The organism is Streptomyces sp. NPDC054975 (assembly GCF_053609105.1).
Genome location: NZ_JBSGWV010000003.1, coordinates 281,368 through 337,992 on the forward strand (window position 1 = coordinate 281,368; position 56,625 = coordinate 337,992).

Consider the following 56,625-nt stretch of genomic DNA (forward strand, 5'->3'; position numbering starts at 1 on the left):
CCCGCGTCGGCGAGATAGTCCTGTGCGGCGCCGACGGCAGCATCCGGGTCGATGGTGATCGCGGTGCCCTCGATGGCCTGGGCCGGGTCGAGCTGCTGACCGGCCGCGCGGGCGGCTTCCTGAGCGAGGGAGGTGGCCCGGTTGGCCGCGTTCAACGCCCCGCCGCCGTCGACGAGGAGTCCCATCACCATCAGGATCGCAAGCGTCGACAAGGCGAAGTACAGGGACATCGAGCCGCGGTCGCGGCTTCGACTGCCCCGGGCGGCGCGCAGCTGGGCGGCGAAATGCTGAACGTGGGATCTCACTGGCGGCCCCTGTAGGTGTCGATGGGGCTCGTCCAGGACGCGGTGAGTGTCTTGGATCCGGGCAGGCCTGGCAGCCCGATGTCGGAGAGATTTGCTGTGCAGGCGATCGTGGCGGTCACGTTCGCCTCCACGCCGAGGTCGAGTGCGTAGCCGCCGGTGTCGATGACCACGCTGGAGGTCTGGCACGTGATGCCTTCACCCTCGAGGCTTCGGGTTACGGCCGCCTGGGCTTCGGCCTGGGCGGCGCCTGCGTCGCGCTCCAGTGAGGCGGCGCGGGCCGCCGCGCGGGCGGCAGCGTCCACGGCGCCGATGGCGTCTGTCACCCGTCCGAAGGCGACCATCAGCAGGAGCAGCCCGATCAACGCCGGGGCGAGGACCGCTGTCTCCAGCGCGTAGGAGCCGCGGTCGCGGCGGAGGCCATACGCGAGGCGTTCACGTTTAGTGCGGATGCTCACGGATTTGTCCACCGTTCGACGGGAGCGTCGGCGTGCTGTACGACGTCGAGGGTCAGACCGGGAACGAGGGTGGCGACCGTGCCGCGGACGGTGATGCGGATCTCCTCTGTTGTGCTGCCGGCCGACGACACGCTCGCGTCCCGGACGCTGTCGCCGAAGCGGTTCAGGAACGTCTGTGCCTGGGCGACTCCGTCGCTCTTGCTCGCGCCGAACTGCCGCCCGGCCTCGGCGCCCTGGCGGGCGGCGGACTGGGCGACCTTGCGGGCATGGAAGTACAGACCGACCTGGATGGCGGTGAAGACCAGGGCCAGGACGACGAGGGCGAGGACCGCGAACTCGACGCTGGCGGCACCGCGATCGGCCTCGCGTCGATCCGCGAAGCGGCATCTTCTGGCTCTGCGGTCTCGATTCCCGGTCATTCTTGCCTCGATCGTGGTGTGGTCTGGAGGTGTGACGGTCTAGGGAGTTTGGTGGCCGAGGAGAAGCCGGGCTGCCGGAGGACAGGGGCGCCCCACAGCGGCGCAGCGTTCTTCGAAACCGGGTGGGAGCCAGCCGCGGGTGAGTAGACGGGGATGGCTGGGGAAGTTGCAGTAGGCGGCCATGGCGAAGATCAGCGAGGTCCACGGTGTGTGGAGGCGGACGGTGATGGGGTTGTTCGCGACGCTGACGTAGTGGGTCTGGAACACATCAGGTGCGACGAGATCGATCTGGCTCAGGCCCGACCAGTACAGGTGGGCCGACCCGTTCGGGTTGGTGGGATGGACGAAGTACGCCCCTTTGAGAGCGACGGTGACCTCGCCTGTGCCGTCGGAGACCCAGCGGGGCTGTGCGTTGCGGGCGGCTTCTCGGCGGCGAGAGGCGTTGCCGATGGCGGCGCCGAGCTGGCTGCCGATCACGAACGACGGACGGCCAAAAGCGACGACCTGATTGTGCTGGTAGCGCCCATTACCGAGGGCGCGCCACGTCGATTTGAGGGCGGGGCCTGTCACGAGAGCGCGGTCGCCGCTGCGCAGGGGAGCGGTTGTGGCGACAAGCGGGCGTCGGGCGCTGTTCCCCTGGCTGACGTCGGCGAGTATGTCGCAGGTGTGCCAGAGGTACTCGTCGAGCGGCGACCATGGTGGGGATCCCTGCGGGTGGACGGGGCTCTGGGACACGGGCTCTCCTGGTCGTTGGCGGTGGCGATGAGCTGGTCTGGTCAGCCGCCGTTGATGATGCCGATCTTCTCCAGGAGCTTGGTGCGAACCGCGACCACCACCAGGCCGGCGGCGAGCAGCAGCGCACCGGCCATCATCGCCAGCTCGAGGGTGGACTGCCCGGCGTCGCGCCCGGCCTTGAGTGCTGCGTAGCGGCCGCGGATCCACACGGTCAGGGTCTGGATGTCCATGAGGGGTTCTCCTTCAGCTTCCGAGGATGGTGATCGTGATGGGGATCATCACGAAGACGAGCATGAGGATGACGCCGAACGTGACCGGCAGGATCATCGCGGCGCTCGCCGCATTGGCCTGGGCCTTCGCGTCGGACAGCAGCGCGATGCGCAGCTGTCGGGCCTGGGCCTGGAGGGTGGTGTAGACGGCAGCCCCGTCACCGGCCAGGGCAAGGGTGTCGGCCGGCCGGGTCAGCTCGGGGATATCGAGCTCGTCGCCGAGCTGCTTGAGGGCGTCCCAGACGGTGACGCCGGCGAGGTCGGCTTCGTGGAAGACCTGCCGCATGCGCACGAAGATGAAGCCGTCGCCGACCTCGGCGGTCTGGGTCAGTGCCTGAGCGGCGCCCGAGTTGGCGATACGGGCCAGCGCGACGCGCTCCAGGTAGGAGGCGGCGGCGTGCCGGACGATCAGGCGGGTGGCAGCCGCGTCCCGGGCGACTTCCTTGCCGGGCCAGAACCAGAACAGTCCGGCCAGGACCAGAGACAGGACGACGGGAACCTCAAACGGCCACGGTGTACCAGCCAGGGCGAACAGGGCCTGGAACAGCTGGGGCAGCACGAGGCCGTACACGGCGAACAGGAAGCGTTTGCCGAGGTGTTCGGCCGGGCTTTTGCCCAGGAGGTTCAGGTCCTTGACGGGCAGGCGGAGGCGGTCGCCGAACTCGGCGAACAGCCGTGAGCCGACACGCTCCTGCAGGCTTCCGCTCCCCTTGGGCGCGGCCGACGGCAGCAGGGGGCCGCTGGTCTTGCTGACGTCCAGACGGTCCAGCGCGGAGGCGAGGTCGCGGGGGGCGGGCACCGCGGCGCGGACGGCTAGTCCGATCAGAGCGCCGGCGGCAGCCGCAGGAACGACGACCTCCATGGGGATCATCGGGTGCCTCCCGTGGCGGTGGTGAGCTGCGCGGCCGGGAGCGGGTCGATCAGCCGCGGGTCCGGCTTGGTGCGGGCGATACGGCGCAGCCAGGACAGGGTCCAGGCGAAGAAGCCGCAGAGAACCGCGAGGACGATCTGCCCGAGCGGGGTCTGGTACCAGGCGGACCAGGCTTCGTTGAGCATGCAGCCGACGACGACCAGGCAGATGACGATCGACACCATGCGGCTTGACTTGCGGACCTTCGCTCGGTCGGCCTCGATGTCGCGGGCGTCGGCGGCCTGCTGGTGGATGGTGACCGCCAAGGCCTCGAGCGCGTCGGACAGGCCCGGGCCCTTGTAGACGGCGTGGGACTGGAAGAGGAGGACGACGTGGTCGCTGACGCCGTCAGCGAGTTCGTCGGCGAACAGCGCGAAACCGGTGTGGGCGTCCATGCCGGTACGCAGCCGGTCGGCGAGAGCCCGCACGTTCGCCGCGATCGGGGCGGGTGCGGCCTTGGCGGAGGCGCGGATCGTCTGCGGCAGGCTGATGCCGGCCTGGTGGACTCCGGCCAGGTGGTTGAGCCACTGCCCGAGCGCTTCGAGGCGCTCGATCCGCTGGATCGCTGCGGTGCCGGGGTTGAGGACGTAGGGCAGGCCGAGGACGGCGGCGCCTGCGAGGAGGCCGTGGACGGGCCAGCCGGTCCAGGCCCACACCACCAGCGTGACGACGCCGGCGGTGATGACCATGTGCCGCCAGCGGCGCTGCCACTTCTCCGGCAGCTCCGCCTTCGCACGCTGGATCCGGCCGGTCATCGGGGATTTCGGCTTTGCCGGATCGGGAACGCGGCCGCGGATCTCCCGGACCGCGGCGACGATCGCGAGGAGAGCGAGGGCGGCGCAGCAGGCAGCGACGAGGGCGAGCTGGGAGGTCGTCATCGGCGGCCTACCGTCTGCAGCGGCCCGAGCCAGGCACCGAACGGGTTCTCCGTCAGCCACTGCCTGTTGAACAGGCCCGTGCGCTCCAACTCGTCGATGAACGTCGGCATGTTCTTGAAGACGGCACGGAGCTCCCCGGCCTGGGGCGCGAAGAGTTCAGTGGTGACGGGGCGTCCACCCTCACCGACGACGTCCTGGACCTCGTAGATGGTGCTCACGAACCGGTGCTTGCGCCCTCCGATCGCGGTCTCGTCCAGGTAGGTGAGGTAGACGACGACATCGATGGCCGAGGCGATGAGGTGGTGCGCGGCCTCCGTCTGCATACCGGCCTCGGTGCACAGCTGGACCAGACGGCTGATGATGGCGTGCGGTCGGCGTACGTGCAGGGTGCACATCGAGCCGGAGCCGCCGGAGGACATGGCGTTCAGCATCGGCACGATCTCCGTGGAACGCACCTCGCCGACGATGACGCGGGTGCCGTTGTAGCGCAGGGCGGTGGGGAAGATGTCGTCGATGGTGACCTCGCCGGCCTTATCGCCGCCGCGGATCTCCCCGTTGGACTGACGGGCTTCGAACGCGAAGGTGATAGGGCCGGGCTTCGGGCCGGGCTCGTCCAGGTAGAGCTCGCGGTCCGACTCCAGCGTCACCAGGCGCTCGGCGGGCGGGATCTCCCGGCCGAGCGCCCGCAGGAGAGACGTCTTGCCGGCGCCCATGTCACCGACGACCAAAATGTTCATCTTGGCGTGGACGCACGCCGCCAGGAACCGCTCCAGAATCGGGTTGATGGAACCCCACTGGACGAGTTCGGCGATGCCGTGCTGGCGGATGCGGTGGCGCCGGATCACCACCGACGGGCGGGTGGTCAGCAGGGACGCGGTGACACGGGAGCCGTCGGGCATCCGGAAACCCACCATCGGGGTGGCCTGGGTGAGCGAGCGTTCGCCGTGGCCGGACAGGCCGGCCATCCGGTTGACCCAGGCGATCAGCTCTTCATGAGAGTCGGCGACCTTCTCGATCGTGCGGCGCGGCCGGTCGTGGTACTCCACGTAGGCACGCAGACCATCGACCATCACGTCCTCGACGCCGTCCTCGTCGAGCAGCGACTGCAGCCTCCCCCCGCGATACATGGAGTCGAAGACCGCAGTGTCGATCGCCGCTTCCTGCTCAGTAGTGAGCGGGGTGTTGCCCTGCGCGTACTTGGCAGCCCAGTCCGCGACCGCGTTATGGACCAGCCGACGGGCGAGCGCGCGGCGGTCGGCCTCGTCGAGCAGCTTGTCCGGGTCTTCGGCGCTGAGCTGCCTGGACACCAGCGCCTGAAGGTCCTCGATCACGTCCCAGCCGACCGGGATCTCGCCCGGCATCCCGGCCAGCCGCGGCACTGCCGCCGGACCGGCTGCGCTCGCTGGCGAGGCAGGGCCAGGGACCGCCGGTGTGGGGGCAGAGGCAGGGGCGGTGGGGTAGGTCGGGCGGGGCTGTCCGATCCGACTGGCGAGCAGAGTGGCGATGTCCTCGCGGCCCATGGCCGGCGGCCCGTTCACGCCGGGCCGCTGGTGAGTGTCAGCCACGTTCCCCTCCCCTCTCGCCCAGCCGCGCGATGACCCCGGCCAGCACCGGGTTGGCCGGGCGCGGGTACTGCTGCTGAATACGGCGGCGCGACGCGGCCGCTGCGAGGTGCTCGGTCGCGGTACGGGCATGCAGCAGCAGCGGGCTGCGCACGTACCCACGAGGCGGACGACCACCGTCGGTGAAGTAGCCGGCCGTACCCGGGTCGAAGGGCAAAGCGGCCAGGACCGGAGCCTCGAGGACTTCGGCGACCCGGTGCGCCCGGTAGGGGCCGTTCTCGATGAGCAGCAGCCCGAGCGCGTCGGGCCCGTTGCCGCGTTCAGCCAGTTCGGCCCGCAGCGGGCCGATCAAGTGCTTGGCCAGGGTCAGGGACTGCTCAGTTCCGCGGACGACGAGAAGAACCAGGTCGGCCTGGTGCAGCAGAGGCGCCGGGGTCAGCGTGGTGTGCAGCCGCCCGGACTCGAGCGCGAGACGGCCGGCGTCGACGAAGACGTCGTATCCGGCCTCTTCGGACAGGACGTGCACGACCTCCGACAGCGCGGGCCACGTCCGGACGAGCGCGGCGGCCTGCAAGGGATCGGTCAGCCCGGGCAGGAGCTTGCGGTGTCCGGCCTCGTCCATCGGCCAGAGGTGAGACGCGAAGGCCTGCGCGAGAGCGTCCGGGCTGGTGCGCTCGGCGGCTGCCAGGTGGTACAAGCCGTATCCGGCGCTGGGCGCGCCCTCCAGGAAACCGGCACGGACCGTGCCGCCGGACGGGTCGCACTCGGCCAGCAGCGAGAGCCGCTTCGAGGCAAGGGTGAGCGCGAGCGCGGTCGTGGTGACACCGCAGGACTTTGCGGAGACGAGTGCGGTAACGGGCATGTCAGCTCCGGGGTTCGCGCACGAGAGCGATACGTCCCTGTGCGGCGCGGGTGGCAAGCAGCGGGCCATCGGACGGGGCGACAGCGAGGTTCACCACAACGTTCCCGGAAGCATCCGGGCGGGAGACCGTGACGACGACCGCGCTGACCGTCGACGGCGGAGGCTCGACGTCCTTCCCGGACGGCTGCTCGCCCTGGGCCGGAGTGGTGACTGCGAGGACCTTGTCACCGGGAGCGAGGGTGCCCGCCGGGGCTTGGCCTCGCTTGACCTGAACACCGACCTGCTGGCGGTCGTCGCCCAGACCGGTGCCCGTAGCCAGCTGCGAGGCGGTCAGCAGGCCGCCTTTGCGTAGATCGACCGCCGGCCGCTTCCCCACCATCGACGCCTTCTGCGATGCCGGCACCGGGGTGAGCGCTGCATCGGCACTCACCTCCGCGACGATCAGGTCCCCGTCCGTCAGAGCCTGCCCGGCGGGAACGTCACGGGCGATGGCCAACACCTTGGTGCGGTCGCTGGCGGACGTGACCGCCGTGGCTGCGCCCAGACCGGCGACGACGGCCAGGACGACGCACAGCGCGGCGATCGACCAGCGGCGCTCCCGCTTGACCGGGGCGGTGGTGGTGATGGGGAGATCGGCGCGCGTGGGAGCAGCCGGGCGCGGCACCGACGGCGCAGCAGGGGTGTCCATACGGGATGTGCCTCTCGAAGTGCTGAGCGGGGGAGAGCTAGTTGAGTACCTGGACCTCGACGACGGCGATGTCCACGGCGCTGCTCCGGGTCTCGGTGAGCTGGCCGGTCTGCCCGCTGGTCGCCTCCCAGTCGATCGTCCAGGTCGACGTCGCGGTGACGTGGTACTTGCCGGAGTGCGTGGTCGAGGACGGCGCGCTGTAGCGGTAACCGCAGTCCGGCGAGGGGTTCTTGCCATACTCCGGCTTGTAGGGGGTGCCGGCCGTGGTGCAGGTGACGGTCTTCCCGTCGCCCATCTGCCAGACAATCCGGTCGACTTTCGCCGTCGCCGTCACCGTGATTCCGCCGGCCGACGCCGAGGCGACGTTCGGGCCGTAGGTCTCAGGGCCCGTCGCGGTCCACATGTAGACCGGCATCCCGACTACCCCCTTGCCGCCCGGCTTCGGCGTGATGCCGATCTGCGGACCGCGCAGCACCATCTGGTCCACGGCCTGCTGTGCCAGGACGACAGGATCAACTGTGGCTGCTGCCGGAGGCGTGGCGGCCCAGAAGTTCCGGACGACCGTGAACGGGTTCAGCCCGCCGCCGTCCGTACACCGTTCCTCGTAGACCGCTCCGTCGCCGGGCTTGTGACCCTCCCAGTCCAGGCTGTCGGCGGGCGGCTGCGGGTCCAGAACCTTGTAGGTGCACACGGGCTGAGTGGCGGGCTTGTCCTGGGCCGCGCCGCCTCCGCCTCCGCCGGAGGTCGACGACTCGCCGCTGCCGCCGTTCCCGCCGCCGCTTCCGGGCACGTCCACTTCCACCTGGCAGGAGAAGACACCGCACGTTGTTCCACCTCTTCCGGGAGAGGGGCCGTCGGCGTGGGCGGGGACGGTTAAGGCCGCCGCGGTGAGGGCGAGCGTCGCGGTGGCAGCTGCACGTCGCCCGGTCAGCACTTCTTCCCCTGCGGCTCGTCGCGGATGACGCGCCAGCCTTCGGGCCAGCGCTCGACCGTGGTCTTGATGAGATACCGGGTGAGCCGGTTCGCCGGCATCGTCGCCGGCTTCTTCGTGCCCGCGTCGACCGTCTGCCAGCGGGAGATGTCCAGGCAGCTGGAGAGGATCACGTGCGGGATCTTGCGGTTGATGTCCGTGTTCGTGGCGGTGGGGTTGTTCACCGTCACGCTGCCGACGATCAGCAGGTTCCGCTGGTGCAGGCTCTTCGCGTCCAGCTCGGCCTGGGACAGCGCTGCGGATGCGGCGTACTGCTTGAGGTTCGCGGCCTTGCCGGTCCTGTCCGCGTAGAGCTTTTCCATCTCCCGCCAGTGGGCCAGGTACGTGGCGGTGGCTTCCTTCTTCGCCGTTTCCTTCGGGTCCTCCGTCTGAGTCGGCGTTGCTACCGGAGACGAAGAAACTGGTGCCGTGCTCGGCGGATTCTGCGCTTCATTTGCGGCGCATCCGACCGCCAGGGCGGAGACGGCGCACGCCAATGTGATTTGCCGCCAGCGGTTCCGATTGAGCGTGCGCTTCATCGATCGCCTCCCCGTGTGTGTGCAGTCTCACCTGCGCAGAGTTCTCGCTGGTTGCGTACTGAGTCTGCAAGGTCTGGCCCATACGTTACGCAAAGGGTCGCCGAACTACACAGCCGGTAATGGAACTTGAGGGCACTGGCAGGACTGATGAAGCCGCGAAACAGGAACAATCCGGCAGAGTGTTCTGCAGGGTGTCTTCCGAAGGAACAACAGCTCTGTGTGTCGGTCACCGTATGGATTCCTTGAGTCTTTTCTGGGGTGCCGGACAAGCCGGATGGATCGTCGGTGCCAACCGGCCTCCCGGCGTGGGTGTCAGGTGCCGGTCAGCGAGGTCTCTAGGAGGACGTCGCTGGGGGAGGGCTCGCCGAGGAGAGGTGTGACGATCGGTGCGAACGGCCCCCGCTCTCTGAGCTGCTCCAGCACCGTGATGCCGACGGCGAGTTGAGGGGTGCGCCGGACGCGGGCATCGGCGGCCGCCAGGGCGCGCAGGTCCTCGGTCCGACGTCGCAGCACCTGCTCACTGGCTCCGGTGAGGACGATGAGCAGTCGAGGAACGGCCGGGTAGCGGTCACGCCAGGCCTCGCGGCCCGCCCCGGTGCTGTTTGTGGAAAGGCGGTGACCGGGCGGGGACGCGGGCACGTAGGTGGCGTATCGGGCGTACGAGGTGAGCTTGCGTCCCAGACGCCCGACCTGCATGGTCGCGCGGTCGATCTCGAGGAAGTAGGTGAGCAGCCGGCGCCCGGCGGGAGTCGCTCGCGTGTAGCGCAGGACGGCGTCGGGGATGAGCAGGGCATCGTCGCCCAGCCGGTTCTCGCCGTCGCGTACCCGGTGGACGAGTTCGGGCTCCCAGTCCAGCGGACTGCATTCATCGCCGAGGGCCTGGGCCCAGGTGTGGAAGGCGAGTCCTGTTTCCACGACAGCCAGCGTGTGTTCCTGGAGCTGGGAGGCGGCGGTCTCGGGACTGATGCGGTAGGCCCGGCCGGTGACCTCCCGGCTGCTTTCGACGATGTCCGCGCCGCGGGTGGTGACGAACCACAAAAGCTCGGCGCCGCCCATCCTCCCTGCACGTCGGGTGGTGCAGTCCACCAGGTCCAACTCGCGGAGCTGGTTCAGGATGCGCCGCAGGTAGACCGGGCGGTGGGCGTGCGGGGTCAGCATCCGGTGGAGCTGGCCGGTGGCGATGAGGCGGTGCTGGTAGACGATGGGCAGGAGCTGCTGGCCGAGGCGGGGCAGGCTCGCAGGGGCGGGGGACAGGGCGGTGGTCATCAGCCGATCTCGCTTCCGCTGGTCTTGCGCAGCCCGGTCTGGGATGTGCGTGTCGGGGCGGTGGGGGCTTGGGTGGTGAGGGCAGCGAGGATCCGGTCGTCCAGGCCTGGCCGGGTGTTGGTGTCGTCGCCTTCGAGGTTGCGCAGGATCTCTCCGACCGTGCGGCGCCCCAGGTTGATGTCCACGGCCTCGTCCAGGTCGGGCAGGAGGCCGGGGTGGTGGTAGTTGGCGAGGGCCTCGTGTAGCGCCACGCCGGCAACCCGGAATGGCGTGGTGCGCTCCCCGCGCAGCATCGTGGACATCACGTAGTGCCACTTCGGCAGCGACAGCAGCGTCTGAGGGGAGATGGGCTCCATCCGCTTGGTGACGAACGCGGCCTCGTCGCTGTCGGCGGCGGCCGCGGACAGCAGCGACTGGTTCTGCATCAGCGCCATCCGCGTCTCGCTGCTCAGCCGCATCGCCATCTGGGTCATCCCCATCAGCCGCAGCTCGTACTTGCGCAGCTGTTCCAGGATCGCGGCGACGTAGCCGCGGGAGGCCCCGTCGATGGCGGTCAGCTCGTCGCAGAACGCGAACATCGTCGCCAGCTGGTCCTGGTCGATGCCCTCCCTCGAGCAGCCGGCGCGAAACAGGTCGAACAGCAGCAGCGAGGTGATGATCTGGTCGGACGACCCGGTGCCCGAGCAGCGCAGCAGGACGATCTTCGAGGTGTCCATGGCGTGCCGCATGTCGTAGGTCGAGCGCGGCTGGCCCAGGAATGCCTTGAGGGAGTCCGACGTCTCCAGCTGTTCCAGGGTCTGGGTGACCACCGGGACCGCGCTTCCCTCGTATTTGGGGAACGTGGTGCGCCAGAACCGGTGCAGCTTGACCGGAAGGTGCTCCAGGACGCCCTCGCGCCACTCCTCGTCGGTGAGGAGCCGGGTGATCGTGAACAGGGTGGGCTGCAGGTCCGGGCGTCCCCGGCGGCACATTTCGAGGGCCAGGTGCGCGAGGATCTGCACCGCGTGGGAGAGGATCGCCCTTGCACGCGGCGCCCCATCGCCCCAGCCCTGCGCCGAGGCCAGACCGCCCACGACCGCCCCGATCACGTCCTGGACCTGCGCGGCGCTGCGGTGCTCCATGGACAGTGGATTCCATGACCCGACCCGCGACGAGGGATCCTTCACGCTCAGGTCGATCACCCACACCCGCTCGCGGACCGCGGGATGTGTCAGATAGGGCATCGCCCGCTTCACCGCCGCGCCGTGCGGGTCGAGGAACCACACTCCCAGCCCGCCGTAGGCGAGCGTGATGGCCTGGAGCAGTGCCAGCTCGCTCTTGCCGAACCCGGATTTGCCGAACGATGCGCCGAATAGCACATCGTCCTGGGGCACGGCCGCGAGCCGGACCTTGCCGTCCGCGCCCAGGACACGCCCCAGCGGTACCATGCCGGGCTGGCCGGTCCACTCCGGCAGCCGCGCGGGTGCCGGCGGCACCACCCCGCCGGTCCGCACCACGTTCGCCGCCTCGCAGTGCACCGAGGCTGGCTTCAGCAGCGCGGCGACCTCCCGGGCCGTCACCCACTGACGTTTGGCCGGAGCGAACTCCCCGGTCTGGTACCGGCGGTCGAACGAGGACCGGCGCCACCACACATTGCTGTAGGGCCGCCACCCCGTGCGTCGCGGCCCCACGGGCCGCCACCAGTTCTCCCCGCTCCAGGCGTCCATCACCGTCATCACCTGGTGCAACAGAGCCTGGGCCCGGGCCGGATGCCGCGCCTGGACCCGGATGAGGATCTGTACCGCGAACACCTGCGTGTCCATGCCGGGCAGGAACTTGCCCACGCCGTCGGCCAGGTCCATCTGACGCGGCAGGCGCGCTGGCCGGCCCCGCTGCTGACCGGCACCGAGCGGAGCTCCGCCGTTCAGGCCCTGAAGTACCTGACCGAACCCCGACCGGCCGCCGCTTCCCGTGCCGGTCCCGAGCTGCTCCCCGTACGCCGACGGACCCCGCCGGGCTGCTCGCCGCATCAGCCGGCGCCGCCACCGAGCCACCCTTCGGCTCGACACCGGCACCAGATCCACGATCAGCTCGGCCCGTTCCCCCCGGTCGCTGTCGGCATGCGCACACGCGGCCGCCATCATCTGCAGCGGGTCCGGGCTGAGGCTGGCCGCGGTCAGCCGCCGGTGATCGGGCCGGGCGAGGACCAGTTCCGCACGCGCTACATACCGGCCTTCAGCCTTCGTATCGGATCCCGGGCCAGGTGCGAGATCCGCTGCCGTGGCCCGGAGGGGCTGCTCTTCCGTCAGTACGCCGCTCATCCCCTCGTCTCCTCCTCGTCGTCCGTCATGCCGGTCATCGGGGGGATGTTGGTGAACCGGACCGGCCGGACCTCGATGCCGGCGCGGCTCGTCTCCCGGACGTCGACGTCCGGGAACGACGGCAGGCGCAGCAGGCCTGCGGCATGGCCAGGGCCTTCCAGCCGGGTCGCCAACTTTCCGTCCACGCTTCGGTGCCGCATCCTCACTGCCGTCGCGCGCCGCGGCAGCCACCCGGCGGCCGCGGGGACCCGCGCGAGGCGCGCCGCGTGCCGCTCGATCCCCTCCGCCGAAGGATCGAAGGCGGCCGAGGGCAGCAGGTCGACCGCCACCCGGTGCGCGAGCGCGAGGCGGGCCCGGCGCCGCCACCACACATAGGCCGCCCCCCAGAGCCCTGCACAGAGCAGCGCGGACGGCACCAGCCACCACAGATGTGCCCATAGGTTCTCCGCGACCGAAGCGGCCACGGTGGTGAAATCCGTGAACGGGGCGAGCAGGGCCTCGCCCATCACCAGCCTGCCTTCGGCGAGGGAAAGCGCGACGGGCGGCGATACCGCAGCCTCGGATCTATCCCGCGCACCGGATCGGCGACCGAGTACCAGCCGCGCCGCACGAGGATCGCCCCGCACGCCAGGAACAGCACCGGAACCTCGGGCCAGCCCCGGTGCGCGGCCGCGGCCTGGGCCACCGACTCCCCTATGAGCGGCAGGTTGTTCAGGTCACCACCCCACCACCAGCCCGGAAAGCAGCCGACCACGAAAACGACGGCGAGGAGCCAGCCAATCCAGTTGACCAGCACATCCACCGCCGCATCCCGCCGCCCGAGCAGGTGCTGTTCGTCCGATGCCATCGGGTACTCCCCGCAGGCCGGGGCGGCCTCGCGCCGCCCGTTCACTACCCGCAAGGACCCTCAGCCCTCAGAACGTGACCGGCCGGCGCAACGAAAATTCGAGCGTGCCGTCATCGGGTCTGAGGAACAGTGGTGCTCTTCGGGCCTGACATGCCCTCAGCACAGGCCCTCGATGGCTCGGCGAGGAGGGGCGCAACTCCAGCCGAGCAGGTGGCATGAGGGGAGCACGATTGGAGCTGGCAGTCCAGACGGCGTTGATCTCGGTCGAAACGGCGCTGGTGACAGCGCTCGCCACGCTGTGGCTGAGCCCCGGCTAAGCGGCGCATCGTGGAGGTGCACACGGCCCGGGACCGGTTCCTAGCAAGCCTTATGAAGGTGACCACCATTTAGTGCTCGCCTGAAGAACCCGCCCACGCCGGGCCCGGAAGATCACGCATGGACCCGATGATGCGTGAGCGGATCGACGGCGAGCGCACCCGGTGGGTCGGACAGCTCAACGAGACGACGGAGTTGATGGTCGACGCCCCGGCGACGTACGCAATGAGCTGACTGTCGACCTACTTTCGGTGGTTGGTGTTCGAGTACGCCGCGACCACCCGGGCAGTGGTGCTCTCCGAGCGGCCAGGCGAGCGGAAGCGCTGCACCTGCTTGACCTGACCGATCCGGTGTGGCGAGCGTTCCGGTTGCGGCCGTGGCAAGGACGAGGACCGTCGACCATGAGACATCGAACAGCTCTTCACGGCCAAGCTGGAGGAGATCGCAGCCGAGGATGCCCAACAGGCGCCCGCCCCAGGCCCGGCCAACTGAGTGGGATACCGGAGTCGGACTGCGGCAACCGTGACTTCCTGTTTCCGATCTCCAGGGGGTCAGCCGGCTTCCGGGGCCGGTTCGATTGCCGGGCGAGGCGGTGGAGTTCGTCGCCCAGCAGGTACAGGTACCTGCGGTCGAGCTGGGCGCGTACGAGTGGACGCGGCCCGACGATTCAGTACCACGCCGCGCGCAGATCCGCGGGTTGCCCTGAATGACGCAATTCAGTGCATTCGGGGCACTGGGATCCTGGCGATCCCAGTACCGGGTCTCACAAAATCTTTACATCGGAATATGATCCTCCGCTAGCCGCATATGCGGCTGCTAAGGGAGGGGATTTGACCATGAGTGAGCACATAACGCCACCAGGCTGGGTGGGGGGCCGGTGGCTGACGATGAAGGCCCTGCCCCGAATAGCGCTTGCGGTTGCCGGGATTCTGGTTGCTGAGACGGCGGTTGTCATCGCTACCACGGGCGAGGCGGTTGCACTGCCCTCACCGCCGGTTACTGAGAAGCCTGTCTACGCGACCGCGGCGTCGGATCTAGCGTCGGCTCAGGTTGCTGCCCGCCTATCGGGCAAGCGGGTGGAGGCGCTGTCGGCGCGCACCGAGTCGTCGACGACGTGGGCAAATCCCGATGGCACGGTCACGCTCGATGCCGCGTCGGGACCGGTTCGGTTCCGTGATGGCTTGACGGGCCAGTGGCGGGACATTGACGTCGACCTGGCGAAGATGGTGGACGGCACTGTCGCAGCCAAGGATCACCCCCTGAGGCTGAAGCTGGCTGGGAAGACGCCGGCAACACAGGCGGCGAGGGTGATGTCGTCCGGCGATGCCGGCGACGCACGGACCACGCCCGTTCCGCTGGTGACGCTGGATGCCGGCGAGGGTCGTGAGCTGGGTCTGTCGTGGCGCGGTGTGCTGCCGGAGCCCTCGGTGTCGGGCACGAAGGCCCGATACGCCGACGCGCTCACGGCGACTGACCTGATCATCGAGTCGACCCGCACGGGATTCGAGCAGTTCCTTGAGCTGAAGGACCGCTCCGCGATCGACGCGAACGGCTCGGTGACGCTGACGCTGAACGCCGAGGGAATCGAGGCGCGGGCGAACGCGGATCGTTCGGTGACCTTCCTCGATACGAAGTCCGGCAAGCGGGTGGGCGTACTGCCGGCGCCGGTGATGTGGGACGCGTATGTGGACCCGAACTCCGGAGAACACACGCGGCGGGCTGATGTCGGCCTGAAGGTGACGCAGAGCGGTGGAACGGTCGATCTGACCCTGACGCCGGACGCGGACTTCTTGGCCGATCCTGAGACAAAGTTCCCGGTCACAGTCGACCCGGCGGTGAACATCGGGCCGAGTTTCGACACGTTTGTCCAGCAGGGCTACACGACGGACATGTCGTCCTCGACGGAGCTGAAGCTCGGCAACAACGGCTCTGGCCAGATCGCGCGGTCGTTCCTGCACTTCCCGATGGCGCAGATCACGGGCAAGCAGATTCTGAGTGCGAAGCTGAACCTGTGGGAGTTCCACTCCTGGTCGTGCACCCCGAGCAACTGGGAGGTCTGGGACACCGGGCACGCTTCGACCAGCACCCGTTGGACCAGCACGCTGCCGAGCTGGAACAACAAGTGGGCGACGTCGACAGCCACGAAGGGCTATTCGTCGTCGTGCGGTGACGGCTGGGTGTCCCAGGACATCAAGACCCTGGCGGCGGCCTGGGCGGCCAACGGCAACGGCAGTAACGCGATGGGCATCAAGGCCACGACCGAGACGGACCCTTACTCGTGGAAGCGGTTCAACTCGGGCAATGCGGCCTCTAACACGCCGTATGTGTCAGTCACATACAACACGATCCCGGTCGCAGGTAACCCGATGACCGTCACCCCGGGGCGTAACGCTGCGGGCAAGAACTGGTCGACCTCGACGACGCCTGCGCTGACGTACGCCCTGAGCGACAAGGAGACCACCTTCCTGCGGACGAAGTGGGAGCTGTGGGAGGGGGCCACCAACCTGGAGGTCTACGACTCCGGCACCCAGGACCCTGTTGGAAGCACTGCCTCCCACACGGCCCCTGCGGGCAAGCTGGTCAACGGCCGGACGTACTGGTTCTGGGGCCGCGTCAGTGATGGCAGCGCCTGGTCGAACTGGACGCCGAAGTACTACTTCACGGTCGACACGAGTAAGCCGGCCACGACCGCCGTCTCTTCCGTTGATTTTCCGGCCAACACCTGGTCGGGCACTTCGGACGCGAACGGGAACTTCTCCGGCTCGTTCACCTTCACCCCGCCCACGAGCGACGTGACGGCGGTGGAGTACAAGCAGGACTCAGGGACCTGGACGTCGGCCGCCACGACCGGGGCCGCTGTCAGCAAGACCCTGTCGTTCGCCGCGGGCAAGCACACCGTTACCGCCCGCACCGTGGACCCGGCCGGCAACGTGTCGGCGGAGTCGTCGTACGTGTTCTACGCCGGTTCGGGCGCAGCACTGCTGACCCCCGGACAGGGCGAGCGTCCTGCCCGGCGTGTGGGTCTGTCGGCCGAGGGCTTGACCTCCTACACCGGCGTGACCTACCAGTACCGCCGTGGTGAGATGGACACGTGGAAGGACGTTCCGGTCGCCGACGTGCGGCAGGGTTCTGACACGATTTCCGGCTGGCCGGTGGGCGTCTCGAACGGTAAGCCCGCAGGCTTGACCTGGAACGTCACCGACACGCTGGCCGAGGACGGTCCGATCGAGGTCCGCGCCGCGTTCACTGAAGGCACGCCGTCCACGCCGGTGTACTCGCCGGTGAACGAGATCACCGTGGACCGCAACGCGGGCACGGCGCCTTCGGAGGAGGCGGGCCCTGGATCGGCGAACCTGCTGACCGGTGACTACAGCCTGTCGGCGACCGACACGTCGCTGTTCGGTCTGTCGGTGTCGCGTACTGCCTCCTCGCGCCGCCCGGATGCCGGTGCGAAGCAGGACGGCCAGGCTGCGATCTTCGGTCCGCAGTGGACGTCCGGCACGGTCGCGGAGCTGACCGACTCGGACTGGGCGTTTGTGAGGAAGACCTCGGCGACCTCGGTCGCTCTGGTCGACTCTGAGGGCGAGGAGCTCGGCTTCACCGCCACCACTGGTGGTGGCTGGAAGTCGGAGCCGGGCGCCGAGGACATGACCTTGACCGGCTCGCTGACCGGTTCCTTCACGATGAAGGACACCGAGGGCACGGTCACGGTCTTCACCAAGCCGGATGCCGCTGCTACGTCGTGGCAGGTCGCCTCCAGCACCATGGATGGACTTGCGCAGTCCACAACCACGGTGATCTCCGAGACCGTGACTGTGGACGGCAAGAAGCTCGCCCGCCCGAAGCTGGTCATCGCGCCCACCTCGGCCGCCTCCGCCACCACGTGCACGGCGACGCCGTCGACGAAGGGCTGCCGCGCTCTGGAATTCGTCTACGCCACCGCCACCACCAGGACCGACGCGGCGTTCGGTGACGTGGCCGGTCAGGTGAAGGAGATCCGGGCCTGGTCGACCGAGCCCGGTGCTGCTGCGGCGACATCCAAGTCGGTGCAGAAATATCAGTACGACGGGTCTGGCCGCCTGCGCGAGACGTTCAACCCGCAGATCAGCCCCGCGCTCACAACCTTCTATGGCTACGACGCGGCGGGCCGTGTCACCGGCCTGACCCCGCCTGGTCAGTTGCCGTGGTCGTTCACCTACGGCAAGGCGGGCAGCGCCGCCACCGCTGGTGACGGCATGCTGCTGAAGGTCAACCGTGCCGGTCTGAAGCAGGGCACCACCAGCACGCCAGAAGGTACGTCGTCCACGAGCGTCGTCTACGACGTGCCGCTGACCGGCGACAACGCCCCGTACAAGATGGGTCCCGCCGACGTGACGGCGTGGGGTCAGAGCGACGCCCCCACTGACGCGACCGCGGTCTTCCCGGCCGATGCGGTTCCGTCGGCGAATTCCGGCGACCAGCTGGCCGCTGGAGACTACGGCCGTGCCTCGATCACCTACACCAACGCCTCCGGGCGGGAGGTGAACGCAATCGACCCGGGTCGGAACGTCACGACCACCGAGTACGACCGCTTCGGCAACACCTTGCGTAAGCTGACCGCCGGCAACCGGGCTCTTGCCCTGGGCGGCACGGCGGCAGACCAGGCCACCCTGACCGACCTCGGCATCATCGGCCTGGCCACCCAGGATCGGGCCGACCTTCTCTCCACGACGTCCGTCTACGACACCAAGGGACTACGGGAACTCGAGGAGTTCGGCCCGCTGCGCCGCATCTCGCTGACCGGCACCGGCGAGTCCGCCGTGGCCCGCGCCTGGACAGTCAACGAGTACGACGCCAGCCGTCCCACCGATGGCACCGCGACGGTCGAGAACCAGGTCACCAAGGTCACCACCGGTGCCCAGATTCTGGGAACCACAACCATGACCGATGCCCGCGTCACCCAGACCCGCTACGACTGGGCCAAGGGCATGCCGGTCAAGACGATCAGGGATCCGGCCGGACTCGCCATCACCGAGACCAGTGAGTACGACAGTCAGGGCCGTGTCACCAAGCAGCTGTTGCCCGGCGCCACCGGCACTGACGCGGCAACGCGAGTGACCACGTACTGGTCCGCGACCGGCACCGGCACCTGTCAGGGCCGCCCGGAGTGGGCCGACCTGGTCTGCTCCACCGGATCCGCCGGCGCCATCACTGGCGGCGGTACCCACCCGACCGAGCTTCCGGTCACCACCACCGAGTACGACTGGTGGGGTAACCCGGCCAAGGTCACCGAGACCGCGAACGCTGTCACCCGCACCACGACCAACACCTACGACACCGCGGGCCGGCTCACCAGAACGGCGATCACCGGCGGAATCGGGCAGGCGGTCCCGGAGTCGACGACCGAGTACGACCCGGTCACCGGCCAGCTGGTCAGGACCGTCTCGCCGACTGGTGGGACCATCACGAAGACGTACGACCAGCTCGGCCGACTCGTCACCTACACCGACGCCGACGGCGGCAGAACGACGACCGAGTACGACCTGCTGAACCGTCTGGTCAAGACGACCGACACAGCACCGTCCACCATCACCTACACCTACGACACCGCCCTCGAGCCCCGCGGCCTGGCAACCTCCACCACGGACTCGGTCGCCGGCACCTTCGCCGCCACCTACGACGCCGACGGCTCCGTCGCCGCCGAGAAGCTGCCGGGCGGATACACCCTCACCATCACCGAGGACAGTGCCGGAGCCACCACGTCCCGGGTCTACACCCGTGATAGTGACGGCCAGATCGTCGTCTCCGACACGGTCGAGAAATCCGTCCACGGCCAGGCCACCGAGCACACCGGGTGGTCCTCACAGAACTACACCTACGATGCCACCGGCCGTCTGATCGGTGTCGCGGACAACAATGGTGACGTCTGCACAACGCGGACCTACGCCTTTGACGAGCGCACCAACCGCACCTCCCTGACCGCCGCCCAAGGCGCCGCGGGCGTCGGCTGCCCCACCAGCGGAGGAACCACCACCACCCACACCTACGACAGCGCCGACCGTCTCATCGCGACCGGCTATGTCTACGACGCCTTCGGCCGTGTCACGTCGCTGCCCGGCAGCCAGATCGGCTACTACGCCAACGACCTGGTCCACCAGCAGACCAGCGGCACCCAGCGCCAGACCTGGCAGCTCGATGCCAATCAGCGCCTGCGTTCCTGGACCGTCGAAGAGAACGCCGCTGGCGTCTGGGGCCAGACTGCGGCGAAGGTCAACCATTACGACAGCGACGGCGACAACCCCCGGTGGATCACCGAGAACACCACCGACGGCGCCATCAGCCGCAACGTCGATTCGGCCTCCGGCGACCTCGCCGCCACCACAAGCAATGGGGGCAACACCGTCCTGCAGTTGACCAGCATCCACGGCGATGTTGCCCTCCAGCTCCCGCTGGATGTGGCCGATGCCCCGCTGGTCTTGGAGAACGATGAGTACGGCAACCCCCGCACCGGCCAGCCCGCCGCCCGATACAACTGGCTCGGCGGCAAACAGCGCTCCAGCGAGACCCTCACTGGACTCATGCTCATGGGCGTTCGCCTGTATGCCCCGAGCACAGGCCGGTTCCTCTCGGCAGATCCGGTCTACGGCGGCAACTCCAACGCGTTCGAGTACTGCGACGCGGACCCGGTCAACTGCATCGACCTGGACGGCCGCGACGGCGGTCTCCAGGAGGCCGAAGGCCTGGAGGGCAAGGAGAAGCTGAGTAAGAAGGAGAAGGACGCCTACTATCGGAAGAACGCTGGCAAGCCGTACAACGCCTCCGATTACAAGAAGGCGATGCAGAAGATCAAGGCGAACCAGAAGTACAACGGCTCGCGGAACAAGCAGAAGCGGAAGAGCCACTACAACGCCAGGGTCGGCAAGGGCTTCAAGTGGTCCCTGCGTTGGGGCAAGCGCTTCAGCCGCCGCTGGGGCTGGCGCATCGCCCTCTTCGCCAACCCGTTCTAGCACCACGCCTTGGAGGAACCGATGGCTCGAAGGAGCCGTAACCACAAGCTGAGTATGAGAGCCACGAAGAAGGACATGTGGACCACTCACCACTTCAGCCTTGGGATCCCCGCCGGCAGCGGCCACGGCATCGCCGACCTGCTGCACACTGCGGCGAACAGGATCGAGAAGCTGGGCGAGAAGTGGGATGTGCTCGCGGTCGGGGTAGGTGGGCTGGACTCGGAGGATCCGAACTCGACCACCTACGTCACCGTATTCGCGGACCCGGTGAATCGGAGCAGCGAATGAGTGCCGGGACGGGGCGGACCCTTCGCGTCGTGGTCCACGGAGACGCGGACGACGACAGCCCCGTCTCCGCTCTGCGCAGAGCTGCCGCTCTGATCTCCGAAAGGAAGGAGCAGCGGGTTGTCGATGTGACGTTCGAGTACGACGTCATGAACCTTCGCTGGAAGGGATCCCTGTACTTCACCGACGGGTGAGAGACCGGTAGGGATAAGAAGTGACCAGATGGGCCGGGCGGCCGAGCGCCGCCCGGCCCTTCCTCGTCACTCGTACGCAGAGGGGGGCGGCAGCTTGCCCCCTGGCGATGTGACGTGCGCAGCAGTCGAGAGGGGTGCCCCTCCGGCGACTTTTGCTCCTTTGCGAATGCTGGAGACACACTCTTGTTGGAACCGCGTGTCGGGTCGCTTGAACCCAACGCGGCGTTGTGCCGGGTGAACCAGGTCCTTACGCCTCCCGCGCCGGCGTCTGCCCAGTCCGGGCCTTGCACCCGGGCCGGGAGGGCCCTATATCCCCTGTCCGCCAGGTCCACGCCGCTGGCCACCGGATCCTCGACGAGGGCCTCAGCCTCGAATCGATAGGCGACCCTCTGACCCGCATGGCCGAGCCCGCTGGGTTCGACACTCACCGGCCACAGCAGCGCCAGGCCGAGAAGCAGGGTGGCTGAGTGCCTGGGGTGAGGATGATTCAGCGCCACCGCGAGGTCGACGACGGGTTCAGCGAGATGCCCGCCGGGATCCCCTCCTGCGAGTCGCGCCGCTCGGGACGAGGTGATGACCCAGCGCGCGGCGACCGTGCCATGCCCGTACCCAAGGCGTGTGCCGCGCCGAGTGCCATGCGCCGGGCCAACACCATGGGCCCGGTGACGCCTGAGGCACGTACGGGTGGGACCTCACTCAGCAGCGACCCGGCCAGCGCATCGAATTTTGGGATTGCCGTCAGCCGCCTTTGGGAAAGTGGGGCGGCGCCCAGCCAAGATACGTGGCGCCCCACACGGTTTCGATGTCGGTGGCGTCGACGACGTCGATGTAGCCGCTGCGGCGGATGTCGTTGGAGGCGATCTTCCCGCCGCCAAGATGGACCGCGACGTGACCGGCCCGCTTGCCAGTGTCCCAGTACATCAGCGCACCGGGCGGGGGAGTGCGGTCGCGGTCGTGGCGCATGGCGGCGGGCATCTGCCGGTAGTGGTCGATGGCGTACTGGACGCCTGAGTAGGACCAGCCGTAGGTGCGGGCGACGAACGCGAGGCAGGCCCGGTACCACTTCTGGCCTCCACCCGCGGCTTCCTGGCGGGCCCAGGCGATGGCCGCCGCCGTGGAGTAGGGGTTCTTGACCCCTGGGGGCCAGTTCGCGGCGCCGTCGTGGAAGGCCGCACCGCCGCCCGGTGCTGCACCGGCCGGGCCGGAGCCGGAGGGGGTGAGCTGGTCGTAGGCGTGGATGTGGCCGATCACCTCGTCGGCGTATGCCGAGGACTGGTTGTAGCGCAGGACGGCCCGGCGGAGTTGGGCGTCGTCGGTGAGGTTGCTGCTGCCGGTTCCGCAGAGGTAGACGGCCGTGGCCTGGGCTGCGTCGAAGATGTTGTGCGGGTCCCTGACGCCGTCGCCGTTGCCGTCCTGGCCGGAAGGACCGTGCCAGGTGGAGGGGATGAACTGCATCGGCCCCACTGCCCGGTCGTAGAGGGTGTCGCCGTCCAGAACACCGTGGTCGGTGTCGCTGTGCACGCTGGTGTTCCCGCCGGCCCCCGATCCGTTGAGTCGCACGCCGTAGATCCTGGGCGTCACGCTGCCGTTCGCCGCGATGGTGCGTCCGGCGGCGTGGCCGGACTCGACCTTGCCGATGCCGGCGATGACGGACCAGCGCATCCCGGCGCACTTCGGGCGGAGCGCGGTGATGGCGTATGCGGCTTTGACGTAGGCGTTGAGGACTACTGGGCCGATCCCGGGGTCGCTGGACGGGGCCGTGCCGGTCGGTCCCTGGGCAAAGCCCACGGTTTCCTCCTCGTGGCCGGCGGCCCCGTTGGCGACGGCGGCGATGAAGAGGATGAGCAGTCCGACGACGGCGGCGAGCGGGGCGAGGAGGGCCGAGCCGATCGTGAGGGCCGTCTTCGCCTGCGCGCTCACGGCCGTCCCCGGCGGCGGCGCGGCGCCGGATTGGGCGCGGGCGTCGGACGGGCCGGGCGGGCCGGGCGTGGCACGGCCGAGGGCGGCATCTGCGGGGGAGATGCAGCCGGGGGCTGCTGGGTCCGGACGCGGTGCAGCCGCTGCCGGAGCATGGCCTGCGCCGCTCCGGCCGGAGGCTGCACGACGCGCGGCGGCGCCAGGCGGCGGCGTATGGCGGGCGCGGCAGGAGCGGAAGCGGGTGCCGGTGCAGGTGTGTGCGGGCGGGGTGCCGGACGCGGGCGCCGTGCGGGCGGAGGGGGCGGGTAGGGGCCCGGGCGGCGCGGCGCGCTGTAGCGGCCCAGTCCGCCCCGGCCGGTCACGATCCGGCCGAGCGAGCGCAGATTGTGGGTGTACTCCCCGCCGAAGTCCGCAGCCGGCGCCACCACGTTCTGGTGTATCGACTGGATCGTCTGCTGCACATCCTGAACCGCACTGCCGGCCGCGGAGACGGCCCGGCCGGGCAGGGATGCGGCGGCGGCGCCGACCCGGCGGGCGGCACGCGGCCCGTACACCGGCAGGCCCACGGTCGCCTTGAGCCCGAACGCGGTGGTCTTCGCTGCGCCCTTGGCGCCGGCCGCTGCGGTGCGGCCGGCGAGTTTCGCTGTCCCGGCAACAGCGCGGCCGGTTCCGCGCAGGGCCCGCCCGCCGAGGCTGGCGGCCAGTCGGCTCGTACCTGCCCCGCCGATTCCGACGGTCGCGCTGGCGCCGCCGGTCGCGGCAAGCGCGCCGAGCATGAGCCCGCCCATCAGCAGCTTCTTGCCCATGCCAGCACGCTTCGGCTGGCCGAGGTCGGACGAAGTGGCCGCCCCGCCGGCGATGCTGCTGCCGACGCGGGCCCGGGCCCTCATGCTCAGGCTGCGGGTGGCGAGAGTCAGGCGCTTGCGGTAGCGGAAGGCGCCGATGACGACGCAGTCCAGGACGACGAAGCGGATGGTGATCCCGCCGGGGATGTCGGCGTCGGAGGCGTTGAGGACGGCGTTGACGACGACGATGAACACCGCGATGGCGGTGATGGAGACGATCAGGAGCGCCAGGGCGCGGGCGATGGCGGTCGCGCGGTCCCAGAGCCAGCCGCGCCCCGGGCCGGGCAGGACACCGACGGCGAGCGCGACCTTCGCGATCATCGCCTCGAGGGCGATCTGCAGTTGGGCGAATAGGAAGCTGAACGTCAGCGTGATCATGAAGAAGCAGGTCAGGAACGCGGCGATGACCATGAAGAAGGCCCCGCCGACCTTCTCCATGCTGGCCTTCTTGGCCGACGCGGCGCCGTCCTTGACGCACGAGGCTTCGAACTTCTTCAGCGGCCCCTTGGCTGCGAGCTTCTCGCGGATGACGGTTTCGGCGGGCTGGGTCGTCGCGTCCACGAGGTCGCTGAGGGTGCCGCCGATGAAGGGGACGTCCTTGGCGAACTTGTTGTCGGCGGCCAGGATCTCGTCGACCTTCTGGTCGAAGACGGCCTGGGAGATCCGGGACTGGCGGAACAAGGTCCCGCACTTGGCGCCACGGCCGTTCTTCGGGTCCTCGAAGGTCCGCCCGTAGGAGAGCATCATCGCCGGGCGGGCGACGAACGCGTCGACCAGGGCGTCGGTGATGGGCCGGGCGATCGAGCCGGCCGAACTGCGCACCCGCTGCCCGACCGTGGTGCCCTGCCCGGGCTTCTCCCACGTGTTGCCCGCCGTCGTTGTGGCGGTGCTGCCCGTGTCGATGGCCTCCTTGTCCAGGACGAGCGCGGCGGTTTCCACGGCCAGGTTGCGGACTGCGGCGACGGCGCCGTGGTCCTTGGACAGCAGCATCTGGGGCGGCGAGGCGAGCGCGCCGACGGCGAGCGCGGAGATGACCATCGCCGCGGCCATCTCGCCCCAGCCGCGGGCCCGGTTGCCGAACAGCAGGTGCCAGGACGCCACCACGGCCGAGAATGTCAGGAACAGGCCGGGCAGACCCAACTGCATGATCACCCCGCCATACAGCGACGTCGAGATCTGCAGAGCGGGCTTGAGCAGCAGGCCGGCCAGGGAGAACGACAGCGCCCAGGTGATCAGGAAGCAGGCGAAGGACACCAGCCACTTGTTGCCGAGGAACATCATCTCGACGAGGAAGTGCTCGACCTTGAGGTCCCAGTCGCTCCAGTCACCGGTGTCGGCATAGACGCGGTAGGCGGAGACGGGGATGTTATTGCGGTCGGTGACCTCGAACGCTGACAGCACCCCGCCCCGGGAGGCCTGGTTCTTGAGGTAGTTGTCCACCTCCTTGTCCCAGGCTTCCTTCGCTTTCTGCTCCTTCGCCTTCCGCTCGGCGGCCGCGTTCTTCTCCGCCTCCCTGCCGATCTCCTCCAGCGACTTGCCGTCCTTGGGCGGGTTGAAGACCGGAGGGGGCGCGAGCGGATTGTCCGGATCGACCGGCGGCACCAGCTGCCGGGGCGCCGTCGCGGACGGGGTGGGCTCCGGGGCGGCCAAGGCCACGGAGGCCAGCGTCAGCGACGAGATGCTGGCGAGCATCAGCAGGACCACCGCGATCAGCAGAGCCCGGCCCGGCCGCGCCCACCGCACCACCGCGACGACACGGCTCCCGATACCCGCCCCCAGATGCTTCGCGCTCTGCACGAGAGGCCGCCGGGGCATCAGGCCGCCTGCCGGACGGGCTGGGAGTGAATGTTGTCGGCAGCCTGCTGGTCGGCGGGGATGACGACCTGCATGGTGCCGATCCGGCCGGTCAGATCACGGTGCAGGCACTCACCGGCCCGTGCGGCGCGTTCCGCATCGCTCATGTCCGGACGGTTGGGGGACAGGCCGGCGGTGACCAGGGTGAGCAGGTCCTCGTCCTCCGGGTTGCAGCCCAGGAACGCAAGGCCTCGCCGGGCGAGGTTCCGGTTGGTGTGCCTAAAGAGGAACTTGCGCGGAATCAGCCCGCGCAGGATCTGGCCCTTCTCGCTGGAGGAGGGGCCGATGTCGTCCTCGTCGTGACCGCCGAACCAGGCGCCCGCGTTGTGCTTGCGGCCGTCCTTGACCAGCTCGATCGCCAGGTCCAGGCCCTCGGGGGACGAGGTGAGCCACCAGGACTCGTCCCACACCGCGACCGCGAACTCGTCCGGCTGCGCATAGACGATCTTCCGGCAGAGGGCAGCGATCAGATACATCACCGCACGCCCGAACGTCTTCTCGAACTGCAGCTTCTCCAGACGGCCCGCCTCGAGCTCGCTCTTCGTCGGCAACGCCAGCGACGCGACGGCGAAGACCACACTGTCGGCCGTCGAGTTACGCACCACCGGCAGCGACTCGTCGAACACCGCGCGAGCGAGGTCCTTGCGGCGCACCGCCGCGAGCCGGCGCGCGGCCATCGCCGCGAACGCATCCCCGCCCGCGCCCCGGTTGACCAGCTCCTCGACCAGCACCCGCATCGAGGGGTGCGGCTCAAGCAGAACCGCCTCGATCGCCTCCGACAGGGCGATGCCCTCATCACTCATCGGCGCCAGCCCCAGAAGCAGGGTGAGGAACGACTCGGTGAACCGCTGCGCCTCCGAGGACTTGGTGAAGATCCGCAGCGGGTCCAGGGAGATCCGCGCCTGGTCGTCGATCGTGACGATCTCGGTCTCTCCGGGGCAGGCCTCGGCGAAGCGCACCCATTCCTGCTGCTCGGTCCGGTCCACCACCACGACCCGGCCCCGCGTCACACCGTGACGGCGCCGCCCGGCGGCGAGCACCGAGAACATGGCGCCCTTCATCCCCACCGACTTGCCGCTGCCCAGCTCACCGACCCACGCGGCCGCGGCCGACACGTTCTCCCTCGGGCCGCGCGACCAGTCGCACAGCACCGGACGAACCCCGCCGCTGGCCAACTGCAGCCCGTACAGGGGCCCGGTCTCGTCCCCCAGCGCGCTGCCTGTGAACGGGCCGGCCATCGCGAAGTCACGGGCGAGGAGGTACTGCGCGTACTGGGCCATCACCGATGGCGTGCGCGCGCCGGGCAGCATCCCGTACCAAAGACTCTCCTGCTCACCGCGCGGCCGGGCGAAGGTGTACTCGCCGCCGGCGAAGTGACCGGCCAGCTCACCCGCCCGCCGCTCCGCCTCCTCAGGCGTGCCGCCCCACACGCACAGCGCGGTCATCGCCCGCACTTCCACCTCGGTCTTGGAGGACGTCAACCGCTCGCGGAACTCATCCAGGCCCGAGGCCGCCTTGTCGACGCTGGCCGGCACCCCGGCCGTCTCCCCGTCGTACTCCTGGTACTGGTTGGCCAGCTCCCGCGCCTGGCGCCGGCTCTTGGCCTCCGCCTCCGCGCCGCCCGCCACCTGCAGACGCACCACCCAGTCCACCGGGAAGGAGAACTCATCGAGCTGGCCGAGATACTCCGAGCCGGGAAACGTGAACGCCTCGGGCATTTCCGCGAGCGCCAGCATCGCCTGGTACGACGGCCCCCACTCGGTCGTCACCTCCAGCCACCGCCGCGCGAACGGGTTCTCCCGCCTCCTCCCCGCTCGGCGCCCGCTCGCCGCCTCGCCGTCCTGGTCCTGCCCGGCCAGAAGGTGGCCGCCCTCGGCGAGGACCACCTGCCCCAGCGCGGCCGCTCCCCGCCCGCGCCCCCGCATCCGCCGCTCGCCCTCCGCACCGCCGGGCAGTACCGGCTCGACCAGGCCGCGCCGCGCACTGTGCCCGTAGATCCACAACACCTCGGCCGTCGAAGCGGGACGCAGCCCAATCCCTGACGGCCACATCGACACCAGGCGCTCCGCCTGCGCCAGGCGGTGCTCCTCCTCACGCGCAGATACCGGCCGGGGCAGCAGCCCCAGCGCCAGGGCGACCTCGGCGCGCGCGGCAGAGAACACCTCGCGCACCGACTCCCCCCGCTGCATCGGCAGGGGAAGCGCCAACCAGTCCGACCGCCCCGTCAGCTCCAATTGCTCCAGCTGGCCGCGCAGAACCTCAACACTCATCCGATAGCGCGGCGACGCCCCCAGGTCGATGTCCGCGCACATCTTGGCCACCACCGCGGCCGGGTCCACCGCCGGGCACAGGCTCAGCAGCATCGACTCCCCCCGCAACTGCTTGACCAGCGCCTCCAGATACCCAAGCCGCTGCTGCTTGGCCCGCCGCGACGCGTGAGCCGTATCAGCGCCTTGCACCCGAAAGACCGCCCAGACCGTCCCCTGCGTCGTCCACACGACGTTCCCGGCCACGTGCCGGATCGGCATCCGCACCGCTCACACCCCCCGCCCATCCGTACGCACCTCGCGAATGCCGGCACGTTCCTGACGCAACGCCAAAAGACCCGCGGCCACCGCAACCGGCCGACCGCCCACCGTTCCCGAGGAAGAAGCGACCTCCCCGGCCGAAGCCGGAGCAGCCAGGTTCACCTGCTCCTCGACCACCTGCCGCTCGTCGTGCCGAGGCGCCGCCGCCCGCGAGCGACGGCTTGCCCGCCGCGCCTCCGCGTGGTCCGAAGAACCGGCCGCTCGTGTCCAGGTCAGGCTGCACACGCCGACCAGCGGCCGATAGCGGCCCAGGGACTTCACCGGCCTTCCGCCGAGCCGCCCCCCGGCCGGCGCCATCACAGCACCGCCCGCACTCACCGCGACCAGAAGCGGATTCCGCCCGTCAATGTGGACATGCCGCACCACCAGCGACAGCACATACGGCACACCGATCGCGATCACGAAGTTCACCAGCCCGAAGTGCGCCCACAGCCCGCGCGTCAGCATCAAGACCGCGAACACCACCGCGATCACGATCACCTGCGGCACCGTGTACGGGCCGCCCCAGATCGGCTTCCGGCCCCCCGGCCACTTCCCGATCATCAGCGGATGCCGGCGCGCCTTCGTGTAGCACCGGCCAACCAGCACCTCATCCTCAGCCGCCGAGCCTCTCGAAGTCGCGGCGCTCACAGCACCTCACCGCCAGACGCCGACCCATCGGCCGGATCCACGCCCCGCACGATCGCCGGCCCGCGCCCCTCCGTCACCGACGGCACACCACCCCCGCCCGGCTTGATGGTCTCCCCGACACTGTCGCGGAACGCCACCGCGTTCATCACCGCGTACCACAACGCCGCCGCCCCCAGCAGAGCCGCGCCCGCGGCCAGCACCGACTTCGACTTGCTCCACGTGGTGATCACCGCCACCACCACCATCACGGACATCACCGTGCCGACCAGCAGATCCCGGATCCGTCCGCCCAGCCCCTCGGCATCGGTGAGCGCATCCGCCAGCACCACCAGGTTCCCCATCAGTTGCTCCCTTCCTTCGTCGCACCAGAACCAGCAGGCACAGCAAGGAGAGGGGCCGCCTCGACGGCCTCCACCTCCCACCGCCCATCGCGCGCCTTCAACGCGACCGCATACGTCAGCGGCCGTTCCACCCCTGCGTGATCAACCGCCGTGACGTCCACCAACAGCCGTCGCTGGGTTCCATCCGCAATCTCCGCGCCCTCCGGGAAGGCCGCCCCCGGCGCGTTCGTCCCGTACTCCGCGATCCGCCCCAACGCCACCGACGCATACGGCGCCGGCACGATCGACGCCAGCGCGCTGCCGGGGGGCATGTACCGGTCCAACTCGCCCTTCCCCGCCAGATACGAGGCGAAGAAGCCCCCGAGCGTCCGCACCCCCGCATCCGCCTCGCTGGGCCCCGAGCCTTGCCCGTATGCGAGCGCGGGCGCCTTCCCGACCGAGGGCGCACCCACCTCCGCAGGCAGGGAAACCGCCGTGAGCGCCCCCGCAGGCCCGGACCGCACCGGCACCCGGAAATACCTCAGCACTTCCGCTTCGGCCTTCCCCTGCGCCTCGGTTCCTGTTGCCGAGGCGTCCTTGGCAGGGTGGACACGAGCGGCGACCGTCACCGACCAGTAGCCGTCCGAGACGGCACGCACCCGCACCGCCGCGACCTGCTCCACCACCTGGCTCCCGGGATCGGCAGAGAGCACCACCGACTTCGCGTCCGGCAAGAAGGCCGCGAGAGAACCCTCCGCCCCTTCGCCGGCCTCCAGGTACGCGCAAACGAACAACTCCGCGAACCCGCTCGGACCGGCCGAGGTATCCACGACCGCGCCTGCGACCCGCTCCGGCGCAGCCGCACCCACCGCGACCTCCGGCCGTGCCAGTAGCGCCCATGCCCCCAGCGCCGGCCCGGCCAGCAGCAGCACCCACGCCCCCCGCTGCAACACCGTCACCGCGTTCGCCGCGGCCCCCAGAGAACCCACCGCCCACCCGCTGGCCTCCACCGGCAGCACCGCCGACTCCTCCGCCGACCGACGCCGGCCCCGAGGCCCGGACTGTCCGCCTGCATGCCCACGCCCGCGGGCCGAGCCATCCATCCGGCGCCTCACGACAGCGCCTCCCTCAGCCGCGCCGCACGCGTCAGCCGGGTCTGCTCCGGCAGCTCCGCCCACCGGGCAAACGCCTCACGAGCACACGGAGCCTCCTCACGCAGATAGCAGCGCATCGCCTCTTCCGTGTCCGGCGAGAACGGCGCGACCTCCAACAAGGCGACCAGATCCAACAGCCGACGGCGGGCCCGCACCAGCACCGCCTCATCCGACACCCTCTCCACCACAGCCGACTCCTTCAGTACCGGCTCACCGGCGGCCGATCCGCCGTGCCACCCCCGCAAGGAGCCGCCCCGGCCCGAACGTGACACCCACGCCCACGACAATTCAGAGAACTTCACGCCGCCTGCACCCACTGCTCGGCGACCGCCCGCAGCCGAGCAGCACTCCGGCTGCGCCGCTTCCGCCACGTCACCGCCGACACCCCCGCCTGCTCCGCCGCCGACCGAGCCTCCTCGCGTGCCTCGCCCGCGATCTGCTGCGCCCGCGCCCGGGGCAGCAGACCCTCCTGCACCCCCCACAGCAGCAGCTCGGCCAGCTCGGCCTGCGCCGGCTCCAACTCCCCGAAGCCCTCCGACAACCCACCGGCCACGGCCTGCTCCAGCAGCGCATTGCGGCACGCGGTCTCCGCGACGTTCTCGGCACCCGGAAGCTCCAACAGCGCCGAGTCCCACTCCAGGCCCTGCGGATCATCTACCCGCAGCTCCCGGCTCGCCCGGTGCAACGTCTCCAACAACAGGTTCGCGGCGACCTTCTGACGCCGGTGCAGCGGATAGGAGCGCACCACCCCATACAGGCTCGCCACCACGACCTGCCCCACCTCGTCGAAGTCCCGCCCGGGCCGCAGCAACGAGAGCGTCATCTTCACCGCCCCGTCCAACATCGCCTGGACCACCACCCGAGCCGCCAGCCGCGCCTCCGCGCCCTCGCCCGACGCCTCCGCCAGAAGGGCCCTCATCCACCAGTCGCTGTGCTCACGGCCCAACCGCCGGTCTCGCACGCCGATCCAGCCGAGCAGTTCCTCCAACTCCGTGGGGCCCTCGCCCCGGCGCACTGCGCCGGCCTGCTCCAGCCAGCCCCGCACCCGCGCACCCGAGCCCGGCTCGGCACACACCAGCGCCCACTCAGCGTTCAGTCCCTTGAAGACACGGATGTCCACGACACGGCCCCACTTTCTCGATCACGTGTCGTTGACTGTCCTCAGCAGCCCTGACCCAGAAAGTGACCCAGAGCTACAAAACCGCAGGTCAAACGGTTGCCCAATCGGAAACCCGGCCCCGAACCCCCACCGGGTCACCCCTCCCAGCCCTCTGGGTCACCATCCGGCGCGCAGACGAGTCACTCCGGTTCCGCTTATCCGCGGCCGCTCACCCGAGCCAATCGACCCGAAAGGTGAATCCGGCTCTCCCCCTCGCCACGTGACCCAGCTGCCGCTCCGCGCTGCCCTTTGTCGCATCGCATCGGGACCTGGACCGGCCCCACCCGCTGCGCCACGTGCACCAGGGGGCCGGGCCATCTGCGCTTCGATCATGCCGCCCTTCGCGGTGGGCTGCGCGCTGCGCGCTCACGCCACCGGACCGCGTTCCGAGCTGGGTCTGGCTGCTTACCGCCCCGCTCCTCGTTCTGCAGGCCGTGGGTGACCTGACGGTGCACCTTCTGCCCGACGTTCCCCTGGCGCGGGTGGATCGTTGGGGCTCGCGCAGTCTCGGATTCGGCGTTGTGAAGCCCGCGCTCGTCCCGGGCGGCCGCTCGGCTGGGGCGGCCGGCCGCGCAGGTCCTCGGATGCGTCTACGCCTCGCCCTGCTCGTGTTTCGCAAGGCGTCCCGCGAGTTGGCCGGTCTCTTGGGCCCTTCCTCGCGAGTGGGACGCTACTCGGCGTGCTCCTGGGAGCCGTCGGCGCCTGAACCCGGTTGCCCCATTGGTTGCCTCGGTGGTCGCCTGGCTGGGTGCCTCACCCGTTGCCAGGCTGGTCGCTTCACCGGTTGCCGACCCTTTTCACGGCACCGTCCGTCGCCGCAGGTCAGCCCTGGCGGGTCACCCTTTCGCGACGCTGACACCTCTAATTCGTTAGTAATTAGAGGTTCTGGTTCTCTAAGGGGCCCGGGGCGGCTGTCCAGCCCGGGGCAGGAGTGGTGTGGTCCGGTCGGTGCCGTGGTGACCCCTACGACACCTCCGACCGTCGAGGTCTGTTGAAAGACTGGTGGCGCTGGGCGCCGGCCGGTCCTCGCACGTTCTGCCCCCACGGGCCCGCCGGGTTCGGGATCCTCGATGGATGAGCTGCCGCACGGTGACGCTTTCTTCCTCACGAGCCTTGAGCTCTGGACACGGCGTGCGCCCGTGCGGTCTGGCGGTGCCGCGCACGGCTGATGAGGTGGCGGACCTTGGAGTCCTGGAATTAGTGCGCCGTGCGGTTCCGCGTGCTCGCGTTCGAGAACAGCACCGGCGAAGAGGCGGAATCCATGGACGTGTTCTGCGGGATCGACTGGGCGGAGGGACACCACGACGTCGCGCTCATCGACGGCACCGGCAAGCTGTTGGCCAAGTGCCGCATCGGCGACGATCTGGACGGCTACCGCCTGCTGCTGGACCTCCTGGCCGAGCACGGCGACACCGCCGAGGCGCCGATCCCGGTGGCGATCGAGACCAGCCGCGGTCTGCTGGTCGCCACGCTGAGGCAGGGGCCTCGGCAGATCTTCGCGGTCAACCCGATGGCGGCCTCCCGCTACCGCGACCGCCACGGGGTGAGCCGCAAGAAGTCCGACCCCGGGCGACGCGCTCGTGCTCGCGAACATCATTCGCACGGACATGCCGATGCACCGGCCGCTGGCCGCCGACACCGACCTGGCCCAGGCGGTGGCTGTCCTGGCCCGAGCCCAGCAGGACGCGGTCTGGAGCCGGCAGCAGCTCTGTAACCAGCTCCGTTCCTTGCTGCGTGAGTACCTCCCGGCGTTCCTGGAGGCGTTGAAGGACAAGCAGGGCGGTCTGGCCCGCCCCGACGCCCGCCGAATCCTCGCCGTGGCACCGCCCCCGCGCTGGCTGCCAAGCTGCCGCTCTGGCGCCTGACAGCCATGATGACGAGGGCCGGCCGACGCAGGAACATCGAGGCCGATGCCGAGAGACTGCAGCAGCTCTTCCGCCGCGAAGCCCCACACCACGTCCCGCTGGTCGAAGAAGCGATGGGCAAGCAGGCCGCGGCCCTGCTCCTGCAGCTGAACGCCGCCTGCGAAGCAGTCGCCGACCTTGGCCAGGCCACTGAGGAAGCCTTTCGAGCCCATCCCGACGCCCCGATCATGCTGAGCTTCCCCGGCATCGGCGCCCAGATCGGCGCACGGATCCTCGCGGAGATCGGCGACGACCGCACCCGGTTCGCCACCGCCGGAGGGCTGAAGGCATACGCGGGCGCGGCCCCCATCACCCGGGCCTCAGGCAAACGCCACTACGTCGGGCGCCGGTTCGTCAAGAACAACCGGCTCAACCACGTCGGCCACCTATGGGCCTTCGCCTCCCTCGGCGGCTCGGCCGGCGCCGACGCCCACTACCGGCGCCGACGGACCGGCGGGGACTGGCACATGCAGGCCCTTTCAATCGGATGCTCGGGCAGCTCCATCACTGCCTGCAGGCCCGGGTCCCCTTCGACGAATCCATCGCCTTCCCCGTCTCTCCAGGCACGGAAGTGACGAGCAGTTGATTCCGCGTTCTCTACCAGTGCAGCGTGACACTGCCGTCGGCGTTGATCTCCTCGTGCACCGTTTCGACGTGATGCTGCCAGGCAGGTATCTCTGCTTCGGCAATCGCGCGGAGCCAGTCGGTGAAGGACGCGTAGCTACGGACGGGGACGTCCGCGTGCTGGCCTTCGGAGTATGACCAGACCTCAGGGTCAGGTCCGGTGCCTCGCATGAAATCGAACTGGTAGCCCTGGTGCATGGAGAAGACGCGGTCGGTGGGGTCGAAGTGGAAGGGCGATTGGTTCTCTTCGAGGAGCTCGCGGGCAGCTGTCCCCAGGCCAAGGACCCGGGGGTGGTAGACGTCCTCCCCCTGCATGAAACGCCCGGCGCCACCGCCGATCAGAGAAAGGAACTCACGATAGGCCTCCGCCATCGGAGCCTGTTGATCACGCGCAACAGCCAGGACGACCTCGAACGGCAGGCCCTGAAGCTGCTCAGGCCGGGCTGTAGTGCCGTCGGTGATCGCGGCGACCACAGCCTGAACCCGCTGCCTAGGCGTCAGCTGCTCAGTCGACAACGGGATCACTGGGCTCTCGTCCCGGCGTCGCTTCCATCACATCTGGCACCCCACCCTCTCTGTGGTCGAGAGCTTACGCGTGCTCCGATCGGGCCTCGATTCCGAGAACCGCACTGGTGCAGTCGTCACCCTCGGCATGATCAGCTTGACGGCTTAGCCACATGAGGTGTCTTTCTCCGCGGTAGTCGGAGGAAGAGGCACTAATTCACTCCAAGGCAGCAGGGCCCAGAGTTCAGCCCAGCTCACCCCGGTCGGTCCTCATGCCGCCGTACCCATCGGCGCTGCTGCCGCCGCGCACGCCGCCATCACGCCGTGGGGAGGCGCTGCGGGCGGGGTGCCGCCCTCTGTGGACGACGCGGCGTGAGCCGCTGACGAGCGGAAATTCTTGAGATAGCCTCCGGAATCCCGCGACGCCGCGTCCCGCCTCGGCTACCCGACCGCGGTACAGCGCACGGCCCTCGCCAGCGCCGCCACCGAGCTGCTCGCGACGCGACGGTCGTCGCGCCTCAGAGGCGTTTGCTATTGGGTGCTTTCGCCGTTGCGGAGATAGCGGGTGTGCCCGTCTGCGAGGGCGTGCAGAGCTGCTGTGAACCGGGGTCGGATGCGGTCTCCGAGCCGGTCGCGGGCTGCGTCTGGTGGGAGGAACGCGGCTTCGGCGAGTTCATCGTCCTGCGGTGTCAGCCGGGCGGCCTGATCCAGGGCGAGCGTGCCGCCGTTGAAGATGAACGGGATCTGATCGTCCCAGGGCCCGTGGGGGGCGACCCAGTCGACGACCAGCAGCCCGCGTAGGGTCACCCGCAGCCCGAGCTCTTCGACGAGTTCCCGGGTCACCGCGTCCTCGGGTGGCTCGTTCGCCTCCGCCATGCCTCCAGGTCCCACCCCGGCTTGTAGGTGGGGTTTACCAGGAGCACGCGCACGGAGGCGTCTTTCAGCAGCACGTCGGCGGCAACACGCTTGCGGGCCTGCCGGGCGTTTCCCTCCGCGAGGTAGACGTTCCACGCGGCAGGGTCGGCGGGGGTCGGGGTGGGCCTCATACCGGGATGCCTCCGGAGTGCGGCGGGATGAGATCGGCCAAGGAGCAGCATTCTCGCCCTGCGCGTCGTCGAAGCGAACCAGGTACTCGCGTACGGGCGGATACCCCTTCCGCTGCTCAAGCACCTGGCGGAGTTCGTCAAGTTGCTGGACGACGCGCACCGATCCCACGGTGGGGCGCGTGCTCAGCAGCGCGTGCGCGGCATGGGCCGGCGTCCACTTCCCTGCGGCGTACGTGGATGTCGACCACGGTGATCTGGCTGAGGGCGAGCGACCGTACCCGCCCGGCCTCGCGCAGCGGGACGGCCTGGTAGGCGGCGGCCGAGGTCGCGCGGCCTCGGGCACGCGGCGCGCAGCGGTCGCCGGCCTGCAGCCTGTCAGACGAGCGTGACGCGGGCGTGGGTATCCCACTGGTACATGGGCTGGTCGCGGTTGAGAACGATGAGCTCGATGCAGGGCGAGTACGGCACGCAGCGCTTCGGCGGAGCCTTCGACGTCGTGCAGGGCGAGGTGCGCTCGCCGCGATCACCGGGCGCGCGGCACTCGGTCTGACCTTGTATGGCCTCGTCGCCCGCTGAACCACCACGCCCCGCGCTCGCCTTCGGGTGGGAGGGGCGGCTTCGTCGTCCGGGGTCAGTCCAGATCGATGGCAAAGTCGACGATGGTGGTGTCACCGCGCCGCACGATCGGGTGAGCAACCTCGACGACACGCCCCGTGTCGGCGATGTGGCGTCGGGTGTAGCGGATGACAGGTACGCCTGTTCCGACCCGGAGCGTAGTGGCCTCGACTTCGGTGGGCATCGCGGCCGTGAAGCTCTCGGTAATCCGTGCGACGTTGATACCGAGGCTGCTCATCTGCGCCCGAGTCCCGCCGGGCCACGGCTCGTTGATCGGGTCAGCGACTGGGGTGCCAGCCACGTCGGACCAGCGGACGTAGCTGGTCGACATCTGTGTGGGCTGGTCGTTGTCGAAGAACACGAAGTGGCGGGCGAGCAGTCTTTCGCCGATCTCGCACTCGAACAGTGCCGCAAGCTCGGCGTCCGCCTGTACCTTCTCGAACCGCTTGTCGAGCCGGTACTCGGACCAGCCGATGTCCTGGTCGCGGGTGTATGGGGTCGACTTGGCTCCGGGAGCGGGCCGATATCGGTCTGCGGCCATGCGGTGGATCGGCGGCCGGGGCCGGACCCGTGTGCCTGCGCGGGCCCGGGTTTCGACCAGGCCCTCGTTGCGGAGCAGGTTGATCGCGTTGCGGATCGTTGTCTCTGAGACGCGGTACTCGGCGCAGAGCGCCGGCAGGGTGGGCAGCTGGTCACCAGGGCCGAACTCGCCGGAGGAGATGCGACGCCGCAGCTCAGCGGCGATCCGCAGGTACTCGGGCTGCGCCACTGCCACACCGCCGTTCTGGATGATCGCGTCAATCTGTGTACACATACTGTCCTCTTCCCCTTGACCTGCGCCAACTGTCGCGACAATCTGAGTACAGATAAGCAGTATCCGTACTCAGATAACAGGGGATCCAGGGGGACAGTCATGTCCGAATCGGGGCACACCTGGCGACGAGCCTTCAAGGCTCACCCTGCTGAGGCCGCGGCGGTCCGCTCCTGGACGAGTGGACGTGCCATGCACCTCGACGCTCCGCTCGTCGCTCACGAACTGTTCGTGGCGGTCCTCGGCACTCAGCCGGACGCCATCGACATGACGATCTCCACCGCCGGACGTCGGCTCAGAATCACCGCCGAGGGCCCCATCGAACTCCTGCTTCGACACACCCACGGGCCTGGTTGGCAGATCGTCTCCGCGCTCTCACAACACACCGGGGTCACCCCCAACGCCTGCGGGCTGTGGGCGCTTCTGCGCACCGGCCTATGAGCAGCTTCTGGAGGAACCATGTACACCCCCGCGCCCGCCTCGTGGACGCCGAGACTTCCGCTTGCGCACCACACCCGGGAGAACCACGGCGCGCAGTGGCTCGCTTCCACCATGGAACCGCCCTCGATCATCCTCGCCGAGTGGTCAGACAGTCCTGACCGTCTGGCCGAGGTACCCCTCGGAATCCTCTTCGATGTCCTGCGCATCGCGGACGCGATCGGGCTCCCGGCCCTGGAGGAGCTGTACCAACAGCGCGTCGTGCTCGGCCCCGTGCTTCACTGCCAGCCGCGACAGACCGTCGAGCTTCTCGTTCCCGTCGGCGCCGCCGAGACATGGGATCCCCTGCGCGGCACAGTGTGCGCCGGCCGAGGCGGCACGCTGCGTTGCCCGGCGCCCGGCACGGTCAGCCGAGGCAGGACGTGGCTTCAGCCGCCATCCGGAACGGGCGTGCTCACCGACCCCGAAGTGCTGCGCGCAGCACTTATGCCCTGCGCAAGGCGCAGCCACCACCTCTAACGCCCACTGCACAGCAAGCCGTTGCGCTTCCCCGAAGGGATAACACAGTGAACTGCTACCCCGTATCGCCCAACACCGTCCTGGCCAACGCGTTGACGCACGCTGAGGACGTCCTGACACCGGGCGTGGTCGACTCCGCCCCGGAGCGGGTCGTGTTCGTCGTCGGCACCCAGATCAACGGTGCGCCCCACATCGGCACCTCGCTCGTCCAGTCCCTCACGTTCGCCACCGCGGCCCGCCTGCGCAAGCGGTTCGGGATCCCGGTCGAGGTCCAGTTCGGCGCGCTCGACAACGCGCCTCACGCCGTTGTAACCGAACCGTCGACCGGCCACCGCTACCAGCGCGCCTACGCGCACGCCCTGGGCCGGCAGGCCATCGCCGAACAGATCGACACGATGTACCGCCCGCTCTTCGCCGGCCTGTCCGAGCGCCTTGGCGTGCCCTACTCCGTCGACACCTACAGCGAGCAGCAGGCCGACGAGCACTTCCGACGTACCTGGCTCCGGGTCCTGCCCCGCATGGACGCGGCCCGCTGGTGGCTGGCCCCGTCCTCCGGCGTGGCGCACGTCCGCGTGCCCTGCCCGCAGCCTGGCTGCGGCTGGGCCGAGAAGTACGCCGAGCGCACCCGCGTGCATCCTGACGGGCCCGAACGTGCCATCGTCACCGCTGTGTGCCTGCACCACGGCGAGTACGAGGTCACGGTCTCCCCGGCTGACGGAGGGTACCTCGACCTGGCCACCCTGTACCGCAACCTCGTGAAGGAGCTCGCCGCCACGGGCGAGCACGGCACGCTGTACGTGATGGTCAAGGGCGGCGACTGGGTGTTCGGCTCGCAACTGATCGACGGCGCATTACAGTCGGTTGGCCTCGCCCGCGGCCAACTCCCGGCCCGACTGTTCTGCCCGCAGGTCGTCACCGAGACCGGCGCCAAGCTGTCCAAGTCACTCATCCGCGAAGGCCGTGCCCCCTTGCCCGCCGGTGCGGCCCCTTGGATGCTCGACACCCGAGAGTGGCCCGGCTCGGTGGACGAGTACGTCGACCGGCTCATCGCCCTGGACGAGGTACTGCTCGCCGACCCACGCCACTTCTTCCGCGCGTACTCCGCTGCGGAACTCGGCCACATGATGACCGCACCCCTACCAGTAGCTAGGAGCGTTACCTCCCCATGACGGAAACCGCCGCCCGCGTCCACGAGCTGAACCTCTACCGCCGCTACTTCGACCTCGTCGCCGCCGGCGAGAAGACGACCGAGGTCCGCGTGAAGTACCCGCGCCTCGCCGCCCTCTCCGCTGGAGACGTGATCCGCTTCCGGATCAAAGGCACCGAAGAGACATGCGACGTCCGCGTGAAGCGCGTCACGGAGTACGCCACGTTCGAGGACCTGCTCGACGGCGAGGGACCGGCCAAGGTCAACCCCACCTCATCCCGCGAGCAGCAGCTCGCCAACATCCGCGCGATCTACCCGCCCGAGAAGGAAGCCCTCGGCGCGCTCGCGATCCAGATCGAACTAATCACCACCTGACGGCCCGGCTGGCCGCGCTCCCTTGGCCGGCCGCGGCTCCGTCCCTTTCCATGGAGACGTCCATACCCGGCCCTGGGGTAGTCGAGGTACTTCCAGGCCTCAGGGCCGACCTGGCCATCGACCTTGATGCCGGAGCACCGCTGGACGGCCTTGACCGCGGCTTCGGTCTCGCTGCCACAGGCTCCGTCGATCTTGATTGTCGTAGTCGTACTTGTAGACGAGGAAGCACTGGAGCTGCTCAGCGAGCTGCGCCGGCTGGCCCGCGGCGGGGAGCCACGGCCTGCCGGTACGCGGCCGCGGTTCCGGCAACGCCGGGCCCGTAGCGGGCGCGCGCTCGGTCGAGGGCTGCTTCGAGGTCGCGGGCTTTGTCATCGCGGATGTCGAGGTTGAGCTGGTGCGTGGCAGTCTCGCCGGGTTGGAGCCGTTCTGCTCGTACGGACAGGGCGCGGACCCGGGCGCGCTGGAGACCGAGCGACGCGAGCATCTCCCGGCCGGTGCTGGCGAGCGCGGGGGTGTGGGCAGTGGCCTCGGCCAGAGTGCGGGTGCGGCTGGTTGTAGTGCGGTCGGCGTAGGTGACGGTCAGCGTGAGCGCGGCGGCGATGCTCTGGTCGTGTCGGAGTTGGGCGCCGAGCTGCTCAACAAGGCCGAGGACGGCCCGGTGGTGCCGGCCGGGATCGAGCTCGTCGCAGTCGAACCGGTGCGTACTGGAGAGGGACTTCGGGGCGGCGCCGGGGACGAGCGGGCGGTCGTCGAAGCCGCGGGCTCGGTCGTGGGCCTGGCGGCCGGCGGAGGTGCCGAGAATGCGCTGCAGGGTGGCGAGCGGGGTGTCGGCGATGTCGCCGACCGTTCGGATGCCGAGGCGGCCGAGGGCTCGGGCGGCCGCGGGGCCGATGCCGGGGAGCGCGGCGGCCGGCTGGGGCCGTAGGAAGGCCGCGATGTCGTACGGGCTGTTGCCGACGACGGTCGCGGCGCCGGGCGGTGTAATGGCGGCCGCCATCACCGCGATCCCAAGGGTGGGACCGACACCCGCGCTCGACTGGACTCCATACAGCGCGAGCGCCCGCAGCCGGACCACTGCCGCCAGCCCGGCCGCGTCCTGCTTCCAATACCTGAGGGCGCCGGTCAGGTCGACGTCGGCGGAGCGGTCGACCGGGTGCGCCTGGACGCGCGGGGTGATGCCTTCGAGGACTGCCAGGAGCTGCTCGTAAAGCTCCTCGTCCGGCTCGGGCAGGTGGAAGTAGATGCGCATGATCGTGCGAGGTGACGTGGTCATCCGGCGCTCCCGGGGCTGGTGTGGCCGAGGCGGGTGAGGTCGGCCGAGCGGGTGCCGGCGGGCTGAAGGTCGGCGTACGGGTGGAGGCGCGCCCCGGTGGTCGGGTCGACGAGCGTCCGCGAGGGCGCGGCTGGCTGGGCCGGAGTCGGGGCGGCGCTAGTGCGGCCGAGGAGGTCCAGGACGGCCTGGGGTCCGTGGTCGCGGCGGGTAGCGGCGAGTTTTTCGAGGTCCCACACCATCTGTCCGACGACGGTGCGGCGCGGGCCGCGGGCCTCGACGGTGCCGCGTACGAGGAGGAGCCCGTTGTGGAAGATGGTGTGGGCGCAGTCCTCATGGGAGTCCTCGAAGAAGGCGATGTCGACCAGGCCGAAGCCGTCCTCGAGGGTGACGAAGATGACCCGCTTGCCCGACGGGGTGGGCGGGGTCTGGGTGGAGGCGCGGACGCCGGCGACGAGGACCTGCTGTCCAGGGTGCATCGCCTTGAGGTGCTTGGCGTCGGTGGCGCCGATCTCGCGCAGGAGCCGGTGGTGGTGCTCCATCAGATGCTGGGTCACGTTGATCTTCAGCACGCCGAGCTCGGCCTCCAGGCGCTCGCGGCTGGTCATCTCCCGCAGCCCGGACGGGCCGGCCGCGACGAGGGCATCGTCGATCGGGAGCTGTCCGGCGCCCGGGCGGGTGCGGGTGTGGCGGTGAAGCTCGGAGGCCTGGAGCAGCAGGTCCCGCCGTGTCTGGTCGCCCTTGAGCTGGTCGAGCGCGCCGATCTGGATGAGGCGTTCGGCGATCGGCGGCGCCGGGTGCGCCCGCTGCCAGAGGTCCTGCAAGGAGTTGTAGGGCTGGCCGACGGCGATCCGGGCGACCTGGTCCTCCGAGATGCCCTTCACTGATGAGAAGGAGAGTCGGACGCCGAAGCCGCTGTCGGTCTCCTCCACGGTGTAGGCGGGGCGGGACTTGTTCACGTCGACGGGCAGGATGGGCACGTTGTGGCGGCGAGCGTCGGCAACGATCACTCGGAGCGGCCACATACCGGGGTCGTGCTCTAGCAGGCCCGCATACAGCGCCGCCGGGTGGTGGGCCTTCAGCCACGCGGACTGCAGCGCGGGGACGGCGAAGGCGACGGCGTGCGCACGGCAGAACCCTTCTCTGAACTAAGAGGTCATCTCAATTGGCTACCGGCGGTGTGGATAGTCGCTGGTAGAGGTGTTGCGATCGTTGTTGAATGCCCTGGTGAGTGACTACTGGACACCAGCCCATCACGCGGTCGAGCACGAGGATGCGGAAGCCCTGGCCCGCTTGCTCGCCAGCGGGTCTGACCCCGATGAGGTCTTCAGCAACATGACGCTGCTGACGCACGCGATCGATACCGAAGGGGACAGCACCCTGCAGAGTGGCCGGCCGTTGACCGTGCACACCACTGCCGTGCTGCTGGCCTTCGGTGCGGATCCGGAACTCGCAGATCCCGACGGTCGTACCCCGTTGGACGTGGCCACTTTCTATGCCCATGACCTGGCGGTTCAGCTGTTGCGCACCCACATCAGCAGGCGAGCCGGCGGTAGCAAATGAGGGTGCAGGCGATGCTGGTGAAGGCGAGGAAGTGGTCGGCTTTGCGTTCGTAGCGTCGGTGGAGGCGCCGGCAGCCGGCGAGCCAGGCCATGGTGCGTTCGACGGTCCAGCGGTGACGGCCGAGCCGTTGTGAGGACTCGGCGCCTTTGCGGGCGATGCGTTGGGTGATGCCGCGTTCGCGTAACCATCGCCGCAGGTGGGGGTAGTCGTAGCCCTTGTCGCCATGGAGCTTGCCCGGCTTGCGCCGCCGACGTCCGCGGCGGGAACGGATCGGCGGGATTCCCGCTGGAACAGCTCCCACAACTCGTCCGGCACCAGCCGCTCGACAATCCCCACCACAGCCCGCAGCCTACCGAGCGACCAAATGAGATGACCTCTTAGCCGGTGAATGGCTGCCGCGCCTCCGGCTCGGTCGGCGGGATCCGCAGCTGGGCGTCTTTGGAGCCGTGCGGCAGGTTCATCTCGTCGATCGGGCACTCGACCATGCCCCCGGAACCGGCTCAGAAGCGGGGCGGTGAAGAGCGAACGAGTGGTCATGATGTGGGGCGTGGCCGTGCACTGGGCCCAAAACCACGCGCTCACAGCCGACGTTGTCGTCGCCACTGCCATCGAGCACCCAGAAGCCCCGCCAAAGTCTAGGACTCGGCGGGGCTTCAAACCACCTTCGGCGTGCAGGGGTTCAGTGACGAGGGAGAAGGACGTCACCAGGATCGGTCAGTCGCCATCCTTGAGGATTTCACTGTCTCGATCCTTGGAGGACTCGTCAACCAAGCGCAGATTGAACTCTGCCTCCTGTTGGCGGTCCCAATGTTTAATTGAGCGCCACCGCTCTAGGTCGTAATCTTCATGCCACTCCCACGGGCATGCCAACGACCATAGCGCATTCCACGAAAGTCTCACCTTCCATTGGAGCAGGTCCTGAGTCTCGCTGTCCACACCTGGAAACGTCAGGCATGCTGGAGTGTGACGACATGGTGCAGGAGGGCGCTTCTAATCGAGCGTGCCACTTGCCGCTCATCGGTTCCGCGCTCTGCGCGAGCGAGTCGCTCCGTTCTTGCCGTGAGGAAGGCATTCAGTCGCTCGACATCGTCGAGAGTGAGGTCCTCGGCGTAGCGCAGAATCCGTTGCGCGGCCTCCGGGGGCCCCGCAGTTCCATCCTCACGGCGTACATGGGTCACAGCCTCTCCCAAATTGGGTCATCGGAGCGTATTCGAGCCCAGGCAGCGCGGGCCAGTCGTTCCTGCTGGCGGTGCTGATCGTGTACTCCGCCTCGACGGAGCCATGCGGGCGCTCTTGGCCGGTGGGCTCGGCGGGGTCCCGCGCGAAGTCGTAGGGCATCGGCTCGTTCCCGTCGACTACCCACGGCGCCGGGTACCTGGCGTGACACCCCGTGCACCGAGCGACGAACGTCCCGATCTCCGGGTTCGTCATGATGCTGTAGTGCGACGAGGGCAGCGCGCGAATTATGTAGCCGTTTGCGGTCGTCTCAAGCGCAGGCCATTCGGGGGAGCACTCACACAGTCCGGCCTTTGCGAACGTCTCGTCGCCAGGTACCTCGTGGGTGTTCCTGAGCGTCTTGAAGAGCCTTCTCAGCGGCCGCACGAGGCCTCCTTTCGTGACAACCCGACGCGTTGATCACGCAGGCCCAATGAGGGGGACAGGCTATCCGAGGCAGGCCGAGCGGCTCTTGACCAAGAGGTGTCCGCAACGTCGTCCGTAGGCGGAAGGCGCCGACTTCACCGGCACCAGCCTCAGCAACGCCATCCGCTGCACCGGATACGCCAGACGCGACTGGTTTGACTACATCGCGTCCCGCACACAGATCTGACCGCTCCCGCGGGCGGGGGCCGTGGTACAGCGAGACCACCACGGGATGGGGGCGGTCATAGCGCCTCGGCGCATTCGTCGACGAATGCGCAGAGCCGACGAATGAGGCTCAAAAAGTAGGGGACGGGGTCCGAGCCGTCCTGCATGTGAGGTGCATCCTGGAGCCACTGCTGCCACAGGCCGCCCGGTTCTCGGAAGCGGTCGGCTTGACCACCTCCAAGGTTCAGGTCGATGAACTGGAGAGCACCCATGACGACGGTCTGGTCATACGCGAGGTCAGGGCGGCAGAGGTAGCGATCAAGGTAGACAGCGAGCAGATCAGCGTCGCGCGCCGTTCCGAGACTGGCCAGGGCCACGCAATAGGCCAGCCCAGCGCAGCAGACCTCGCTAGCCAGCAGGAGTTCCCCGAGACGCTCACGGAACTCGCTCCGGCGGGAGACAGCTACGAGCCAAGCCGCAGTTCTCCGCTCTCGCCAGCCGCCCTCAAGAAGCTTGGCGATCTCATCTGCGGTGATGAGTTCCGCATCCTCACGAAGGTCTCGCATGAATCGGTCGCACTCAGGACTTTGCATGCGCAGCAAGCCACCGCCGAGCTTCAGGTAGCGCCGCTTGGGCGTGACATAGCGACGAACCAAGGCCAGCAACTCGGCATCGTCGTGAGGATTGCGTATCACACAGTCGATCTTGCCTTGCCGCCGCAGAACAGAGCCAGCCCCTCCCTTGCCTTGCTGTTACTGCGCACGGGCAGACCCAGTTCCAAGGCCCGCGCGTCAGCCGACATGGAGGCCCCACTCGTCGAGACCCCCGTAGATGTGCGCTTCGAGGCATTGCGGGGCGCCAAGGCCCACGGCCTCACCCCGATACACGGCGATGAGGGAGCCCCCGCCACCAAGAGTCCGTCACACCCTGTACTTCGAGGACCGGTTCGAATTCGCCGAGATCCAGTGCGTCGACGGTCTTGCGCGTGATCCTTGTGACGGTCGTGGCCCAGCGGCGGGCATGAGCGGCGAGCGCCAGGGATTCCCCCCATCCCTCAGTGCTGGCATGCAAGGGCGTCCAGCAGTCGGCGGCGATGCCGAACGCACCGTCGGGGCCGATCACGAAGCTGTATGCCATGGACCCCCGGCAGTCCCCTGCCGGGAACGCCCAGCTTTCTGCGGACATTTCCTCGGGGCAGTCGGCGTTCAGGATGCGCGGACCGCCCTCGTAGAACAGGGCCGGTGGCAAGGCGAGGCCGCCCAGTGGTCCTTGAAGGCAGTTGCCCGTTCGATTTCCGCAGCGGGGATCCCGTGCTCGATCCACGCGTCGCGGTGGCGGCGTATGTCCTGCCGGCGAACGCGGATGCCCTCCGTCTCGATAAACCGCTGGGCCCTGCGGCTCAGGCCGGCAGGCGCGACCGGGACGGGCGACACGGGCTGGTCAGCCATTACCGCTGCTCGCCAGCATCGGCGTGGAGCACAGTTGACGCAATCTCCCGCACGCGCTCCAGGCTGATCCCTGTGCGCTGCTCGATGGCGAGGGGGTGGTCGGTGGGCTCCAGCTCGACCAAGGGGTGCTCGCCGATCGGGCGGGTATGGACGCGCGTCTTCAGGTTGAGTGTCGTCGTCGGGTACACCGGAAGGTCTGTGGTGAGCCAGCCGAAGTAGGGCTTTTCGGCCTCGCGGCCGGGCCTGTCCCACAGGTCTGAGGCCCGGGAGAAGCTCTCTCGGCTGAGCGAGACCCAGACGCCCAGGAGAACACCTCGTCATCCCCGCTGCCATCGCGACGGCCGCCGCCGTGCTCAAGGCCGGGCACAGGACGCTGCACTTCAACCGGCACAACATCGAGATCACCGCCCAGCCCAGGCCGAACTGCCCGCGCTGCCACGGCGACGGCGGCTGGTGGCTCGGCGACGCCTTCCCGGAGATGGAGGCGTGCGGCTGCTGGCCGACCGGGGCGGGTTCCGCGTCCGGCTCGTGCCCGTGCCGGCCTGGAACGAGCCGCCGTTGTGAACACCGCCGTCCCCCTGCCGAAGCGCAGCGCGGGGCGGCCACAGCCTCCGCGAAGAGTCGGCCGCCCCGCACACCCCTTTTCACCCGAGCCGCACTCCTGGACATCGATCAGGCCGCCCACCGGGCGGTCGGCGTCGCCGCCGTACTCGTCGCCACCTGGATCACCCTGCGCACGGACGGCCGCCGGTGACCGCCGACACCTTGGGCACCCCTCAGCTCGACACTCCGAACTCCCGAACACGAAGTATGCATAGTCTTGAAATGCATAATTGGACTCTGCATTATGGGTGGGTCGGAACGACGTCCAGCGGGGACTGGCCAGGTCGCCAACTCAACTCCCAGGCCCGCCCCCGGCCTGAACCATCCTGAGTCCCCAGAGGAGAAGCACATGACATCGAACTCCGCCCGCCGCCTGACCACACGGGCCCTGAAGCGCGCGCTCCAGCTCACCGACCCGGCCGTCACCGCGGCCATGCTGATCACGGTCGGACTGTGGGCCACCGATGCCGGCCCCGAGTCGCTCGCGAACACCAACCTCTCGGCCGTCCTGCTCTACGCGGTCGCCATCCTCGGCGCTCGTACCCTGGTCGGCATCATCACCCGGATCTTCATCGACCTGATCGACCCGGACCGCTGGGACGGCGACAGCGCCTTCGAGACCTCCCGGAGGATCGCGGAGCTGCGCGCCGACATCGACAACGGCGCCGACATCGACGAGGTCCTGGCCGGGCTGCGCGACAGCAACCTCGTGCCCGAGCTCCTCGCGACCCTCCGCGCGCTCGGAGCCGGGTTCGCCTCCCGCGGCGACGACGCTCAGAGCCAGCGCCTCGCCCTCGCCGTCGAGCACCTGCGCAACGCGGACAAGAACATCAGGACGTTCCACAGCACGACGGCCATGACCGAGGCCGGCAGCAAAACGGCTGGGACCCCGAAGTAACTTCGCCCCGGGGACGGCGGCCAGGTCGCCAAACTCAGCCCGCCGTCCCCGGGCCTCCCAACCCGCTCCAACCGGAGCAGGGGGCCGGAACCATCGTCCCTCACCACCGCGAGGAGCAGAACCATGACCCCCCGATCCGACGACATCGACCAGAAGCGCGAGGACCTCAAGAAGACCCTCGCAGCCGCCAAAGCCAAGCGGGACAAGATCTTCGAAGAGACCGACAAGCTCCGCGAGGCCGCCGAATCCGAGTTCTGGAAGACCGTCGGCACCGAGCTCGACGGCGCGTACCACGGCGCCCGCACCGACGCCGTCGAAGTCCTCGGCCTCACCCGCGACTACATCCTCAAGAGGACCAAGCAGTACAGCTAACGCAACTGCCCAGGGGCCAGCCGCCAGGTCGCCAACCACTCAGCCGGCCACCCCCGGGCTCCTCCCACCCGACCCGCACGAGGAGCACGCCTTGGGTCTGCGTGACCGCATCCGCTCCGCGCGTACGACGCGATGACGAACTCGGACGGCTCACCCGCCGGCGCCCGACGCGCCACTCAGGCCGCCTCCCTGCTCGCCTCCACGGCCGCCGACCACAGCACCGTGGCCGCTGCGACGCTTGCCGGACTCGGTGCCATCGCCGTCGCGCCCGAAGGCGCGCTGTCCAACTACGTCTACCCCACCGGCGACTACGCCTCCTTCGCCGAGTAGACCGGCGTCCAGCGCCGGCTGCATCCCGCACGCAGTCGTCGCGCCCCCGATCGGCTGCAGCACTGTCACGCCCGAGAAGCCACGGCTCTCCAGTGCGGATCTCCACATCGACGCCCCGGGGACGGCACCACCTTCCCCGACCGCGGCCGCATGACCTGCCGCACGCCACGCCAAGGTCCCTGACCTGTCCACCCGGCCGTGCCGCCCGGGCCCAGCAACTGGCCCGGGCGGCGCGCGGGACCGGACAGCCCTGCCTGGCCCCTCAACCAGATCGGAAGACCCTGATGCGTCTCATCTCCTCCCCGGCCAAGCCCCGGCTTACCGAGAGCCCCGGCTTCGACTTCGCCGCCTACGCCGCGGGACTCCGCGTCTTCGCCGACGACGTCGACGCCCGCCACCCCCTCGCCCTCGGCATGATCGACGACGGCGACCTCTTCGAGCACTCCGTCATCCGCTATGCCTCCGACCCGATGCGGGCCGAGCTGGCTCCCGCGCTGCCGGCCGCCAACCACCACAACCGCCTCGCCACCGTCCCGACCGCCGACGCCGAAGACCACGCGAGCCTGAAGGCGCAGATTCAGCAGCTCCAGGAGCGCCTGGCCATGGCCGAGGCCGTCTTCCCCGGCATCACCACACTGGCCCCCGGCGAACCGGCAGACCTGACCATCTACCGCGCCGACGACGACACCTCCGGCATCGCCCTCGGCCTCTACACCAGCCGAGACGCCGCACGCACGCGGCCGCCCACGCTTCCCGGTACGCGCGCACCGCCCCCGGCGCTACGCCGGCCTGGGTCGCCGACTCGTGTGACGACGAGGCGATCGAGGAGCTCATCCACTTCGGCCCCGGAGACGACGACGAGGTCGCCTCCGGCTACACCGTCGTCCCGGTCACCCTGCTCCCCCCGTACGACCCGGAGGCCGAGGAGTGATGGGCCCGCGCACCTTGTGGGAGATCGACGTCCCCATCGAGCACCGGCAGGACCAGTCCCGCAAGGGCGTCCACGTCTTCACCGGTCTGGCCGAGAACGCAAGCGACGCCATCGCCTCCGCCCTGCGCGCCTGCGAGATCGCCCAGCTGCACGTCATGGCCGGCCTGCCGATCCCCGCCGGCACCAGCCGTGTCGACTGGTCCGCCCGCGGAATGCGCCCCGACTGGGAGCTCCGCTGGGACCGCGCCGAGAAGAAGGAGATCGTCCTCTAATAGCTCGTTTCACAATGACGGGGGCGAGGGGTTTGCTGTCGCGCTCGACCTCGTCCGTAAGATCACTCTATGCCTGCTGACGAGCGTGTGACTCGGTCCATGTGTCGTGTCCAGCCGATATCGGATCCTCGGCCGATGCCAGAGCTGCCTCAGCGGATTTGGTCTGATGAGGAGTGGGAGCGGATCCAGCGTGGCTACGGGGCGCAGGACATGGACGAGAAGTGGGACGTCTTCACAGAGGGTGAGGTCGTCTTCTTTCATCGAAGCTGGACCGGTTACGGAGTCTTCGCGGCGACCTTCGCACCAGTTGAGGGCGGTGGATGGCGGATCGCCAGTGCCGTGGTAGAGCGCGATGGCGAACGCTACGGAGGCACGGACGACGCCTACGACTGCGTCATGCTCGAGCTGGTGATCACTGCCATCGTGCTTGGTGAACCAGCGCCGGAGCTCCGCTCGAGGCTGGTGGAGCTAACCCGTCGAAAGTCACGCTCTGCTGATGCCCCGGTCGCCGTGATTCAGCACAGCGCCCTGGGACTGCGCTCAGACTCCAACTGATCGTTCCAGGATCAGTTCGGCGTAGGGGCTTGGCGGTTGGGTCTTGGGGCAACAGAGTGGTGCAGGTGCCGGATGATCTTGTTGCCTGATGACCTGTGGGAACGCATCGCTCCGCTGCTGCCGCCCCGGCCGACGACCGCGCCGCTGTGCGGGGCATCGTGTTCGTGCTGCGCAAGGACGTGAGCTGGAGAGACGTGCCCGAGGAGCGGACCGGGTGCAGCGGGGTGACCGCCTGGCGGCGGCTGCGGGACTGGACCGAGGCCGGTGTCTGGCCCCGCCTGCACGAAGTGCTCCTGGCCGAACTGCGCGTCCTGGCGGTGGACGTCTCGCCGTGGCTGCGGCCCGATGCCGCGACCTGCGCGGACCGCTCGTTCTGTCACACCTACGGTCGCGGCGAGGCCAAGCACCAGATGATGCCGCTGGCCGTACTCGTTCGTGGTCGCGCTGGAGACGGGCAGTACTTCCTGGACCGCGATCCTCGGCGCAGTCCATCTCGCGCCGGATGCCGACGTCGCCCCACTCACCATCGCCCAGCTCCGTGACGTCGCCGAACGCCTCATCGTCGCAGTGGCACGCAGGGGATCCGGAGATCCTGGTCGTTCTCGACCCCGGATAGGACGCACCTCGCATCGCCCACTTCCTGGCCGATCTGCTCGTCCAGATTTTGGGCCGGCTCCGCTCGGACCGGGTGGCGCGCCGGCCGACCCCGAAGCGCTTCCACGATCCGAGGGGAGGCCGACCGCTCAAGCACGGCGGCGAATTCGTCTTCGGCGATGCCGGCGCCTGGGGCCCGGAGCAAGCCGTGACGGTCACCGGAACCCGCCACTACGGCACCGCGACCGCACAAGCCTGGGGCCGGCTCCACCCCCGGCTCACTAGGCGGGCCGCCTGGCTCGACCGCGACGGCCCTCTGCCCATCATTGAGAGCACCATCATTCGCCTCGTCGTCGAGAAGCTGCCCAGCGGTGGCGTGAACCGGCCCGTCTGGCTGTGGTGGTTCGGCACCGACGTCACCGCCGCAGACGTCGACCGGTGCTGGCAGTCCTTCCCGCGCCGCTTCGACATCGAGCACACATTCCGCCTGCTCAAGTAGACCCTCGGATTGAACCGGCCCCGCCTGGGCAACTCGCAAGCGGCCGACCGGTGGACGTGGCTGGTCATCGCCGCCCACACCCAGCTCCGTCTCGCTCGCCGCTTGGCCAGCGATCTACGGCGCCTATGGGAGAAGCCGTCCCCTCGAACAAACTCACCCCGGCCCGAGTCCGGCGCGGGTTCAGGAACCTGCGCACAAAACTCGTCTCACCAGCCCGTGCACCCAAATCCACCCGGCCCCGGCCGCCCGCCCGGCTCGAAGAACCGGCATCCCGCCGCCCGCCACGAGGTTGGACGCGTCCTCGCCACCGGCAAGGCCTTCAGCCGACCCACCCACCACAAGGTGGGCACCAAACCTCGTCGGACAGATGACAGGCAACGGCAGTGACGTCCACACTGAGCCCATGCGAGTCGATGAGACGCTAAAAGTGACCCTGGCCAGGGTCTTTACCCTCATATCGATCATCATCGCTTCGCCAGTGCTGCTGGTGGCCGGAGCTCCGATTCGGCGCCGCTACCTGCGACACATTTACAGGGAAGAAGCCCCAGACATCCTCGACAAAGCCAACGGGAAGGTGAGCATCCACTACCTCACCCTCAACAGCCAGCTGCTGCACTGGCTCTGCTTGCCCTCCGAAGCGCTGGCACGGCTCACCCGCGGCGGACGATAAAAGACGAGCTCAAAGCCTGCCAACCAGCGTCGTTACGGTCTGACCCACGGTGCCCCCGCAACCCTTCCGACCCCGCATGGGTCCTCCATATCGGGGTCCCGCGCGGGCCGAGTGGTGCGTGAGGATGGGGGAATGCTGTGGGAGTCCGACGGGCGGCGAAGGGCACCAGCGAGTTCTTGATGGAGACGGTTGGGGAAGCCGTCGCTGAGGTGATCCTCACCTTGCTCGCCTGCGTCCTGCTCGCTTGCCTGGCTCTGATCGCCTACCTGAGCTGGTCCTGCAGCCCGCGCTTGACGGTGGCGGGCGCCGGGTTGCTCAGTCTCTTCCTTGCCCACGGCGCCTGGGGGGTCTTCCGTGATCACGCGAAGGGGCGCCGCCGTCAGGGCCTCGCCGCCGTATCCACTGCTGTCTTCATCCTGAGCGCCGCGACAGGCGTGTTCCTGGTGTTCTATGGCGCATGATGCGGCTGCCTGTGAAAGCAGTTCGATGCCGCGGCATCGTTGGCCGCACCATCTGACCTGCGCAGATACCTGCTTCAGAGAGTTCCGGACAGACTCGAAGGTGGACACTTCGCCCGCGTGGCCGCAGCAGAAGCGACGCTCTGACCTGCAAGAATGCCAGTGCTCCGACTGGCCAACTCACACGCGGACTGGCAGCCAAAAGGTTGTGACCGCGCTTCCGTGATCGCTACGCCTTGGCAATGAGATCGGCTCGACAGGGGCGTTGGGGCAGTCCAGCAACTAAGAGTTGTCCGCAACTACCTCAGGGCCTCTGGTCGCTGTGACAGACGCCGGAAACCGAGTGCAGCAGGACATGGGCGCCTGGCACCATGGCTCCCGTGATCATGTGTCGAAAGGCCGATGCCGCGTAGACGGCCACGCGCACTGCGCGCTGAACAAACGGCCTCCCGCGTCTGGGGGCCGACTCCACCGTTCCGGATTCATGGACTCTCCACCAGGGCGAGCCTGGCCGTGCACCGGGTCGAGTACCTGAGCGGCAGCTTGCACATCCACCCAGGTGCCACCGACTGTGCGTTGCGGCGGTACCGCGAGTTCCTCCACCCCCCGGGCAGACGTCCGCTGTACCCGCGGGAGTCGTACTGCCCGTGCACCTGGTGCTCCTTCGACGATGTCAGGCACGCACGCGACGTGGTGGAGGAGGTCCTGGAGAGGCTGCCGGAACGAGCCCGTGCCGAGCTCGGCCGGCTCGTGAAGCCTTTGGATGCGGTGTTCTTGCGCCGTACTCTGCCGGACCCGTTCGCGCACCGGCGCCAGTGGCGCACACAACTCTGGTGGTACTGCCGCCTGGCCGACAGGTCGGAGTGGGGGTGACGGAACCCGTGGTCGCCCGTGCCGAGGTGGGATGATCACAGCCATGGGAGATGTGCCCGCCCCTGTGTCGGCCTCCATCGCGAACCAGCAGTACAAGGAACTGCGAGCCGTACAACCTTGCGTAACGCCGCTCGGTGTGGTGGGAAACGATCGTCGTCAACGTGGGATGTACGCAGCGCACACGCCACCTGCCCGCTGATCAGCGACTTCCGTCAGTGCCCTATGGAGACGTTAGATCGTCCCAGTCGCCTGCTGACGGCCGGAGGGGCAATCGTAGACTCGCACGCCATGGAAGAGATCGTCAGGCTCGGAGAGATCAGCTGTCCGTCGGGGATCCTGGTCGTCGTGGACGGCGGCCATCTGGGGTTGTGGAGCGGAGAGCGGTCGCCGGCGGAGATCGATCCCGCTCTGCTTGGTGTTGACGATCCGGCGGTGGCTGCCGAAGTGCTCAACTCGGTCGACTTTGCCGTGGTCGGCCCAGACGCCTCGGCAGCGGCCCGCAGCTTCGACCGGCAGCCAGGTGCCATGCTCCACGACATCCCGGCCTCCCGGGCAGCGGAGTTTGAGACGACGTTCGAAGAGCACTGCCGGACCGCAGGGTTGGACGCTCGCTTGGAGGCGTTGCCGAGCCGCGAACCACATGCCCAACGCGCGCGCCGCACTGCCACTGAAGGCGGCGGCGGTTTCTTGATGTTCGGGGTGCCCGTCGTCGCCTTGGGAGGAGTGCCCCGCGACCGCCATCTGCCGGTGCTGGCTTCACGGGTCGACTTTGGCGACGGCATGGGGCCGCGCTGGTCTGAGATATCGGTTCGGATGAGCGAATCCCAAGCGGAGTCATCCGTGCCGCTGGGTGACATCGGCGTCGACTGGGCCCGGGTGCTCTTCGGCGATGCCGATGCCCTGAATGCCTGGCAGCACGACGACCCTGTGGACGGCTTGGCCGACGTCGCGTTCTGGGGTGCCGCTGCGGAGGAAGCTGCCGCGACCTTCGCAGCCCCGGAACTGGGCGAACCCGGCGAAGACGGTGTCCGCGGGTGGACTGGGCTGGCCGTGGCGGACGCGATCGAGAAGGCTCGCGCTGTTCAGAGCTGGAAGGGGGAGACCGGGCGGCGCATGATGGTGGACTTCCGGCCCCATTCCCATCACTGGCAGGTCATGCGACAGGTTCGTGCCTCTGAAGTCGAGGCCGGAACTGTGCGTATCGGCGACGCCCGACTGCTCTGCGCGATGACGAGCTGGGGCGACGGCTACTTCCCCGTGACGGCCGACCTCGATGCCTCGGGTGCCGTGGTCGCGGTGCGGGTGAGCTTCTCCGACGCGATCGCGTAGTCGTCGTGCCTCCGTGGACGTTTGATGCTGGGAGGCGCGTTAACGGGCGACCGGGCTGAGTGGGACAAGAGCGGCCTGGATTTCCACTCGGCTCCGCGCGCGCCGGTTGCTACCACCCTGCTACCTTGAGGGGTATGAGCAGCGACAGGAAGCAGACCCAGCTTCGGCTGGCACCCGACGTTCTCGCCGCCGGCAAGGACGCCGCCGCCGCCCGCGGCCTGGACTTCAACAGGTACGTCGAACGGCTTATCGCAGAAGACACCACCGGTGCCCGCGCGGCCGGGATGGCCGCTGCCCAGCGCCTCATCGACGCCCACGGCGACTTCCTCGCCGACCTGGAAGACGAGCTCGACACACAGCACGCCCCGGCGCCGCGGAACCGGGGCGCCGCTGCGTGAGCATGTCCCTGCACGTCGACCTGTCCTGGATCCTGGAAGTCGCCGAACGTGCTGGCGTGCACGACCCCGCACCCGACGACCTTGGGGTCCCGCTCGCTGCAGTAGCCCGTCACCGTGCAGAGCTTCTCGAGCAGCCTGTGTACGGCGGCCCCTACGCCCGCGCCGCCGCCCTCGTGCACACCCTGGGCCGCTGCCGCTGGCTGGAGCGATCCAACCTCACCGTCGCCTGCGCCGTCGCTGTGATGTACCTCAGCGCCAGCGGCATCCCCGCTGACCCAACCCGCGACCAGCTCACCGCTCTCGCCCAGGAGCTGTACGACCCGCGCTGTACCGCCACCCGCATCGCCGAGCAGCTGCGCACCTGGCGTCCCTGAGTGCTATCCAGCACCCGGCCCCTTCAGTATCGGTAGAAGCGGCACTTTGCTGCGCGTAGCCCAGAAACAAGGTCTGGGTCGCTATGCCGACATGTGAGAGGGGAGCGCCGTCGAGCCTCGCTGGTGCGTGGTGGACTGGTCGACTTTCGGATGCGATGTCGGCAGGGTGTCGACCTCGGCGCCCCTGACGTGCCGAAGCGGACCTCGATCGACTCTGCAGGCTTGATCCGGTTCAGGCGCAGCATCCAGTCGAGGCGCGCATGCAAAAGGCCGGCGCCCACTTCCGCCGAGGCGGGTGGCAAGGGCGCCGGCCAACCGAAAACACACACTCCGCGGGAGAACCCGAGAGGTGGTCTCGCTGGCGAGTGTATCCGCCCGGCGCTGCATTAGGGACGCGCTTCCTTGCGGATGGTGATGCGAAAGGGTTAATGTTGTCTCGTTGGGTGTGTCTTGGCGGCGCGCCGGCACCGAACACACCTCACGCAACGGAGCAGCCCATGCCCGCTCGCCTGCCCCGGCGATATGCCGACCACCACGTCCAGGAGCCCGAGGTCTCCACAGCTACCGAGGCCGCCGACCACGCCGCCGCCGACTGCACGCACCTGGCCTGGCCGACGCCGGTGTCACCGTGCAGTGGCACCCCAATAGCCTCGTTCTGCCGGACCTCGCCGCGGGCCCGGCGACACCGCCGGCATCCGCGTCCGCGCCACCGGCCGCGCCCCGCACTCCCTGTACGTCATCAGGCCACCAACCTGGTCCCGCTGACCCACGTCGGCGGCGCCCTCGCTACTGCGGCCGCTCATCGATGCAGCCGCCCTCGACTGCGACGGATGCCTGGCCGTGCCTGGCGAGCCGTGCCTGCCGAACTGCCTGCCGCAACCCTCAGAAGCCTGACGCCCGCCACCGGGGGAGTCCGAGCGGCGCCCCGCACGCACCGTGATGGAGATACGAAAAAGATGATCCGCGCTGGACGCCTCAAGTACGCACAGACCATGGCCGACCTGGCCGCCCAGCTGGGCATGTCGCTCGGCTACTTCCGCAACAAGAAGCCCCACATCCGGGACGGGCACCCCGCCCCGATCAGCTCGCCGACCTCGAGGGCGCTGCTGTGGGACAGCGAGCAGACGAAGGCCTTCCACGCCGGCGAGGCCGTCCCGGCCCTGCCGACAGTGGACGACGACGAGGACCTCCTGGACCGCCACGAGGCAGCCGCCGAGCTCGCTGTATCGCCGGCCAGCTGGAACAAGTACAAGAGCGACCCGAAACTGGCCGAGCACGTCGTCCTGGTCCCGGCCGGCGACGGCGGCACCGAGCACTGGCCGCGGCGCGTCGTCCGTGACTACAAGGCCAGTCGGCCCGGCAAGGGCGCCGGCGGCGGCCGCCGCGTCGGCAGTGGCGACATGATTCCCCGAGACGAGATCCTGCCCCGGATCGCCGAACTCCTCGACGGCAATCCCGCGATCACCCTCACCGAAGTCGCCGACACCCTGGGCATCGCCAAGTTCCCCACGGCCCAGGCCGGCCTCGCGCAGCTCCGCGGCCGGCGCATCGCCGACCTGGTCGCGGCCGAGCCCGAGCTCACCCCGATCGAGGCCGCCGCGCGTCTCGGCTACCCCACCGTCACTCACCGCGGCGCCGCGACGATCGCCGAGGCCGAGCTGCGCACCCGACGTGCCCGCCCGTACCTGCAGCAGGTCGCCGATGCTCTGAACGAGGCCGGCGTCGCGGAGCCCGTCCAGGTTGAGGTGCGCCAGCTGGACGGCGACCACCTGACGGCCGCGATCCCGCTCGCCGCCGACCAGACTTCACCGGCGCTGGTGTGGGACGAGCGATTCGGATGGCGCACCGCCACCAGCCGGCGCCACCCGATCGGCAAGGACACCGGCACCGCCCCGGAAGGCGACGGGATCCGGTACATCGGTAGTGGTCGGCAGCCGGAGCCGGCCGAGCTGCTCGAGTCACTCAACGACCGCCGCAAGGGATCCCGCCGCCCCAAGTCCGTCTACCAGTGGAGGCTTTGAAACTCGCGCCCGCCGCTCCTCCCAGCTCCACACGGGCACCGGTGTGATCGTTGCGTACGGGTCCCGGCTTCGCCGCCACGGCCCGCCGCGGTACCTGGGCACCAGACCCGCCCCACTGTCAGTGGC

General features: G+C 69.1%; 51 protein-coding genes and 7 pseudogenes (1 of these 58 only partly in view). 23 read left to right on the forward strand and 35 right to left on the reverse strand.

The window, feature by feature from the left end; genetic code table 11:
- The 16 genes from ACWF79_RS06180 to ACWF79_RS06255 form a co-directional block, all read right to left on the reverse strand.
- On the reverse strand, positions 1 to 305 hold the 5' portion of the coding sequence (locus ACWF79_RS06180; protein ID WP_453726844.1) for a TadE/TadG family type IV pilus assembly protein. It extends 157 nt beyond the left edge of the window; only the first 305 of its 462 coding nucleotides appear in the window; it begins with the start codon at positions 303 to 305; its stop codon lies beyond the left edge, outside the window.
- A complete protein-coding gene (locus ACWF79_RS06185; RefSeq protein ID WP_453726845.1) occupies positions 302 to 760 on the reverse strand; it encodes a TadE/TadG family type IV pilus assembly protein in 459 nt (152 codons plus the stop codon). Before ACWF79_RS06185 ends, ACWF79_RS06180 begins: the two co-directional genes overlap by 4 nt.
- Positions 757 to 1,179, reverse strand: a complete 423-nt coding sequence (locus ACWF79_RS06190; protein WP_453726846.1) for a TadE/TadG family type IV pilus assembly protein — start codon at positions 1,177 to 1,179, stop codon at positions 757 to 759. The genes ACWF79_RS06185 and ACWF79_RS06190 overlap by 4 nt, the downstream gene beginning before the upstream one ends.
- A gap of 39 nt (positions 1,180 to 1,218) precedes the next feature.
- A complete protein-coding gene (locus tag ACWF79_RS06195) occupies positions 1,219 to 1,914 on the reverse strand; it encodes a hypothetical protein (RefSeq protein WP_453726847.1) in 696 nt (231 codons plus the stop codon).
- A gap of 41 nt (positions 1,915 to 1,955) precedes the next feature.
- Entirely contained in the window at positions 1,956 to 2,144 is a 189-nt protein-coding gene (locus ACWF79_RS06200) for a hypothetical protein (RefSeq protein WP_453726848.1), read from the reverse strand.
- A 13-nt stretch (positions 2,145 to 2,157) separates the two neighbouring features.
- Positions 2,158 to 3,054, reverse strand: coding sequence for a type II secretion system F family protein (locus ACWF79_RS06205; RefSeq protein WP_453726849.1), 897 nt, complete (start codon positions 3,052 to 3,054; stop codon positions 2,158 to 2,160).
- Entirely contained in the window at positions 3,051 to 3,971 is a 921-nt protein-coding gene (locus tag ACWF79_RS06210) for a type II secretion system F family protein (RefSeq protein ID WP_453726850.1), read from the reverse strand. Before ACWF79_RS06210 ends, ACWF79_RS06205 begins: the two co-directional genes overlap by 4 nt.
- Positions 3,968 to 5,536: a CpaF family protein gene (locus tag ACWF79_RS06215; protein WP_453726851.1), complete on the reverse strand. Its 1,569-nt coding sequence runs from the start codon at positions 5,534 to 5,536 to the stop codon at positions 3,968 to 3,970. Before ACWF79_RS06215 ends, ACWF79_RS06210 begins: the two co-directional genes overlap by 4 nt.
- A complete protein-coding gene (locus ACWF79_RS06220; protein ID WP_453726852.1) occupies positions 5,529 to 6,395 on the reverse strand; it encodes a hypothetical protein in 867 nt (288 codons plus the stop codon). Before ACWF79_RS06220 ends, ACWF79_RS06215 begins: the two co-directional genes overlap by 8 nt.
- Before the next feature lies 1 nt (position 6,396).
- Positions 6,397 to 7,083: an SAF domain-containing protein gene (locus ACWF79_RS06225; protein ID WP_453726853.1), complete on the reverse strand. Its 687-nt coding sequence runs from the start codon at positions 7,081 to 7,083 to the stop codon at positions 6,397 to 6,399.
- A gap of 37 nt (positions 7,084 to 7,120) precedes the next feature.
- On the reverse strand, positions 7,121 to 7,873 hold the full coding sequence (locus ACWF79_RS06230; protein WP_453726854.1) for an ATP/GTP-binding protein: 753 nt from the start codon (positions 7,871 to 7,873) through the stop codon (positions 7,121 to 7,123).
- A gap of 137 nt (positions 7,874 to 8,010) precedes the next feature.
- On the reverse strand, positions 8,011 to 8,592 hold the full coding sequence (locus ACWF79_RS06235) for a hypothetical protein (RefSeq protein WP_453726855.1): 582 nt from the start codon (positions 8,590 to 8,592) through the stop codon (positions 8,011 to 8,013).
- A gap of 312 nt (positions 8,593 to 8,904) precedes the next feature.
- Positions 8,905 to 9,858, reverse strand: a complete 954-nt coding sequence (locus tag ACWF79_RS06240) for a replication-relaxation family protein (protein ID WP_453726856.1) — start codon at positions 9,856 to 9,858, stop codon at positions 8,905 to 8,907.
- Positions 9,858 to 11,699 carry a hypothetical protein gene (locus tag ACWF79_RS06245; RefSeq protein ID WP_453726857.1) on the reverse strand — a complete coding sequence of 614 codons (1,842 nt, stop codon included), beginning with the start codon at positions 11,697 to 11,699 and terminating at the stop codon, positions 9,858 to 9,860. The genes ACWF79_RS06240 and ACWF79_RS06245 overlap by 1 nt, the downstream gene beginning before the upstream one ends.
- Positions 11,700 to 12,154: 455 nt before the next feature.
- On the reverse strand, positions 12,155 to 12,664 hold the full coding sequence (locus ACWF79_RS06250) for a hypothetical protein (protein WP_453726858.1): 510 nt from the start codon (positions 12,662 to 12,664) through the stop codon (positions 12,155 to 12,157).
- Positions 12,664 to 13,005 carry a hypothetical protein gene (locus ACWF79_RS06255; RefSeq protein ID WP_453726859.1) on the reverse strand — a complete coding sequence of 114 codons (342 nt, stop codon included), beginning with the start codon at positions 13,003 to 13,005 and terminating at the stop codon, positions 12,664 to 12,666. The genes ACWF79_RS06250 and ACWF79_RS06255 overlap by 1 nt, the downstream gene beginning before the upstream one ends.
- Before the next feature lie 1,151 nt (positions 13,006 to 14,156).
- On the opposite strand from ACWF79_RS06255, the gene ACWF79_RS06260 reads away from it, so the two are divergent.
- From ACWF79_RS06260 to ACWF79_RS06270, 3 genes are read left to right on the forward strand one after another with little or no spacing between them, the layout of a single operon-like run.
- Positions 14,157 to 20,306: a DNRLRE domain-containing protein gene (locus ACWF79_RS06260; protein ID WP_453726860.1), complete on the forward strand. Its 6,150-nt coding sequence runs from the start codon at positions 14,157 to 14,159 to the stop codon at positions 20,304 to 20,306.
- 54 nt (positions 20,307 to 20,360) lie between these two features.
- Entirely contained in the window at positions 20,361 to 20,594 is a 234-nt protein-coding gene (locus tag ACWF79_RS06265; protein WP_453726861.1) for a hypothetical protein, read from the forward strand.
- Positions 20,595 to 20,623: 29 nt separating this feature from the next.
- A complete protein-coding gene (locus tag ACWF79_RS06270; RefSeq protein WP_453726862.1) occupies positions 20,624 to 20,785 on the forward strand; it encodes a hypothetical protein in 162 nt (53 codons plus the stop codon).
- A 738-nt stretch (positions 20,786 to 21,523) separates the two neighbouring features.
- Here ACWF79_RS06270 and ACWF79_RS06275 read toward each other — a convergent pair.
- The 8 genes from ACWF79_RS06275 to ACWF79_RS06310 all read right to left on the reverse strand — a co-directional run bounded on the left by ACWF79_RS06275 (position 21,524) and on the right by ACWF79_RS06310 (position 31,213).
- Positions 21,524 to 22,705, reverse strand: a complete 1,182-nt coding sequence (locus tag ACWF79_RS06275; protein ID WP_453726863.1) for a hypothetical protein — start codon at positions 22,703 to 22,705, stop codon at positions 21,524 to 21,526.
- Positions 22,702 to 25,362: a hypothetical protein gene (locus ACWF79_RS06280; RefSeq protein ID WP_453726864.1), complete on the reverse strand. Its 2,661-nt coding sequence runs from the start codon at positions 25,360 to 25,362 to the stop codon at positions 22,702 to 22,704. Before ACWF79_RS06280 ends, ACWF79_RS06275 begins: the two co-directional genes overlap by 4 nt.
- Complete coding sequence (locus ACWF79_RS06285) at positions 25,362 to 27,929, reverse strand: ATP-binding protein (RefSeq protein WP_453726909.1); 2,568 nt, start codon at positions 27,927 to 27,929, stop codon at positions 25,362 to 25,364. Before ACWF79_RS06285 ends, ACWF79_RS06280 begins: the two co-directional genes overlap by 1 nt.
- A gap of 9 nt (positions 27,930 to 27,938) precedes the next feature.
- Positions 27,939 to 28,619 carry a hypothetical protein gene (locus ACWF79_RS06290; RefSeq protein WP_453726865.1) on the reverse strand — a complete coding sequence of 227 codons (681 nt, stop codon included), beginning with the start codon at positions 28,617 to 28,619 and terminating at the stop codon, positions 27,939 to 27,941.
- Positions 28,616 to 28,960 (reverse strand): hypothetical protein, encoded by a 345-nt coding sequence (locus ACWF79_RS06295; protein WP_453726866.1) that lies wholly within the window; start codon positions 28,958 to 28,960, stop codon positions 28,616 to 28,618. The genes ACWF79_RS06290 and ACWF79_RS06295 overlap by 4 nt, the downstream gene beginning before the upstream one ends.
- Complete coding sequence (locus ACWF79_RS06300) at positions 28,960 to 29,958, reverse strand: conjugal transfer protein (RefSeq protein WP_453726867.1); 999 nt, start codon at positions 29,956 to 29,958, stop codon at positions 28,960 to 28,962. Before ACWF79_RS06300 ends, ACWF79_RS06295 begins: the two co-directional genes overlap by 1 nt.
- 92 nt (positions 29,959 to 30,050) lie before the next feature.
- Complete coding sequence (locus ACWF79_RS06305) at positions 30,051 to 30,281, reverse strand: hypothetical protein (RefSeq protein ID WP_453726868.1); 231 nt, start codon at positions 30,279 to 30,281, stop codon at positions 30,051 to 30,053.
- 110 nt (positions 30,282 to 30,391) lie between these two features.
- Complete coding sequence (locus ACWF79_RS06310; RefSeq protein ID WP_453726869.1) at positions 30,392 to 31,213, reverse strand: hypothetical protein; 822 nt, start codon at positions 31,211 to 31,213, stop codon at positions 30,392 to 30,394.
- 1,300 nt (positions 31,214 to 32,513) lie between these two features.
- Between ACWF79_RS06310 and ACWF79_RS06315 the strand changes: the two are divergent.
- A pseudogene (locus tag ACWF79_RS06315) lies at positions 32,514 to 33,742 on the forward strand (IS110 family transposase).
- Between the two features lie 11 nt (positions 33,743 to 33,753).
- Here the strand turns inward: ACWF79_RS06315 and ACWF79_RS06320 are convergent.
- From ACWF79_RS06320 to ACWF79_RS06330, 3 genes and pseudogenes are all read right to left on the reverse strand, one after another.
- Positions 33,754 to 34,254 (reverse strand): SMI1/KNR4 family protein, encoded by a 501-nt coding sequence (locus ACWF79_RS06320; protein ID WP_453726870.1) that lies wholly within the window; start codon positions 34,252 to 34,254, stop codon positions 33,754 to 33,756.
- Positions 34,255 to 34,815: 561 nt separating this feature from the next.
- Positions 34,816 to 35,330: pseudogene (locus ACWF79_RS06325) on the reverse strand (NUDIX domain-containing protein).
- Between the two features lie 631 nt (positions 35,331 to 35,961).
- Positions 35,962 to 36,759 (reverse strand): GntR family transcriptional regulator, encoded by a 798-nt coding sequence (locus tag ACWF79_RS06330; RefSeq protein ID WP_453726871.1) that lies wholly within the window; start codon positions 36,757 to 36,759, stop codon positions 35,962 to 35,964.
- A 189-nt stretch (positions 36,760 to 36,948) separates the two neighbouring features.
- Here ACWF79_RS06330 and ACWF79_RS06335 point away from each other — a divergent pair, with 189 nt between their 5' ends.
- From ACWF79_RS06335 to ACWF79_RS06350, 4 genes are read left to right on the forward strand one after another with little or no spacing between them, the layout of a single operon-like run.
- Entirely contained in the window at positions 36,949 to 37,197 is a 249-nt protein-coding gene (locus tag ACWF79_RS06335) for a hypothetical protein (RefSeq protein WP_453726872.1), read from the forward strand.
- Positions 37,198 to 37,215: 18 nt separating this feature from the next.
- Complete coding sequence (locus tag ACWF79_RS06340) at positions 37,216 to 37,713, forward strand: hypothetical protein (protein WP_453726873.1); 498 nt, start codon at positions 37,216 to 37,218, stop codon at positions 37,711 to 37,713.
- Between the two features lie 47 nt (positions 37,714 to 37,760).
- A complete protein-coding gene (locus ACWF79_RS06345) occupies positions 37,761 to 38,882 on the forward strand; it encodes a hypothetical protein (RefSeq protein ID WP_453726874.1) in 1,122 nt (373 codons plus the stop codon).
- Positions 38,879 to 39,235 (forward strand): ASCH domain-containing protein, encoded by a 357-nt coding sequence (locus ACWF79_RS06350; RefSeq protein ID WP_453726875.1) that lies wholly within the window; start codon positions 38,879 to 38,881, stop codon positions 39,233 to 39,235. The genes ACWF79_RS06345 and ACWF79_RS06350 overlap by 4 nt, the downstream gene beginning before the upstream one ends.
- Here ACWF79_RS06350 and ACWF79_RS06355 read toward each other — a convergent pair.
- The 3 genes and pseudogenes from ACWF79_RS06355 to ACWF79_RS06365 all read right to left on the reverse strand — a co-directional run.
- A complete protein-coding gene (locus ACWF79_RS06355) occupies positions 39,172 to 39,477 on the reverse strand; it encodes a peptidoglycan-binding domain-containing protein (RefSeq protein ID WP_453726910.1) in 306 nt (101 codons plus the stop codon). The two genes, ACWF79_RS06350 and ACWF79_RS06355, sit on opposite strands and share 64 nt — an antisense overlap.
- Entirely contained in the window at positions 39,474 to 40,508 is a 1,035-nt protein-coding gene (locus ACWF79_RS06360) for a DNA polymerase Y family protein (protein WP_453726876.1), read from the reverse strand. The genes ACWF79_RS06355 and ACWF79_RS06360 overlap by 4 nt, the downstream gene beginning before the upstream one ends.
- Positions 40,505 to 41,644, reverse strand: a pseudogene (locus ACWF79_RS06365) (helix-hairpin-helix domain-containing protein); the annotation flags it as partial. The gene ACWF79_RS06360 and the pseudogene ACWF79_RS06365, both read right to left, overlap by 4 nt.
- An 88-nt stretch (positions 41,645 to 41,732) precedes the next feature.
- Here ACWF79_RS06365 and ACWF79_RS06370 point away from each other — a divergent pair.
- Positions 41,733 to 42,068, forward strand: a complete 336-nt coding sequence (locus tag ACWF79_RS06370) for an ankyrin repeat domain-containing protein (RefSeq protein WP_453726877.1) — start codon at positions 41,733 to 41,735, stop codon at positions 42,066 to 42,068.
- Here ACWF79_RS06370 and ACWF79_RS06375 read toward each other — a convergent pair.
- The 5 genes and pseudogenes from ACWF79_RS06375 to ACWF79_RS06395 form a co-directional block, all read right to left on the reverse strand.
- Positions 42,040 to 42,336: pseudogene (locus tag ACWF79_RS06375) on the reverse strand (transposase); the annotation flags it as partial. The gene ACWF79_RS06370 and the pseudogene ACWF79_RS06375 overlap by 29 nt on opposite strands.
- An 890-nt stretch (positions 42,337 to 43,226) precedes the next feature.
- Positions 43,227 to 43,670, reverse strand: coding sequence for a hypothetical protein (locus ACWF79_RS06380; protein ID WP_453726878.1), 444 nt, complete (start codon positions 43,668 to 43,670; stop codon positions 43,227 to 43,229).
- 281 nt (positions 43,671 to 43,951) lie between these two features.
- Positions 43,952 to 44,569 (reverse strand): DUF6000 family protein, encoded by a 618-nt coding sequence (locus ACWF79_RS06385; protein WP_453726879.1) that lies wholly within the window; start codon positions 44,567 to 44,569, stop codon positions 43,952 to 43,954.
- Positions 44,570 to 44,665: 96 nt separating this feature from the next.
- Positions 44,666 to 45,322: pseudogene (locus ACWF79_RS06390) on the reverse strand (hypothetical protein).
- Complete coding sequence (locus tag ACWF79_RS06395; RefSeq protein ID WP_453726911.1) at positions 45,322 to 45,627, reverse strand: DUF2199 domain-containing protein; 306 nt, start codon at positions 45,625 to 45,627, stop codon at positions 45,322 to 45,324. The pseudogene ACWF79_RS06390 and the gene ACWF79_RS06395 overlap by 1 nt, the downstream one beginning before the upstream one ends.
- 44 nt (positions 45,628 to 45,671) lie before the next feature.
- Here ACWF79_RS06395 and ACWF79_RS06400 point away from each other — a divergent pair, with 44 nt between their 5' ends.
- The 14 genes and pseudogenes from ACWF79_RS06400 (at position 45,672) to ACWF79_RS06465 (ending at position 56,499) form a co-directional block, all read left to right on the forward strand.
- Positions 45,672 to 46,076, forward strand: a complete 405-nt coding sequence (locus ACWF79_RS06400; protein ID WP_453726880.1) for a hypothetical protein — start codon at positions 45,672 to 45,674, stop codon at positions 46,074 to 46,076.
- Positions 46,077 to 46,274: 198 nt separating this feature from the next.
- Positions 46,275 to 46,823, forward strand: a complete 549-nt coding sequence (locus tag ACWF79_RS06405) for a hypothetical protein (RefSeq protein ID WP_453726881.1) — start codon at positions 46,275 to 46,277, stop codon at positions 46,821 to 46,823.
- 123 nt (positions 46,824 to 46,946) lie between these two features.
- Positions 46,947 to 47,195, forward strand: a complete 249-nt coding sequence (locus tag ACWF79_RS06410; RefSeq protein ID WP_453726882.1) for a hypothetical protein — start codon at positions 46,947 to 46,949, stop codon at positions 47,193 to 47,195.
- 132 nt (positions 47,196 to 47,327) lie between these two features.
- Positions 47,328 to 47,525 carry a hypothetical protein gene (locus ACWF79_RS06415; protein WP_453726883.1) on the forward strand — a complete coding sequence of 66 codons (198 nt, stop codon included), beginning with the start codon at positions 47,328 to 47,330 and terminating at the stop codon, positions 47,523 to 47,525.
- A gap of 930 nt (positions 47,526 to 48,455) precedes the next feature.
- The gene (locus ACWF79_RS06420; protein ID WP_453726884.1) at positions 48,456 to 48,728 is read left to right on the forward strand and encodes a hypothetical protein; all 273 of its coding nucleotides are present in this window, start codon (positions 48,456 to 48,458) and stop codon (positions 48,726 to 48,728) included.
- A 135-nt stretch (positions 48,729 to 48,863) separates the two neighbouring features.
- On the forward strand, positions 48,864 to 49,283 hold the full coding sequence (locus ACWF79_RS06425; protein WP_453726885.1) for a hypothetical protein: 420 nt from the start codon (positions 48,864 to 48,866) through the stop codon (positions 49,281 to 49,283).
- 72 nt (positions 49,284 to 49,355) lie between these two features.
- A pseudogene (locus tag ACWF79_RS06430) lies at positions 49,356 to 49,588 on the forward strand (transposase); the annotation flags it as partial.
- A gap of 3 nt (positions 49,589 to 49,591) precedes the next feature.
- Positions 49,592 to 50,763: pseudogene (locus ACWF79_RS06435) on the forward strand (transposase); the annotation flags it as partial.
- 16 nt (positions 50,764 to 50,779) lie between these two features.
- Positions 50,780 to 51,046 (forward strand): hypothetical protein, encoded by a 267-nt coding sequence (locus ACWF79_RS06440; protein WP_453726886.1) that lies wholly within the window; start codon positions 50,780 to 50,782, stop codon positions 51,044 to 51,046.
- 179 nt (positions 51,047 to 51,225) lie between these two features.
- Positions 51,226 to 51,507 (forward strand): lysine transporter LysE, encoded by a 282-nt coding sequence (locus ACWF79_RS06445; RefSeq protein ID WP_453726887.1) that lies wholly within the window; start codon positions 51,226 to 51,228, stop codon positions 51,505 to 51,507.
- A gap of 1,158 nt (positions 51,508 to 52,665) precedes the next feature.
- The gene (locus ACWF79_RS06450) at positions 52,666 to 53,706 is read left to right on the forward strand and encodes a hypothetical protein (RefSeq protein ID WP_453726888.1); all 1,041 of its coding nucleotides are present in this window, start codon (positions 52,666 to 52,668) and stop codon (positions 53,704 to 53,706) included.
- Positions 53,707 to 53,840: 134 nt separating this feature from the next.
- A complete protein-coding gene (locus tag ACWF79_RS06455; RefSeq protein WP_453726889.1) occupies positions 53,841 to 54,104 on the forward strand; it encodes a hypothetical protein in 264 nt (87 codons plus the stop codon).
- 2 nt (positions 54,105 to 54,106) lie between these two features.
- Positions 54,107 to 54,478 carry a fic family toxin-antitoxin system, toxin component gene (locus tag ACWF79_RS06460; RefSeq protein WP_453726912.1) on the forward strand — a complete coding sequence of 124 codons (372 nt, stop codon included), beginning with the start codon at positions 54,107 to 54,109 and terminating at the stop codon, positions 54,476 to 54,478.
- A 956-nt stretch (positions 54,479 to 55,434) separates the two neighbouring features.
- Positions 55,435 to 56,499 (forward strand): DUF6292 family protein, encoded by a 1,065-nt coding sequence (locus ACWF79_RS06465; protein ID WP_453726890.1) that lies wholly within the window; start codon positions 55,435 to 55,437, stop codon positions 56,497 to 56,499.
- Positions 56,500 to 56,625 lie beyond the last annotated feature (126 nt).

What these genes read in the sequence shown, in the direction of transcription:
- ACWF79_RS06190 (WP_453726846.1), bottom strand. Translation starts at nt 1,179, where the DNA reads ATGACCGGGAATCGAGACCGCAGAGCCAGAAGATGCCGCTTCGCGGAT.
- ACWF79_RS06200 (WP_453726848.1), bottom strand. Translation starts at nt 2,144, where the DNA reads ATGGACATCCAGACCCTGACCGTGTGGATCCGCGGCCGCTACGCAGCA.
- ACWF79_RS06205 (WP_453726849.1), bottom strand. Translation starts at nt 3,054, where the DNA reads ATGATCCCCATGGAGGTCGTCGTTCCTGCGGCTGCCGCCGGCGCTCTG.
- ACWF79_RS06210 (WP_453726850.1), bottom strand. Translation starts at nt 3,971, where the DNA reads ATGACGACCTCCCAGCTCGCCCTCGTCGCTGCCTGCTGCGCCGCCCTC.
- ACWF79_RS06220 (WP_453726852.1), bottom strand. Translation starts at nt 6,395, where the DNA reads ATGCCCGTTACCGCACTCGTCTCCGCAAAGTCCTGCGGTGTCACCACG.
- ACWF79_RS06225 (WP_453726853.1), bottom strand. Translation starts at nt 7,083, where the DNA reads ATGGACACCCCTGCTGCGCCGTCGGTGCCGCGCCCGGCTGCTCCCACG.
- ACWF79_RS06235 (WP_453726855.1), bottom strand. Translation starts at nt 8,592, where the DNA reads ATGAAGCGCACGCTCAATCGGAACCGCTGGCGGCAAATCACATTGGCG.
- ACWF79_RS06240 (WP_453726856.1), bottom strand. Translation starts at nt 9,858, where the DNA reads ATGACCACCGCCCTGTCCCCCGCCCCTGCGAGCCTGCCCCGCCTCGGC.
- ACWF79_RS06245 (WP_453726857.1), bottom strand. Translation starts at nt 11,699, where the DNA reads ATGGACCTGGCCGACGGCGTGGGCAAGTTCCTGCCCGGCATGGACACG.
- ACWF79_RS06250 (WP_453726858.1), bottom strand. Translation starts at nt 12,664, where the DNA reads ATGGGCGAGGCCCTGCTCGCCCCGTTCACGGATTTCACCACCGTGGCC.
- ACWF79_RS06255 (WP_453726859.1), bottom strand. Translation starts at nt 13,005, where the DNA reads ATGGCATCGGACGAACAGCACCTGCTCGGGCGGCGGGATGCGGCGGTG.
- ACWF79_RS06260 (WP_453726860.1), top strand. Translation starts at nt 14,157, where the DNA reads ATGAGTGAGCACATAACGCCACCAGGCTGGGTGGGGGGCCGGTGGCTG.
- ACWF79_RS06265 (WP_453726861.1), top strand. Translation starts at nt 20,361, where the DNA reads ATGAGAGCCACGAAGAAGGACATGTGGACCACTCACCACTTCAGCCTT.
- ACWF79_RS06280 (WP_453726864.1), bottom strand. Translation starts at nt 25,362, where the DNA reads ATGCCCCGGCGGCCTCTCGTGCAGAGCGCGAAGCATCTGGGGGCGGGT.
- ACWF79_RS06285 (WP_453726909.1), bottom strand. Translation starts at nt 27,929, where the DNA reads ATGCCGATCCGGCACGTGGCCGGGAACGTCGTGTGGACGACGCAGGGG.
- ACWF79_RS06295 (WP_453726866.1), bottom strand. Translation starts at nt 28,960, where the DNA reads ATGGGGAACCTGGTGGTGCTGGCGGATGCGCTCACCGATGCCGAGGGG.
- ACWF79_RS06330 (WP_453726871.1), bottom strand. Translation starts at nt 36,759, where the DNA reads ATGTGTACACAGATTGACGCGATCATCCAGAACGGCGGTGTGGCAGTG.
- ACWF79_RS06335 (WP_453726872.1), top strand. Translation starts at nt 36,949, where the DNA reads ATGCACCTCGACGCTCCGCTCGTCGCTCACGAACTGTTCGTGGCGGTC.
- ACWF79_RS06340 (WP_453726873.1), top strand. Translation starts at nt 37,216, where the DNA reads ATGTACACCCCCGCGCCCGCCTCGTGGACGCCGAGACTTCCGCTTGCG.
- ACWF79_RS06350 (WP_453726875.1), top strand. Translation starts at nt 38,879, where the DNA reads ATGACGGAAACCGCCGCCCGCGTCCACGAGCTGAACCTCTACCGCCGC.
- ACWF79_RS06360 (WP_453726876.1), bottom strand. Translation starts at nt 40,508, where the DNA reads ATGACCACGTCACCTCGCACGATCATGCGCATCTACTTCCACCTGCCC.
- ACWF79_RS06405 (WP_453726881.1), top strand. Translation starts at nt 46,275, where the DNA reads ATGACATCGAACTCCGCCCGCCGCCTGACCACACGGGCCCTGAAGCGC.
- ACWF79_RS06410 (WP_453726882.1), top strand. Translation starts at nt 46,947, where the DNA reads ATGACCCCCCGATCCGACGACATCGACCAGAAGCGCGAGGACCTCAAG.
- ACWF79_RS06415 (WP_453726883.1), top strand. Translation starts at nt 47,328, where the DNA reads ATGACGAACTCGGACGGCTCACCCGCCGGCGCCCGACGCGCCACTCAG.
- ACWF79_RS06420 (WP_453726884.1), top strand. Translation starts at nt 48,456, where the DNA reads ATGGGCCCGCGCACCTTGTGGGAGATCGACGTCCCCATCGAGCACCGG.
- ACWF79_RS06425 (WP_453726885.1), top strand. Translation starts at nt 48,864, where the DNA reads ATGCCAGAGCTGCCTCAGCGGATTTGGTCTGATGAGGAGTGGGAGCGG.
- ACWF79_RS06440 (WP_453726886.1), top strand. Translation starts at nt 50,780, where the DNA reads ATGCGAGTCGATGAGACGCTAAAAGTGACCCTGGCCAGGGTCTTTACC.
- ACWF79_RS06445 (WP_453726887.1), top strand. Translation starts at nt 51,226, where the DNA reads ATGGAGACGGTTGGGGAAGCCGTCGCTGAGGTGATCCTCACCTTGCTC.
- ACWF79_RS06450 (WP_453726888.1), top strand. Translation starts at nt 52,666, where the DNA reads ATGGAAGAGATCGTCAGGCTCGGAGAGATCAGCTGTCCGTCGGGGATC.
- ACWF79_RS06455 (WP_453726889.1), top strand. Translation starts at nt 53,841, where the DNA reads ATGAGCAGCGACAGGAAGCAGACCCAGCTTCGGCTGGCACCCGACGTT.
- ACWF79_RS06460 (WP_453726912.1), top strand. Translation starts at nt 54,107, where the DNA reads ATGTCCCTGCACGTCGACCTGTCCTGGATCCTGGAAGTCGCCGAACGT.
- ACWF79_RS06465 (WP_453726890.1), top strand. Translation starts at nt 55,435, where the DNA reads ATGATCCGCGCTGGACGCCTCAAGTACGCACAGACCATGGCCGACCTG.